A 57,671-nucleotide genomic window follows, 5' to 3' on the forward strand; every position below is an offset into this window, starting at 1 on the left:
TAAGGCATATTCCCAAGCATTACTCACCCGTCCGCCGCTCGTCAGCAGAGTAGCAAGCTACTCTCTGTTACCGCTCGACTTGCATGTGTTAGGCCTGCCGCCAGCGTTCAATCTGAGCCATGATCAAACTCTTCAATTAAAAGTTTTTTGAAACCGAAGTTTCGTGCTCAATGAATTCTGTATAAATTGACTATATAGTCACTCATAAGAAATTGAGACTCTAAATTTGTTTGCTCCACTTAGTAAACTAAGCTTCGCTGTTAGAACTCAACCTGTACGAGTGCCCACACAGATGATTGCTTTATATTGTTAAAGAACGTTGCGACGTTGTCGCTAGGGATGCGTATAATACATCCTTAATTTTTCGAGTCAATACTTAATTTCAAACTTTCTTTCGATTATTTGAAACCGAAGTTTCACTTAACTCTCTGCTACGTTGTTCAGCGTCTTTCGTTGCTGCCCGCCGTGTCAGTGGGGTCGCATTATAGGGAGATGGATTTTTTACGCAAGCACTTTTTTCAATAAAATTTAAAAAAACGTACTGTTCGCTCAGCTTTTGAACTAAACCCCCTAAAACTGGCTGTTTAGCAGTCAATTTAGCTCTGTTTTGGTGTATTTATTTGCTTCGCTGTTACACTAGACTGAGCGCATTTTAAAATTAAAAGGTGAATTTATGACTATCCGTTCTTATAAAGGGATCACTCCGACATACGATAATAGTGTTTATATTGATGAGTCATCGGTTTTAGTGGGTGATATTACGCTTGGTAAAGATTCAAGTGTATGGCCTCTTGTTGCTGCGCGAGGTGATGTTAACTATATACGTATTGGTGAACGTACGAATATTCAAGACGGCAGTGTTTTACATTTAACACGTGCCTCTCAGTCAAACCCCGATGGCTACCCTCTTATTATTGGTGATGATGTCACTGTTGGTCATAAAGTTATGCTACACGGCTGCCAACTTGGTAATCGTATACTTGTTGGGATGGGCGCAATTGTGATGGACAACGCAATTGTTGAAGATGATGTGATCATTGGTGGTGGTTCATTAGTACCACCTAACAAGCGTTTAGAGTCTGGTTACCTTTATGTCGGTAGCCCTGTTAAACAGGCTCGCCCTTTAACAGAGCAAGAGCGCGCCTTTTTAAATATCTCTGCTGATAATTATGTTCAGCTTAAAGATGAATACTTAGCTGAGGGCTAAAACACCTCGGTTAATTCGATTTGTCCTGCCGAGTTATACTGCTCATCTTCGATCAGCTGCTCGGCGAGCTCTTCGTAATCGAAACGATAAGATTCAAAGTAATTAACTGCACTGCTTTGATCTGCAAAATCATACTTGCTGGTATCAATAACACACTCCACCATAAAGCCACTAACTTGGGCAAAAAACACCAACTGCTTTTCTTCAGGCTTAAATTCGAGTCTGTCTATAAATTGGATAGCTTGATTCACGCAATTTCTCCTGCTTTAAGCGCGCTAACAACGGGGATGATTTCTGGCATTTTATTGCGCCATACAAAATAAGCCTGTGCCGCTTGACCAACAAGCATGCCACAACCATCGAGAGTTAAACATGTTGGGTTAATCGACTTAACCCAACATGTAAATGTCGTATCATCATTCGCGTAAAACATATCGTAAGCGCACTGACACTTAGCAACGCACTCTTTTGCTATACCTGGCAAGTCTCCCGTTACACTGCTTGAGGTTGAATTAATCACCACATCATAGTTGTTTGCTGGGATATCATTCAAAGCAAAGCCCTGCACATCAATTTCACCATTAAAATGACTCGCTAGCGCCTTTGCTTTTTCGGCGGTACGGTTGGCTATTGTTAAGCTTTCGATTTGCTCATTCAATAATGGCTGAATAACACCGCGCGCCGCACCACCAGCGCCAATAAGCAGTACTCGCTGCCTTTTTAAGGTGACTTTATTGGCTAAAAGATCTTTAACAAGCCCTACACCATCGGTGTTATCCCCCAGCAGGCTACCATCTTCGAGTTGTTTAATCGTGTTTACTGCTCCGGCTATTTTCGCTTGCTCTGTAAGTTCATCGACCATGGCAAACGCTTGCTCTTTAAATGGCAAGGTGACATTAGCCCCTTTACCACCCGCAGCGAAAAACTCAGCGACAGTTTTTTCAAATGCATCTGTTGGTGCTAAAATGGCGCTGTATTGTATTTGCTCGTTTAATGATGCAGCAAATTGTGCGTGTATTGCGGGTGATTTCGAATGTTTTATTGGATTTCCAAAAACCGCGTATTTGTCCATAGTGAAGCAACCTCTTCGCCCTGTAGAGCTTTATTAATATTATGATTAAACGACTTTTTTCTAAATCGAAACCAACGCCTGAAACACCTACCCCAGAAAAAACACCTTACGAAATTATTGGCGGTGAAGCAGGAGCTCGAGCAATTGCAAATCGATTTTACGACATAATGGCCACAGATGAATACGCCAAACCATTATATGATATGCATCCGCAGCCTTTAGATAGAATTCGCCAAGTCTTCTTTGAATTTTTATCGGGCTGGCTGGGCGGCCCTGACCTATTCGTTGAAAAATATGGTCACCCAATGCTAAGAAAGCGTCACATGCCTTTCCCTATTGATCAAGACCTACGTGACCAATGGATGCATTGTATGAATAAAACGCTTGATATCGAGATTGATAACCCACTCCTGCGCGAAGGGTTAAGACAATCGTTATCGCAACTCGCCAGCCATATGATCAATCAGAACTAATATTAGTAATCATATTAGACAAGCAATTCTTAACGGGTATAAGAATTACTTGTCCATAAACTTAATAACTCAAGTTTCGCTCAAAGTTTACTATGTCCACATTAGGCTTGACCTTATAGAGGTGAGCCAAGCGACCTCCGGATTTTATTTTTTCATCCACTTTTTCTAAAATATCTGCTGCATCAATACGTCTAATAATAGTCTTACGCTGAACAGGTTTTCCTAAAATTGCTTCAAGTACTGACTTAAATTGCCCAATGGTGAAAAGTTCCGGTAAACAAAAAATCGGAACCATAGAATATAGAGCTTTTTGTTTAAGCCTTTGCTGAGCGTGCTCAATTATGTGCTTATGATCAAAAGCAATTGGTAATATGTCTAGCTCCTCGATCGAAACCCATTTGGCATCATCAACTGTTTCGATATGTGTTGATGCTTCCACAGCTGATGTCAAAGCATAATATACCAAAGTAACACTATACCCACGGGGATCTCTGGCAAGGCCCGAGTATGTATGTAACTGTTCAAGATACTGAGGGGCAACATTAGTTTTTTCTTTTAATTTTCGCAATGCAGTCATATCAGCACTATGATCAATATCGATGTCTATAAACCCCCCTGGCAATGCCCAGCAACCTATATAAGGCTCACTGGCACGCTTAACCAATAGTACTTTCAGCTCTTTATCGATTACGGTAAATAACACACTATCAACTGTAAACAATGGATTTTTAAAATCAGAGTCTTTATTGCCGCTCATTCTTCACCTCTATTGATGTCGTAAGGACACATTAAATATAAACCCCCCCTATTTCAAGACTTACTAATTTTATAAATAGTTATTGATTATAGCTGAGCCATCTGATAAGTTAATTGTGTCACTGAGACACAAAGATAAAGGGACTTGAAATGAATATATATAGTTATAACTCAACCGGTACTAAAACACTTATTCCTTTTGAATATTTCACTTTTTCAGGTGGTGAAGAGCATATAAGGCTCTCTCACGAGCTATTATCAGACAGCGTGAAAGTCGAGATTTTTGACCGATTGACTGACTCATCAAAAATAATGCGATTGATGATAGCTGTTGATTCTTTAAAAAGAGTCATATCGGCTTACACTCCTATTGAATTAGTTATCCCATACTTTCCATATGCGCGACAGGACAGAGTATGTGTTACTGGAGAAGCCTTCGGAGCGAGAGTTATGGCTAATTTTATAAATAACTTAGGCTTTTCAAAAGTGACCATTTGGGATGCACATAGTGACGTATCCCCCGCTTTATTAGATAGAGTTGAAAATATAGAACAAGTCACAATACTTCAAAAGTGTGCGAAGTTATCAAACTTGCTTGCGAATGGAGATATCACTCTCATATCTCCTGATGCAGGTGCTAGTAAAAAAACTCTGAAAATTTCACAACAATTTAACGGCGTACCCGATATTATACAAGCTAATAAGGTAAGAAACTTAAAAACAGGCGAGATCACCAAAACTGAAATTCTTGGAAATGTAAAAGGGAAGCATGTTCTGATAGTAGATGACATTTGTGACGGCGGAAGAACCTTTGTTGAACTCGCAAAAGAGCTCAAAGCTGAAGGTTCACTAAGCATTACTTTATTTATTACGCACGGAATTTTTTCAAAAGGTCTTGAAGTTTTTAATGGACTAATTGAACACATCTATACAACTGACTCATTTAAACCTGCGCATGAGTTTATTGAGAACGAAAACATTAATTTACACATCATTGAGATGTAAGGAGTACATCATGGTTATATCAGCTGCAAGTATGCAAAAAGATGTTTATAAAGAGTTTCATAGTAGAGCTTACCACCCTGACGTTACAGAGGTTTATGCCAATTACACCTCCCGCAGCGGTAAGCTCAGTAATGTGATCGACAACGACAAAGTAGCTTTTGTTGGACTGCAATACTTTATCAAAAGTTACTTGCAAGCAGAGTGGAACGATTTCTTTAATCTTGATAAACAAACCGCAGTCTCTACCCATCAACGTATAATGACTTCAATGCTCGGGTATGAAGTAGATGTGAAGTATCTAGAGGACTTGCATGACCTTGGGTATTTACCACTAAAAATAAAAGCACTTCCAGAGGGCACATTGGTACCTTATTTAGTACCACCAATAACAATAGTAAATACAAAAGCAGGGTTTCAATGGCTAACAAATATGATTGAAACTGTTTTAAGTTGTGAGAACTGGCCTATTCAAACCAGTACAACTACTTCGGTAGCATATTTAAAAACATTTAAAGAGTTTGCCAATAAAACGGGGTTACCAAAAGAATTTGTCCCGTTTCAGGGCCACGACTTCAGCTTTAGAGGGATGTTTGGCAAACAAGCTGCAGCAATGAGTGGCTTCGGTCACTTAGCATCAGGCCTAGTGGGTACTGATACTATACCTGCGGTTCTTTTTGCTGAGAAGTATTATGGAGCAAACGTCGACAAAGAACTGGTTGGCTGTTCTGTTGATGCTACAGAACATTCAGTCACTTGCTCTTGGATCTTAGAAGGCGAAATCGAATTTTTTAAGTACCTTATGAAAGTGCAATCTCCCAAAGGTATTTTAAGTGTCGTATCTGATACATGGGACTTTTGGACTTTAGTGACTGATTATCTTCCACAATTAAAAGAAGAAATCATGGCACGTGAAGGGACACTCGTTATCCGCCCAGATTCAGGAGATCCAGTCAAAATTCTTACAGGATATAAAATATCACCTATCTCAGACTATAAAGAATTATTTCAATCACAAAATGATGCTGAACTTGCTGCTAAACAGCAAGGTTATGAAGCATATAGATATAATGGCGATTACTTTGGCATAGACAATAACTGCTCTTTTAAGTTGATGGAATGTGAAGTCAAAGGGCTCATTGAGTGTTTATGGGAAACCTTTGGCGGCACTTTAACTTCAAAAGGATATAAATTATTAGATGAACATATAGGTGCAATTTATGGCGACGCTATAACATTGACACGCCAACGAGATATTCTGCAAAGGCTAATGGATAAAGGTTTTGCATCTAAAGTTGTTTTAGGTATTGGCTCTTATAGCTACCAATACGTTACTCGGGACACACATGGGTCAGCTGTAAAAGCAACAAGTGTCGTTAAAAATGGACAAAGAATTGCTATTTTTAAGGATCCCAAAACAGACGCTAAGAAAAAGTCCTCAAAGGGGTTACTTAAAGTAGAGTTAGTTGATGGTGAGCTTACATTGTTCGATGATGTTTCAGAGCATGAAGAAAAGCAAGGTTTACTTCAGACCGTATACGAAGATGGCAAACTTTTAAAAGAGACAACCCTTAAAGAAATAAGAGCGTTAATTGCTGAGCAAATTTAGTCTAAAAACATTTTATACCCTATTCGATTTAGAGATTGGCAAACTAACGAAGCTTTGCGCTATATCAATGTACGCTTTTTCTAAATAAAGATAATAAATTTTCCTTAATTTAGAAAAAGCGTCGTCAAATGAAGTCTATCCAATTTAAAATTTATGCCTTGTTGGCACTGACAGGCGTATTGGTATTATTTGCCAGTATATTCAGCAGCGCTCAGCAACAGCATGAATTAGCGCAAGATACCGTTGAAAGTAACATAAAACTGCTTGCCGATAATTATTTTGACTCAATTAATACCATGATGCTAACTGGCACCATGGCTAATCGCGAAATTCTGAGTACTAAATTAAGAAGCCATCCTAATATTGCAGATGCTCATATCATTCGTAGTCCAATCGTTAATAAAATTTATGGGCCAGGAAATGCCAACCAAGTTGCGACTAACGATGCTGAGCGAAAAGCGCTAACAGGCACTGAAGCACTATTTATTGATAATCAAAATAGTACGATGACTTATCTAAAGCCTATGTTTGCTCGCAGTGATTATAAAGGAACAAACTGCTTAGGCTGCCATCAAGCACAAGAAGGCGATGTGTTAGGTGTAGTGAAAATTAGTTATTCGTTGGCTGATATTGAGCAAGAAGTATCGCAAAACACCTTAATGAACACGCTACTACTAGCGGCTATTTTCATTACTGCATTTTCACTACTAGCTGTGATGTTTAGAAAAATATTCATCAAACGCTTAAAAGTCATTAGCCACACCATGCACCTGGCAACCACCAATAAAGATTTAAGCCTCACGGTAAATGACAGTAATAATGACGAGCTTAGCTCTCTCGCCACCAGCTTTAATCACATGATAGGCGCGTTTAAAGATAATATTGCCCAAGTCTCCCATTCTTCTAAGGTATTGATCCACTCAGCCGAAAGCATTTATGCCTCAGCGGATACCACCGAGCAAGCGATCTTAAAGCAAAAGCAAGGGACAGATTCGGTCGCTGCCGCCATCAACGAATTAGAAAGCTCATCAAGCGAAGTAAAAAACACCACCCATTTTGCGTCTGAGAAGTCTGAGCACAGTAATCAACTTGCGCAGCAAAGCTTACATGTTGCTGAGCACACTGAGCAAAGTATTAATCAACTTGCGGCAGATGTTAGAGCGGCAGCTGAGCAAGTAAGTCAACTACAAACGCAAACGTTAGACGTTGGTAAAGTACTCGAGGTGATCAGTAGCATTGCCGAGCAAACTAACTTACTTGCACTTAATGCTGCCATTGAGGCAGCTCGTGCTGGTGAAGCTGGCCGAGGCTTTGCTGTGGTAGCCGATGAAGTACGTACTTTAGCAACCCGTACCCATGACTCAACCGACGAAATTCGCCGCACTATCGATAAACTACAAGCTGAAGCAGCACAAACCGTTAATACCATGAATAACTCTTGCGAAGAAGCAGACGAAAGAGCAGTTCAAGTTAAGCAAGTTGCAAAAGCTCTACGTGATATTTCTTCGCAGATGAGCGAAATAAATCAACTTAACGTGCAAATCGCTGATGCCACTGAACAGCAAAATCTAGCAGCTGAAGAAATTAACCAAAGCGTTATAGCAATTAGTGACAATGCCGAGCACTCATTGGTTGATGCCCATGAAAACCAAAAAGTCAGTGAAGAGCTGTTGTCGTTAGCACGGTCACTGGATGAACAAGTAAGACGCTTCAAATTAAGCTAAATTGCGCACTTTTCGTGCAACTGCTAGAGTTGTTATATACATTTCATAGTAAATAAGGATGTTTAAATGAAATTTATAACAACTCTTTTAGTCTGCATTGGGATTATTGCAGCGCTATTATTTACCTATCAGCACAGCGTGAATGATACTGCTGATCAACTAAGCACTATTGATCAATATATTTATCAGGATGATATTCAACAGATTGCTCAATCTCTTATCAGTCAAGATAAAACCTCACAGAGCGATAAACATGAACAAAGCATTGTTGATGGTTTTGATAAGCTTATTCAGCACCCTGAATATTTTGAGGTGAAACTTGATTTCTATGCCTGTGATATTAGTCAATGCTTAACACAGGTTAGTGCCCCCATTGATACACCATCTGATAAGTTAGAGATATTAAAAGCAGAAGTGCTATTTAGTGTCTTGGCAGAGCTGCCTAACAGTGACAGTGTCGCCACCCTCGTTGAGGGTGACAACACAATGTTGATTAGAGTGGTTTCAATACTTGATTAAAGCTGCCACTGACGTGCAACTAAATCTGATTCTTTGCTGTTTAACCAATCTTGCGGACGTAAATAGTACTGATACAGCTTAGCTTCTGGGCTATCTGCAGCAGGTACATAGTTATACTCCCAACGTGCTAATGGTGGCATCGACATCAAAATTGACTCAGTACGTCCGCCTGTTTGTAAGCCAAATAATGTACCGCGGTCCCAAACAAGATTAAATTCAACATAACGACCACGACGATACAGTTGGAAATCGCGTTGCTGTTCGGTTGTCGGCGTGTTTTTACGGCGCTCAATAATAGGAAGGTAAGCATCTAAATAGCCATTTCCTACCGCCTGCATAAACGCAAAGCTTTGTTCAAAGCCAAGCTCATTTAAATCATCAAAGAATAAGCCACCAACACCACGTGTTTCACTGCGGTGTTTTAGATAAAAGTAATCATCACACCAGTTTTTATATTTATCGTAAACTGTTGCACCGAATGGCTGACATAAATCGCTAGCCACCTGATGCCAATGTTGTACATCTTCAAAAACAGGGTAATAAGGGGTTAAATCAAAACCACCACCAAACCACCAAATTGGCTCTTCGCCTTCTTTTTCGGCAATAAAGAAACGGACATTGGCATGGCTAGTTGGAATATGTGGATTATTAGGGTGGATCACTAATGACACACCACATGCATGAAAACTACGACCTGCGAGCTCTGGACGATGCGCTGTTGCAGATGCTGGCATTGACGCGCCAAATACATGCGAGTAGTTAACCCCACCCTGTTCGATGACATTACCACCTTGGATAACACGAGTACGACCACCGCCGCCTTCTGCACGTTGCCAATTATCTTCAACAAATTTTGCTTTGCCATCGGCACTCTCAAGACCCTGACAAATTGTATCTTGTAAGGCCATTAAATAGGTTTTAACTTGTTCGAGTAGCTCGCTTTGCATGTTTATCCTCTAAATACTTTGCCGGTCGCAGCGTCTTTGATCACACTTGGTTGGCTGTTGCCACCTAACGGCTCATCAACATAAAAATCTACCATGTCAGCAAATTCGCTTTTCGCTTGTGCGATAGTCATTACCGTTTCTTGACCGGTTAAGTTTGCACTTGTTGAAACTAACGGCTTACCAAATTGCTGACACAGGGCTTTTACTGTTGGGTGATCAGTTACACGCACAGCAATAGTATCAAATTGACCCGTTAACCACTTTGGCGTTTCTTTTGCTGCCGGCATCACCCAAGTGATAGCACCTGGCCATTGTGAAAAGATATCAGCACGTTTATCCATGGGGATTTTGGCATCATCTACATACTTTAATAACTGGCCATAATTGTCAGCAATTAAAATTAAGCCTTTTTCTACAGGGCGTTGTTTGATGGCTAAAAGCTTTTCAACCGCAGATTGGTTATCAGGATCGCAACCAAGACCAAAAACAGCTTCGGTTGGGTAAACAATCACACCGCCTTGCTGCAAAGCGTCAATTGCATTGGCTGGTTGTGCAACAGGATCAGACAAAGAAACTCTCCTAAATAAACAAATTACAAGTGCATTAAGATTCGACTAACTTATGCATACACGACTTCTGCGGGCATTGTAACACAACACCTGAGGCAGTTTTCTTTTCGATCATAATTGGCCACTGACAGGCAGGACACTCGGTCGCCACAGGTTTATGATTAAGCGTATATTTACAGCGCGGATAGCCATCACAAGAATAAAAGGTTTTGCCAAACTTATTACTACGCGCAACCAGCTGGCCTTTTTTGCATTTCGGGCAAGCAGGTAATTGAGGGGCACCGTCAGGCTCTTCATCATGTGCAATATAGTGGCACTCGGGATAGCCCGTACACCCAATAAACATGCCGTAGCGGCCATTTTTAATTACCAATGGCTTGCCACATTCTGGGCAGGCACTGTCTTCGAGTACTTTTATTTGTTGGCTATCGTGATGAGCTAATGGGCGGATGTAGTCACATTTAGGGTAACTGGCACAGCCTAAAAATGGCCCTGACTTTGAGTTGCGCATAACCAATTCAGAACCGCATTTAGGGCAAACCTCATACTCTTTTTCGAGTGCATGTTTATCTGCAGAAAAAAGAGAATGGTCGATTTTACTCATAAGATTCCTGTGGGGTTGGCTAATTTTCGCCTAATATACCCAAACTCAACAAAGATACAAGCAAAGTCGAATTAATGTAATACATCGGTTGGTTCGTCAAATATTAAGTCTTCCATTTGTGCGTAAGCTTGCTCTGATCCAGGTACATTAAATAACACCATCAGCACTACCCACTTTAGATCTTCCAAAGAAATAAATGGTTTATCTAAAGCGCAAAGCCTATCTATCACCATTTCGCGGGTTACGGTGTTAATCACACCAATTTGCTCAATAAACATTAAAAAGCCGCGACACTCAACACTTAACATTTGGCATTCACTATCTGTGTAAATACGCATAGCATGTTGTGGTTGGGCATTAAGGTACGGGTAGATATCGCTTTGTTGTAAGTCTGCAAGTTGCTCTAGCCAATCAAGGGCTTTGTAGATTTCAGGTTTGTTGAAGCCAGCACGAACTAACTCATCGGTAAGTTCGTTCTCTTCAGTAAAGATTTCAGCTTCACTATGGATATAGTTTTCAAAAAGATACATGAGGATGTCAAACATGTTTATGTCCTCCCAGTCTTATATAACCATCTAGTACTCGTTCGATTTTATCTGCGAGCTCTAGGTCGAGTAACCGAGCTTGTACTTCGTCTACAGGTAATTGGCTGCGCTGTGTTATTTGGTCAACACTTGTTACCTCATACCCTATACTTTTGAACACTGGGCAGTCGGGTTCATCTGCTATGGGCTGTTCTATACTATATAGACTGTTTTCACAGAAAAAGCTCACTTCATCAAGAATATCACTAATATTTTCTGTCAATTTAGCGCCTTGCTTAATTAAAAAATGACTCGCCTCTGAAAGTGGGCTTTTTATAGAACCCGGCACTGCAAACACTTCTTTATTCTGCTCAAGTGCATAGCGTACAGTAACCAAAGAGCCACTTTTAATCTGCGCTTCTACAATCAACACACCTAATGATAATCCAGAGATAATACGGTTTCGGCGCGGAAAATTAGCGGCATTAGCAGCAGTGCCTGGTAAGAACTCAGAAACCAATAAGCCCCGCTCTGCAACTTGTTTAATGAGCAAACTATGGCGTTTGGGATAGGCAATATCGATACCCGTACCAAGTACAGCAATGGTGTTTCCTGTTCCTGCTAATGCACCTTTATGGGCTGCGCCATCAATGCCCAAAGCCATACCAGATGTCACCGTCATGCCAACAGAAGATAATTGATGAGCAAATTCAGCGGCTATTTCAAGCCCTGTTGGTGTGGCATTACGGCTACCGACAATTGCTATTTGTGGTGACCGTAATAGCTCAGTGTTACCTAAACAAAATAATAAGATAGGTGCACTGGCTATTTGTTTGAGTAAGGGCGGATAGTTGCTATCAAAATAACTGATCACTTTGATTTTAAGCGTTGATATCTGCTCTTGATAGTGGGCGACTAATTGCCAATCGGTATTAACTAAGTTATCGGCTTGGCTTTGTGATAAGCCCAGCTGCTGAAGCTCTAAACTAGATAACTTAAATAGCTCATCCAGTGGCTGCTTTTGACTTAATGCAATAAGGCTTTTTATCCCAAGCCCTTTACATAAATAAAAGGCAAGCCAATGGGATAGCTTGCCTGAAACCTGTGCCATGCTCCCTCCTTAGAGCGCCCAAATTGTGAGTTAGTTTATAACTGCATAATCTCCAACTCGGATCGGGTGCTGATTTTTCACAATCAATGCGTAGCTAACGTTGTCATATACCTTAAACACCATTAGTTCACCGACTTTTTCCTTTGGCATATGCCATACACTACTGTCTTCGTCACTTTCGATACCGAACAGCTCATTTGCGTCAGTCATGAATTTCTCAAGGCTGTTAGAGTCTTCGCGGTAGCGAGGACCATTGCGGCCGTCATACACTTCTGGTGATTGACGTTGAATATCGAGGACGAAACCCGGTTTCACTTGGTCCGAGCCTAAGTTTAGTACAACAATATCCATGGTACTAAATTCACGCATTTCATTAGCTGACGCGATTATCGTGCCATCTAAAGCCGTGTCTGGACGTTTCATTGTGAAATAGGCAGGCAACATCTGCCCTTCCATTGCTGGCATTAAAAAGTCATGCGGCTTAATTTCTTGTTTTACTAGCTCAACCTTAACTGAGGCAGGAACGCCATTTGCTACATCACCGCTTCTAAATGAGCGAACAATCGCCACAAGCTCAGCTTTATTCGCCAATACTTCATTGGTCTTTGGATCAACAAGGTCATTTCCTTTTCGATAAACCCCATACGCTTCATTTAAATGCAGGTCACCTTTAACATAGAGTGTATGCCCCAAGGTGTTCATTTTAGTATTAACACTAGCGCCTAAAATATAGGGTTTATCAGCAATAATTTCGGCACTAATCGCTTGCTCATAGCTTAAATATGGGCGTAATAATTCCAATGGTAAGGTAGGCACTGCATTTTTGCCTTTTGGAGTGATTCGCCCTTCTGGAGAGAGTTTTTTATAACGCGCATTTTTAACTAAACGAGGATTTCCGTCTTTATCGTAAATTAAAGTGAGCGCATCACCCGGGTATATTAAATGTGGATTCGCAATTTGTGGATTCATTTGCCATAAGTCAGGCCATTGCCAAGGCTCATCTAAATACACACCAGAAATATCCCAAAGTGTGTCGCCCTTTTTTACAACGTATTGTTTTGGCGCATCTTTTTTTATTGTTAACACATCAGCAATTGCAGGAAAAGCACTGCTAAAGGCTAGCAAAGCCGCAACTAGTGGGTATCTCATTTGGCTTCCTTGTGTTGTTTTTCGATTATTATCAACCAAAACCTGTTAAAGGTGAACACGAATGGCTAAAATAAGAGCATACAATACCCTAAATGAATCACAAGTGTAAAAGGTAACTATGGCTAGGTTAGAAGTTTTAAGATTTCCGGATGAGCGTTTACGTACAATCGCGAAAGAAGTGCCAGAAGTAAACGATGAAGTTCGTCAAATCGTCAAAGACATGCTTGAAACTATGTATGACGAAAACGGTATCGGCTTAGCAGCAACGCAAGTAGATATCCACCAGCGCATTGTGGTGATCGATGTATCTGAAGAGCGCGACCAACCGTTAGTGTTAATCAACCCAGAAATCACCAAAAAAGATGGTTCAACGGTGAGTGAAGAAGGCTGTTTATCAGTTCCTTATTCATATGCAAAAGTTGACCGCGCAGAAACAGTCACTGTTAAAGCGCTTAATGAAAATGGTGAAGAATTCAGCCTAGACGCTGACGAGCTATTAGCGATTTGTATTCAGCATGAGCTTGATCACCTTAAAGGCACTCTATTTATTGATTATCTATCACCTTTAAAGCGCCAACGAATCCGTAAAAAGCTTGAGAAAGAAGCTAAGCTGGCAGCTAAATCATAAGTTAATCAATAGGAATATCTGTGACACAACCATTACGCATTATTTTTGCTGGTACGCCGGATTTCGCTGCGCGCCATTTACAAGCACTGATTGACTCAGAGCACGACATTGTTGGTGTATATAGCCAACCAGATCGCCCAGCGGGCCGAGGTAAAAAGCTAAAAGCCAGTGAAGTTAAAGAGCTGGCGCTTGCTCATGATTTACCTGTATTTCAACCGCAATCACTCAAATCAGATGAAGCACTTGCAGAGCTTACCAGCCTGAACGCCGATATTATGATTGTAGTGGCGTACGGCTTACTGTTACCAAAAGCGATTTTAGATGCACCGCGCTTAGGCTGCTTAAACGTGCATGGCTCTATTTTACCGCGCTGGCGTGGTGCTGCACCGATCCAACGTGCTATTTGGGCTGGTGACAACGAAACCGGTGTAACAATAATGCAAATGGATGAAGGCTTAGATACAGGCGACATGCTGCATATCAGCCGTTGCCCAATTGATAGCACAGAAACCAGTAGCTCTTTATACGATAAATTAGCTGCATTGGGTCCTGATGCACTGATCAGTACAATCAACCGTCTTGCTGCAGGTGAAATCACTCCAGAAAAGCAAGATGACGCACAAGCTAATTACGCTAAAAAGTTATCAAAAGACGAAGCCAATATTGATTGGTCAATGGATGCTGCGCAAATTGAGCGTAATATCCGCGCCTTTAATCCATGGCCTGTTTGTTTTACCGAAATGGCAGGACAAACAGTAAAAATTTGGCAAGCCGAAGTTGTATCGCAAACTGCACAAGCCGGTAAAATCATTGCTGCTGATAAGCAAGGTATTACTGTTGGCTGTGGGCAAGATGCACTTAAAATCACCCTTCTTCAACCGCAAGGTAAAAAACCAATGGCTGTTACTGACTTTTTAAATGGTCGCAGTGATTGGGTCGAGCCTGGCTCAGTATTAGGTCAAAGCAATGAGTAATGTAAGAGCACTTGCTGCTGAAACCCTTTACAACGTAGTCGATAAAGGCGCGTCGCTTAATCAAGAGCTACCTTTTGCAAGCCAGGGTTTATCGCCGAAAGATAAAGCTTTACTACAACAAATTTGCTACGGTGTGCTGCGCTATTTACCTAGCCTAGAAAATTATTGCCAGCAACTTTTAGATCAACCACTAAAAGGTAAGCGCCGTATTTTCCAGTTCTTGTTGTATGTGGGTATTTACCAACTTCAACATATGCGTGTACCACCTCATGCAGCAATCAGCGAAACGGTTAATGCGCTTCAGCAAATGCGCGCACTGGGTTTAAAAGGTCTGATTAACGCGATTTTACGCAGTTTCCAACGTGAGCAAGCTGAGCTTGAAGAAAAAGCAAAGCAAATTCCTGTTTGCAAATTTAACCACCCAGGTTGGTTTATCAAACAAGTTACTGCAGCTTATCCTGATAACTGGCAAGAAATTCTTGAAGCGAATCAGTTGCAAGCACCTATGTGGTTACGTGTAAACCAAGCGCAGTACAGCACCCAAGAATACAGCGAGATGCTTAAAGCAAATGATATTGAGCATACCCTTAATGCTGATTTTCCTGATGGTATTAAACTAGCTAAACCGTGTGATGTATACGCATTACCAGAGTTTGATACCGGTGCCTGCTCAGTTCAAGATGCAGCGGCACAATTAGCAGCACGCTTTTTAGATCCACAAAATGATGATGTCATTTTAGATGCGTGTGCAGCGCCAGGTGGTAAAACGTGCCATATCCTAGAACTTGCCGACGCTGACGTATTAGCACTAGATAGCGACAGCGAGCGTCTAGAACGTGTTAAACAAAACTTAGTGCGTATTGGCTTGGCTGCCGATCTACAATGTGCCGATGCTTCACAACCCCATATCTGGTGGGATGAACAGCAATTCGACCGTATTTTGCTTGATGTGCCTTGTTCAGCAACTGGCGTGATCCGTCGTCACCCTGATATTAAGTGGTTACGTCGTGCATCTGATATTGAAGATCTAGCTAACTTACAAGGCGATATCCTAAATAGCATTTGGCCTCTACTTAAGCCTGGTGGTACGCTAGTGTATGCGACCTGCTCTGTATTACCGCAAGAGAACCAACAACAAGTTGCTAAGTTCCTTGCCAATAATCAAAGTGCTGAACACATACCTTTGCATGAAAACGACACCCCTACTTTACCTGGTCTGCAATTACTGCCTGGTGAAAGTGACGGTTTCTATTACGCAAAGCTAGTTAAAAAACACTAATAAGAACAAGCTATGAAAATAATCATACTCGGTGCCGGACAAGTTGGTGGCACATTGGCAGAAAACCTCGTAGGTGAGCAAAATGAGATCACCGTTGTCGATATCGACGGTAACCGTTTGCGAGAGCTACAAGATAAGTACGACTTACAAGGTGTTACCGGTCACAGTGCGCATCCCGATGTATTGCGTCGCGCAGGCGCAGAAGACGCCGATATGATTATTGCCGTAACCAGTTCAGATGAAGTGAACATGGTTGCTTGCCAAGTTGCTTATAGTATTTTTAACACACCAACCAAAATTGCCCGTATTCGCTCAGAGCAATACTTAAAGTACCGTGAAAAGCTATTTCATAATGACGACTTACCTGTTGATCACTACATTGCTCCTGAAGCGCTGGTAACTAAGTATATTCGTCGCTTAATCGACTATCCGGGTGCTTTACAGGTATTACAATTTGCCGATGGCATGTTATCGCTGGTTGCGGTGAAAGCCTATTACGGTGGTTTGCTGGTGGGTTATGCACTTTCAGCCTTGAAAGAGCACATCCCGAATGTCGAAACCCGGGTAGCGGCTATTTATCGTCAAGGTAAAGCGATTAAACCACTTGGCACAACCGTTATCGAAGCGGACGATGAAGTGTTCTTTATCGCTGCAACAAAGCATATTCGCGCAGTCATGAATGAACTTCAAAAGCTCGAACGTTCATACAAAAAGATCATGATCGCCGGTGGTGGTAATATCGGTGCGGGCCTTGCGCGTTCACTTGAGAAAAACCACAGCGTTAAGCTGCTTGAGCGCAATAAAGAGCGTGCAGCACAGCTTTCTGAAATGCTTGATAACACCGTCGTATTTTGTGGCGATGCCTCTGATCAAGAACTGTTATCTGAAGAACATATTGAACAAGTAGATGTTTTCATTGCTGTTACCAATGATGATGAAGCAAACATTATGTCTGCGATGCTGGCAAAGCGCATGGGCGCACAAAAAACCATGGTGCTTATTCAGCGTGGCGCTTATGTAGACTTAGTACAAGGTGGTGAGATTGATATTGCTATTTCGCCTCAGCAAGCCACTATTTCAGCACTACTAACACACGTTCGCCGTGGTGACATTGTTAATGTTTATTCGTTACGTAAAGGCGCAGCAGAAGCTATTGAAGCTGTCGCTCATGGTGATGAGCATACATCTAAAGTTGTTGGTCGAGCTATTGCTGAGATTAAGCTACCAGCTGGAACTACCATTGGTGCAATTGTACGTAACGATGATGTGCTGATTGCCCATGACGATACCGTTATACAGTCTGGCGACCACGTTATCATGTTCTTGATTGATAAAAAGCACATTACAGTTGTTGAAAAGCTATTCCAAGTAAGTGCTATCTTCTTGTAAACGAACGCTTATAAACGAAAAAAGCAGCCATGACAGCTGCTTTACGACTCTTGAAGTGAAAGTACCTAACTTTTCTAAAAGATTCTACTGAATTTGAGCAAACTCTTCTTTTGAAAGTTCGCCATTACCATCGCTATCTAGCTCTGGAAATAACTTTTCAAGCTGCATATTTGCAGATGCTTCTTCTTTGCTGATCACACCATCACCGTCGGTATCGAACGTTGCAAAGCTTACGCCTTGTGCAAAGGCTGCTGATGATGTTGCTAGTGCTAAAATTGCGATTGTTGTGCTTAACTGTTTCATAATAACTACCTTAAATTTTAAAAGAGTGAAATCCGTTTCTGAGATCCTTGCTTAGTGGAAACTGGTATAACTACGTACTAATTCAGTTATTCGGCTTCAGAGAACTCAGCTTCAGTAAGAACGCCGTCGCCATTCACATCTAGTGTTTTAAACTGCGACATAATTTTTGCGTCAACGGCTGCTTCACTTTTGCTAACCACGCCATTACCGTCAACGTCTAGAGTGTCAAAGTCAGATGCTGCAAAAGCTGCTGATGATGATGCAAGTGCGATTAAAGCTAATGTTTTGTTTACTGTTTTCATAATCATATTCCTTCAATATTAAGAGTGTTAGCTGATCACACTTCCAGTGTTGTCCTTTGTCATGGATTCCCTTATCCATTTAGGCTGTCTTTGGCAGCTCAGAACTAATCAGCTAAATAAACTGGTTTTGCTTAATCACATTAAGCTTTTGAAAATTCTTGTTTCGATAACTCACCGTTACCGTCAGTGTCTAGTTCACTGAATTTACTCATAAGCTCTGCATCTACCGATGCTTCGCTTTGGCTGATAACACCATTGCCATCAACATCTAAGGTATCGAAGTCACTCATCGCAAATGCTGCAGATGAAGATACAAGTGCCATAAGTGCTAGTGTTTTATTTACTGTGTTCATAATGTCATTCCTTCAAAATGTGTTGTCTTGAGTTAGAAATCCTTTTCAGTGCGTCCTTACAATGAAATTAAGCTTTTGAGTACTCTTGTTTTGACAGCTCACCGTTGCCGTCTGTATCAAGCTCTTTAAATTGGCTCATTAATGCTTCGCTTACAGATGCTTCGCTTTTGCTGATTGCGCCATCACCATTAACATCTAATGTGTCAAAGTCAGCGGCAAATGCTGCAGATGAAGTTGCAAGAGCTACAAGTGCTAAAGTTTTGTGTAACGTTTTCATAATCACTATTCCTTCAATGTTGTCTCAACTGTGATAAAGGATATGTTCCTGAATCAGTTTTTCTCTGTGTTCGCTAAGACTATTTCAACTTCGATGCCAAAGTTAAAAAGAACAATAAAATCAGTGTATTAAATTAAAATACCGAGAATTAGGGGGAAATAACGCGATTTATTTGTTGCTGTTTTGCAACAAGCTCGGTGGTTGGTTTTTTGTCACCTTTAAAATCAATAAGTTACAAAGATTAAAATGGAGACAATAGCGATTAATTCGGATTAGAAAACAGAAAAGTTAGGGATTGGAAAATAAATACTATCTGAACAACAAAACTTAAAGAAAAAAATCGAAATTAATTTAATTAGTAATGCATTGATTTAATTGGTTATTTAAATTTATTTATAAAATAATTTTAATATCTATAGGGTTAAATTGAGGAAAATAGCCATTTTGTTGCAAAATGGCGAATTGGCATTAACTATCCAACACTGAAAGGTCAATTAAGTGCTCTTCCATGAATTTTTTCATTTCATCTTCACTGGTATCAAGTTGCACACCAAACATAAAGCCACCCGCTCGCTTGCGTACGCTGCATACCTTGCCACTAAACTCACGTTTACTTAGGGTGATTTGGCAGCTTTGTCCTTTAAAAGCGCTTAAGTCCTCCTTGCTATTAATATCAAACTGCACACCTGTCACAGAAATATCTTTAATAAGCCCTGCCAATTTTTGCTCCGAAATCACTAAGTTTGCAGGGAATAAAGTAGGAATACGCGCTTCACTTCGTAAGCTAAACAGCTGCACTTGCTGAGGGAAGTCAAGAAAGATTAAGCGATAAGGGTGCGATGATAAGGCGCTTATTTGCTGGCGAAAAGCAATTACTTGACCACCGCCCGCTTCGAGCACAGCCCGTATAATCACCATCACACCGTCTTTGATGAAATCACTGCCGTTCGCCAATCGCTTTGAGGAAGGGTAATTTAAGATGATGTATTGCTCATTCATCAAGCCAATAAACTCTGTTTTCACACGCTTACTATTTGTTGGTGTGATAATTTCCACATCAACTAAGCTACCAGCAGGAATACAGGTTAACTTTTCTAAATTTAATTGCTTTTGGGTTTTTGGCACTTTTTTGATCTCCATTCCTAGAGAGTTATCCGCCGTTTACCCTCGCCAAAACGTTGGGGTAAATAACACTAATAAAGTAAATATTTCTAAACGACCAAATACCATCGCAATAGTAAGTAGCCATTTTGCCGTATCAGAAATCGCGCCGTAATGAGCAGCGACTTCACCTAAACCAGGGCCTAAGTTATTTAAGCAAGCAGCGGTTGCTGAGAATGCACTGATGTTATCCATACCGGTGCCCATCAGCGCCAACATAATAATGACGAACACTAACGCATAGGCTGAGAAAAAGCCCCAAACGGCTTCTACAACTTTATCTGGGAGTGCTTTTCGGCCTAATTTAATTGAATAAATAGCCCTCGGGTGCACTAGACGATTAAGTTCACGAATACCTTGTAGGTAAAGTAAGAACACCCGCACGACCTTCATACCACCACCGGTAGATCCGGCACAGCCGCCAATAAAACTTGAAAAGATAAGTAAAATAGGTAGGAACAGCGGCCATGCTGAGAAGTTATCAGTCGCAAAGCCCGCGGTTGTACTCATTGAAACTGCTTGGAACATGGCTTGGTCGAGAGTCTCATCACCATCGGCATAAATATTATTTGATGACAGCACAGTAAAGCAGACAATAACTAAGGCTAATTGAATCAATAAAAACACTTTGAATTCAGGGTCGCGTAAATAAACACGAATATTGCGTGACGATACAGCTGCATAGTGCAGCGAAAAGTTAATGGCTGCAATCAGCAAAAACACGACACAGATAAAGTTAATTAATGGGCTATCAAACTGCCCCATTGATGCGTCGTAGGTAGAGAAGCCACCAATCGCAATCGTAGAGAATGCATGACAGATTGCATCAAACCAATCCATCCCTGCAGCCCAGTATGCAAGCGTACAGGCAATCGTCAGCGATACATAGATATACCAAAGGTGCTTTGCAGTATCGGCAATACGCGGTGTCATTTTTGAGTCTTTAACCGGACCAGGTGTTTCTGCACGGTATAGCTGCATACCACCGACACCTAGCATAGGCAGTACCGCGACCGCGAGTACGATGATCCCCATACCACCTAGCCATTGCAGTTGCTGGCGATAAAAGAGCACTGATTTAGGTAGGTATTCTATGCCCGTAAGTACGGTAGCCCCTGTCGTTGTCAGCCCAGAAAAGGCCTCAAATACGGAGTCAGCTAAGGAAAGATTAGGTTCTTGTAAGAACACTAAAGGCACCGCAGCGAAGGTACCTAGTACTAACCAAAACAAGACCACAATCAAGAAGCCTTCACGGGCTTTAAGATCACCATGTTCATGACGGTTTGGATAATAAGCCGCTAAACCAATTACAACACTAAAGATAAAAGCGAGAACGAATGGCACACCACCACCGTCTTTGTAGATCAAAGACACCAGTGCCGGTGGCACCATAGTGATACTAAATAACGCCACCAGCTGGCCGAGAATTTTTATTATGGTACGAAATTGCATCTAGGCGTATCGCTTTCTTATTAAATGTTTAGCTAATACAGTTTATTGTCTTACAGGCTTAATTGTAAGTAAACGGAATGTATTATTTTTACATTTCAAACTTTTCTGACTTTTAGGCTAACTTCGCCATGAGTCAATTCATGGATATCATCAATCGCTTGCTCTGCCTGACGGCTATCGATTTCAATTTGCCAAGTGATGTTCTCTGCAAATTGTTTTTCGATATTAAGCACCTGATACTGATTTTTTAATAACTGCTCGATTGCACCTTGTACGCTGTAATCACTTTGACCTATCAGCTCAATACTCGGTACCTTGGTAATGGTTTTAAGCTCACGCATGGCATTATTTAAACTACCGCCGTAAGCACGAACTAGCCCACCTGTACCAAGCTTGATGCCCCCGAAATAACGGGTTACCACCGCTGTAATTTCACCAATACCAGAGCCAGTTAATACATTGAGCATTGGTTTACCTGCTGTGCCATTGGGTTCACCATCATCAGAAAAGCCATACACATGACTGCCACCAGGGTTACCCGCAACATGTGCCCAGCAATTATGACGAGCATCGCTGTATTTATCTTGAATTTCTTTAATAAAGGCTTTTGCTGACGCAAGATCAGGAGTGTGGGCAATATGCACAATAAAGGTGCTTTTTTTGATTTCTTCTTGGTAAAAAACCGGCTCAGCCGGATATTGGTATTCAGACATAATTGCTTATCTAAAAAAAATGGGGCCTACTGGCCCCGATATTCACGAACCTTTATCGTTAATCTAAGTGTAGATCACGCGTCATGTTTTCTAAGCTATCTTCATGAACGATAATATTATCTTCAATACGGATACCGCCAAATGGCTTAAGCGCTTCAACTTTTTCCCAGTTAATAAACTGTTTGTTGTCAGTTTGCGCAAGGTCACCTAATAACGAGTCGATAAAGTATAAACCAGGTTCAATAGTAAATACTTGGTTCTTTTCGATTAAGCGAGTGCAACGTAGGAAAGGATGACCTTCCGGTGGTGCTTGGTGCGCACCTGTATCATCAGCCATAAAGCCACCCATATCGTGAACTTGTAAACCAAGGTGGTGACCAAGACCATGCGGGAAGAACGTCGACGTAATACCACGTTCCACAATTTCAGCGGCTGGTAATTTCACAATATTAAAGTCGCTTAGTACTTGCGCTACACGCTGGTGACAATCTAAATGCAATTCACCGTATAACAGGCCTGGCTTTAATGCTTTACCTAAAGCGATTTGATGCTCAGTCATTACTTTAATTAAGTCGCTAAATTCACCTGACTTTTTAAAGTCATAAGTACGTGTGATATCAGCAGCATAACCATTAAAGTTTGCACCAGCGTCAATAAGGAAAGAATGATGCGTTTGCGGCGCTTTAGGTTCAAAATGCGTGTAATGTAAAATTGCACAGTTCTCATTTAGTGCAACGATATTACCGTAAGGCATTTCGTTTTCACTCTGGCGGGTAGCCATGAGGTAAGCTTGCTGAATATCAAACTCTGAACCACCAGCAAAAAACGTATCACGTGCTGCTTTATGGCCATCTACCGCGATACGGTTAGCTTGTCGTAAACACTCAAGCTCGTATTGTGTTTTATAAGCACGATGAAAATGCAAGTAGTTCATCACTGGCTCTGGATTCATAATGCTAAAGCCCAGTGCTTGCGCTACTTCTAAATATTCACCGATATAAGCATATTTAGCTTTATCATAAGGAAGCAGTTTTTCTACCTGATCTGGCTGTACTAATAATTCAATATCAAAATACTCAGCCCAAAAATCACGTGGTTCGTCAGGCACTTTATGCCAAAAGTCGACAGGACGATAAAAAATCAGTTTCGGCTTAGATGCACCATCAACCACAATCCAGCAATGTGGGTTGTCGATCACTGGTAACCAAGCTTTAAATTGCGGATTCACCTTAAACGGATAATACATGTCATCTAAAAACTGACGTTTAGCCTGACCTGAGTGAATTACTAACCCTTCTAAACCTTCACGCTCTGTAATTGTACGAGTGCGTTGTTGCAAGGTTGCAATATGTTCGGCGTATAGCACCGCTAATTTATCCATAGTAAACCCATCTTTAGTAAATTTAACTTGTTAGAAGTCTATCATAGCCAGCACTATCCCCCAACTGAGGGAGGATAGTGTGGCAAATCGAGTTTAACCACCCATCGACATATCAAGGATTGGCGCTAGAACATTGCCATCGCGTCCTAATCGAGTGTGATAAACCTGTCTGTAAGCAAACACGTTTTTAACGTAGTTTCGTGTTTCTGTGTAAGGAATTAACTCAATCCACAGCTCTGCTGGCATAGCTTGCTCTGGGATCCAACGTTTAATACGATGGTAGCCCGCATTATAAGAAGCCGTTGCTAGGATTTCGTTGCCATGATTTTTCTTTTTCAAATACTGCAAATACTCACTACCAAGACGAATATTAGTACGAGGCTGATATAACTGTTTTCGTGATACCGAGCTCTTATTCATGTATTTAGCAGTGCTTGGCAACAACTGCATTAAACCATGGGCATTGGCATGAGAACGCGCATCCGGTGCAAAAGAGCTTTCACGGCGTGAAATTGCAATGCTCCAAGCGACATCAATATGGCTACGACTACTATAAGTGGCAAACACATTCTTAAATGCAAATGGGAAACGTAAGTCGACATAGTCCCACTCTTTTATTTGCGCTAAGGTGTAGATGGTACTGTCATACCAATCAAGTTCAGCAGCAAGCAAAGACGCAGCGAGCTTTTCTTCTTTGGTTGATGTATCCGTTAAATAATTCCATTCACGACGCGCAGAAGTAAAACGCTCAAGCTCATACAAAGCGCGAGCGCGCTTAAAGCCAGGGGCATTGGCCACCTCAAGCTTTAACTTGTTACTTATATTAATTTCTTTATTATTTAAGCTAACCGGAACACCTAAGCGTGCAGACGCTAAAAAGCCGTAATAGTCACGCTCTTTAGCCACTGTTTGCCAAATCTCACGAGCACGTTCGACTTCACCACGTTGATTTAAGCTATACGCCAGCCAATATTGCTGACCAAGGCTCAAGTTTTCTTTACCTGTGAAAAACGCCACTATGCCAGACCAATCTTGCCTCTCTAGCATATTACCAAGTTGCCATTGCATTAACTTTTGAGTTTGGCGTTCTTTAGGCACCTTATTTAACCAAAAGCGTGCTTGTTGATGACCGCTTGAGGCAAGCGATAACGCAAAGCTGTAGTAAACGTCTGCTTTTTGCTCGTCAGTGTAATTAAACATGGTTTCGAGTTTTTCCCATGCACGTAATGCAAGGTCTTTATCTCGCCATACTAAGCGCTTCACACCATAAATCGCGATTTGCCCTTCTTTAGCAGACTTTTTCTTATAACGATAAAGACCCGCCGAAGCACTTGGGTCTTTGCGTACCTTTAAATATAAATCAGCTAAATATTGATCAGCACGAGGCAATAATGTTTTTAAATATGGAATTAAACTCGATGAGCCTCCTTCGGCAGCTAAGCTAATACGCTGCCAAACTCGCTCTTCGGTCTGGTAGCCTTTTTTCTTCCAAAGTGAGAACAACTCATCACATTCTTTTGGCTGAGATTTTCCTACCACCCATAAATCTGTTACTTGGTTCATGATGGCTTTTTCAGGGGCACCTAAGTCCAATTGAAAACTTAAATAAGGACAAGTTAATTCGTTATTGCTTGTTTCGCGGTAGTTACGAATATAAGCCGCTTTTTTATTATACTTTTTTAAATAATTAAGCCATGCCTTACGCACAGGCCACTCTAATGGCGTGTTTTGGTAAACATTGAGGTAGTCCTCGATTTCGGTCTGGTGTTTAAGGCTTGGGTTTCGTTGCCAATAAGCCTTTTCGACATAAGGTTTCAATGGGTGATCAAGCCCATTTGCCGCCTCTTTCATGTCTTGATAATCACCGTAACGCGCCTTTTTTTCTGCTTTTAAAAAAGCGTCATGTTTATCGTTGGCTTCAGCTGCAAAAAAAGGAAAAAGTAATGCGGCAGCTGTCCAACCAAGGAGTTGTTTTTTCATGATGACCTTTAACAAAAATTAAAGAATTAATAACAAAAAACTTCTGCTACACCTTAGCACCAAACCAGCTATATTTTAACCAATCGCGATAAAGCGTAGTAAATTTTTCGTTGCATTTTCATTTTAAAGCAAGCACACTGATTGAAATGCAAACTCATCGTACCAGTCTTAGTTAATAAACTAGGGAGAATAATAATGTTATATAAAAGCGATTCATTTGAAGTTGCTTTCATCAAGGACAACATCGCCGAGTTTAAGTTCTGTGCAGACGGCTCAGTAAATAAACTTTCGCAGCAAACCTTGCAAGATTGCGCTTTAGCATTAAAAGAATTGGCAACAAACTCAGATATCAAAGGCATGGTGTTCACCAGCGATAAAGATCATTTCATTATCGGTGCCGACATTTTCGAATTTTTACCTACCTTCACTAAGCCTCAAGAAGAACTTGTTGCATGGATCAAAAATGCAACTGACGTTTTTGATGCAATTGAAGATTTACCTTTCCCAACGCTAAGTGCTGTAAACGGCATGGCGCTTGGTGGTGGATGTGAGTGGGCACTTGCTACCGATTACCGCGTTGCTAGCTCTAACGCTAAAATTGGCCTACCTGAAGTTAAACTAGGTATTATGCCTGGTTTTGGTGGTACAGTTCGCCTTCCACGCCTTATTGGCGCTGATAATGCGATGACATGGATCACTACAGGTAAAGAAAACCGCGCCGCTGATGCCCTAAAGGTAGGTGCATTTGACGCAGTAGTTAGTGCTGACAAACTTTTAGAGTCAAGTATTGCAACACTTGAGCAAGCAATTGCTGGCAAGCTAGATTGGCAAGCAAAACGACAAGTAAAATTACAGCCACTGAAAATGAACCGTGTTGAGCAAGGTATGAGCTTTGCGATGGCGGAAGGCATGGTAATGGGTCAGACAAAAGGTCACTACCCAGCACCTGTTATGGCTGTAAAAACAATCAAAGCTGCGGCAAACTGTGAACGCGCTGAAGCAATGGCGATTGAAAACGCTAACTTTGCTAAATTAGCAGCAACAAGCGAAGCTGCTGCGCAAACAGGTATTTTCTTAGCTGACCAATACATTAAAGGTAAAGCGAAGAAGCAAGCTAAACACAGTGAGCTTGAGATCAAACAAGCTGCTGTATTAGGTGCTGGTATTATGGGCGGTGGTATTGCATACCAGTCTGCTTATAAAGGCACACCTATTATCATGAAAGACATCAACCAAGATGCACTTGATTTAGGTATGGGTGAAGCATCTAAGCTACTTGGCAAAAAAGTACAACGTGGCCATATGGCGATGGATAAGATGGTTGCTACCTTAGGCAAGATCAAGCCAACGCTAAACGATGCAGACTTACAAAGCGCAGACATCGTTGTTGAAGCTGTGGTTGAAAACCCTAAAGTGAAGCAAGCTGTTCTTGCGGGCCTTGAAAAAGACTTACCAGCGGGCACTATCCTAACTTCAAATACCTCAACAATTCGTATTGACGAGTTAGCATCGGCACTTGAAAAACCAGAAAACTTCTGTGGTATGCACTTCTTTAACCCAGTGCCAAAAATGCCTTTAGTAGAAATCATTCGTGGTGAAAAAACATCAGAAGCAACAATTAATGCCGTTGTTGATTACGCATTAAAACTTGGTAAATCACCAATCGTTGTAAACGACTGCCCTGGTTTCTTTGTAAACCGCGTACTATTCCCTTACTTTGCAGGTTTCAGCAAACTTGTTGTTGAAGGTGCTGACTTCACTAAAGTTGATAAAGTGATGGAAAATGTATTTGGTTGGCCAATGGGTCCTGCCTATCTTCTTGATGTTGTAGGTATCGATACAGCTTACCACTGTACTGGTGTAATGGCTGACGGTTTCCCTGAGCGTATGGCTCGCCAAGATAAAGACCCTGTTACTGTATTCGCAAACGAAAAACGCTTTGGTCAGAAAAATGGTGCTGGTTTCTACCAATACGCGCCAGACCGTCGTGGTCGCCTGAAAAAAGCAAAAGATGCTACAGCAACAGAGTTACTCAGTGCTATTACTGATGCACCTAAAGACTTCGATAAACAAGAAATCATTGACCGTTGTATGATCCCGATGATCAACGAAGTACTACTTTGTTTACAAGAAGGTATCGTAGCGTCACCACAAGAAGCTGACATGGCGCTAATTTACGGCATTGGTTTCCCTCCATTTAGAGGCGGTGCATTCCGTTACTTAGATCAAACTGGTTTAGCGAACTTTGTTGCAACAGCAGACAAATACGCTCACTTAGGTGCGATTTACCAAGTATCAGATGAAACTCGCAAGTGGGCCGAAGAAGGCCGTGTATTCTATAAGGTGGAAGGATAAGAAACATGAATAATCCAGTAATCGTAGATTGTATCCGCACACCAATGGGTCGTTCAAAGAACGGCGTATTCAAAAACAAGCGTGCGGAAGATTTAAGTGCTCACTTAATGAAAGGTTTGTTAGACCGTAACCCAGCCGTTGATCCAGCATCAATTGATGATATTTACTGGGGCTGTGTACAACAAACTTTAGAGCAAGGTTTTAACATTGCTCGTAACGCAGCATTACTAGCCGGTATCCCTCATTCAGTACCAGCTGTTACAGTTAACCGTTTATGTGGTTCATCAATGCAAGCATTACACGATGCAGCACGCGCTATAATGACTGGCGCTGGTGATACCTACATCATTGGTGGTGTTGAGCACATGGGTCACGTACCTATGACTCACGGTAATGATTTTCACCCAGGTTTATCAACGTCTGTAGCACAAGCTGCTGGCGTAATGGGTTTAACTGCAGAATACCTTGCTACGCTACACGGCATTAGCCGCGAGCAACAAGACGAATTTGCTTACCGTTCACACCAACGTGCACACGCGGCAACTGTTGAAGGTCGTTTCCGTCGTGAAATCCTGCCAATGGAAGGTCACGATGCAGATGGTTCTTTAATCTTAGTTGAAGACGATGAAGTAATCCGACCTGAGACAACTGTTGAAGGCTTATCGCAACTTCGCCCTGTATTCAATCCAGCATCAGGTAGCGTAACCGCAGGTACTTCTTCTGCACTTTCTGACGGCGCATCAGCAATGCTTGTAATGAGCGAAGAGAAAGCAAAAGAACTTGGTTTACCAATTCGTGCACGTATTAAATCAATGGCTGTTGCAGGTTGCGATCCATCAATCATGGGTTACGGCCCTGTTCCTGCATCGCAAAAAGCACTTCAACAAGCAGGTATCACTATTGACGATATCGATGTTGCAGAGCTTAACGAAGCCTTCGCAGCACAATCTCTACCAGTATTAAAAGACCTAGGTCTGATGGATGTGGTAGATGAAAAAGTTAACCTAAATGGTGGTGCAATTGCACTTGGTCACCCACTTGGTTGTTCTGGTTCACGTATTAGCACAACGCTTGTTCACCTAATGGAAGACAAGAACGCTAAATACGGCCTAGCAACTATGTGTATTGGTTTAGGCCAAGGTATTGCAACTGTATTTGAGCGCGTAGAATAACGAGCTCACACCAAACATCTTGGTGATAAAAAGGCGCACTGACTTGCTCAGTGCGCCTTTTTTATTTGCTTTGCTTTCACTTATTGAAACTGGCGGCAATAGAAAGTTAAAATAGCCGCTTATTAATCGTCTCTTTCACCTAAAAGGTCAGCCATGAGTTTTGATAATCCCGATCACCAATTAGATGCACTTGGCCTACGTTGTCCAGAACCTGTCATGATGGTGCGTGGTGCAGTGCGTAAAATGAAAGATGGCGAAACTTTACTTATCATCGCCGATGACCCATCAACCACCCGCGATATCCCCAGCTTTTGTACATTTATGGATCACACACTTGTGGCTAAAGATGTAGAACAAGCACCGTATCGATACTTGGTGAAGAAAGGGTTATAACGAGCTCGTAGGTTGGTTAGAGCGAAGCGAAACCCAACGTTATCGCAAGATGATGGCAACAAATTAAAGTTCGTGAAATTCAACTTTTAATCGAAATTAAGCTACTCTTATCATTTAACATTCAAGGATGAATGTATGCGATACAGAAGAGTATTAATCCCCGGTGGCACCTATTTCTTTACTCTAGCGATTGCGCAAAGAAACTCAGCACTTTTAACTTCAAACATCACTTTGCTACGTTCAGCTTATAAAAGTGTGGCTAAGTCACATCCTTTTAAAACGCTTGCCATTGTCATTCTTCCAGATCACTTACACGCTATTTGGCAATTACCTGTTGGAGATTGTGATTATGCAAAACGGTGGCGATTAATTAAGTCTAATTTTTCTAGACAACTAAATAATTGCGAGCATAAATCGCCTAGTCGCATTCAGAAATGTGAACGAGGTATTTGGCAGAGACGGTATTGGGAGCATTATATAAAGGACGAGCAAGACCTAGTGAACCATATTAATTATATTTACTTCAACCCTGTGAAACATAAATACGTGAATCAAGTTGAAGACTGGCCATTTTCGTCTTATAGGAAATTGAGTAAGTCATCTGCTTTTAATTTGTCAGATGATGAGTTAGATATCGCACTTAATCTATATGAAGATTGATGAGAGGTTGGGTTGAGAGCAACGAAACCCAACTTGATTGCTGGCAAATCCAACACTCCCGATAGCTAATCCGTTGAAGGATTGGGTATAGTAGCTACTCTTCAAGGTTGGTGTATGCGTTGGGTTTCGCTCCGCTCTACCCAACCTACCAGCTTTTACTTTCGAGTTACTGTCACTTTGGGTTGGTTACTATTACGGCAATCAAAGCTCACTACATACACGCCTTTTGCAGCGGGTTTGAGTACGTAGGTTGGGTTGAGAGCAACGAAACCCAACGTGATTGCTGGCAAATCCAACACACCCGATAGCTAATCAGTTGCAGAGCTAGATACCCTAGCTAACCTTCAAGGTGAGTGTATGCGTTGGGTTTCGCTTCGCTCTACCCAACCTACCCAGCACAGAGCTTTACTTTCGAGTTACTGTCACTTTTGGTTGATTACTATTGCGGTAATCAAAGCTCACTACATACACGCCTTTTGCAGCGGGTTTAAAGCTGAAATAATTGTAGATGGTATTACAATCTGCATTGGCGGCTTGGCCTAGAACCAATGATTGCCCTGCTGGGTCCATATCACTGTAACCACAATTATAGCCTTCGCTAAAATCAGCATCCGCCACTTTGAATTCATAAACCTTACCTGGTGTTGAAAACTTAACGTCGGTTTGGAATATGCCCGGTGCAACTTGCTCTAATTGATACTGCGGCTCCGCATCCCACAAAGTAAAATCACCACGTAAATACATAGTACGGTCAAGCTCTTTACTTGGCAGAATATCGTCAATGCTTGGCATTTGCATTTGGCTAGAACAGGCTGTTAATAAGCCTGCTAATGCTAAAGTAATTACACGTTTCATTACTGTTCCTTATGCTACAAAAAAGCCAGCACTGAGCTGGCTTTTATTAATTGGCTACTGCTTACTTCTGAAGTACAGAAATATCAGCAATATCTAAAAACAGACGGCTTAGTTGGCTTAACAATGCTAAACGGTTTTGTTTAACCGCTTCGTCATCAGCCATTACCATGACGTTATCGAAGAAGTTATCAACACTCTCACGGATACCCGCAAGTTGTGATAATGCTTCTTGGTAATCGCCATTTGCATATAAAGGTGCAAGCTCAGTTGCAAACTTAGCAACGTGTGACGCTAATACTTTTTCTGCGTCATCGCTTAATAGGCTCTCATTCACATCACCTTGTGTTGTGATGTCATTTTTAGCCAAGATATTACTTACACGTTTATTTGCTGCTGCAAGCGCTTCTGCTGCGTCTAATGTACGGAAGTGACTTACTGCTTTAACACGGCGGTCGAAATCAACTGGTTTAGTTGGACGACGAGCTAGCACAGCTTGAATGACATCAACTTCGATACCTTCATCTTGATACCATGCGCGGAAACGACCTAACATAAACTCAAACACATCTGTTGATACATTTAGGTTTGTTAGCTTTTCACCGAATAACGTTTGTGACTTAGCAACAAGGTCTAAGATATCTAGCGGTAATGATTTTTCAACCATGATGCGTAATGCACCAATTGCTGCACGGCGAAGTGCAAATGGGTCTTTGTCGCCTTTTGGCGCTTGACCAATACCAAAAATACCCACCAGCGTATCAAACTTATCAGCAATTGCGACCGCACAGCTGATCACATTTGTTGGTAAGTTATCGCCCGCGAAGCGAGGCATATATTGTTCATTTTGCGCTAGTGCAACTTCTTCAGCTTCACCGTCGTGACGAGCGTAATGCATACCCATTACACCTTGTACGTCGGTAAACTCCATAACCATTTCGGTCATTAAGTCTGTTTTACTTAATAAACCTGCTCGCTTAGCCAGCTCGGCATCGGCACCTAATTGCTCAGCAATGTAACCGGCAAGTTCACTAATACGCTCAGATTTATCTTTCAGCGTACCAAGTTGCTTTTGGAATAAAACGGTATCTAGCGATTCTAAACGGCTCTCTAGCGTTTTCTTCTTATCGGTTTCGTAGAAGAACTGTGCATCAGCTAAACGAGGACGAACAACTTTTTCGTTACCGGCAATTACCACGCTTGGATCTTTACTTTCAATATTAGAAACAAATAGGAACTTGTTAAGTAAGTTGCCATCTTGGTCTAATAACGGGAAGTACTTTTGGTCGTCCTTCATGGTATAGATAAGCGCTTCTGAAGGAACATCTAAGAATGCTTCTTCGAATGTTGCTGTCAACGTTACTGGCCATTCAACCAAGGATGTTACTTCTTCAAGTAAGTCTTCATCCATCGCTACTTTTGCATTTACCGCGCTAGCTGCTGCTTCAATTTGTTCGCGAATTTGTGCTTTACGCGCTTCGAAGTCAGCGACAACGTAAGCAGATTTCAGCACATCAAACACATCATCAGCGTGGTTGATTGTTACTTTTTCTGGATGATGGAAACGGTGGCCTTGTAATTGGTTGCCAACTTGCTTACCAAGTATTTCGCCTTCGATCAGCGTGCTACCAAATAAAATAGTCGCTGTGTGCACTGGGCGAATAAATTGTGTTTTATTTGCCCCCCAACGCATTGGTTTAAGGATAGGTAATTTAGCAAGTGCTTTGTTTACTACACCACTCATAAGCGATGTAGTTGCTTGACCTTCAACCTGTGCTTTATGTAATAACCAAGCGCCTTTATCTGTTTCTAGTGTTTGTGCATCGCTTACATCGATACCACAACCACGCGCCCAACCCATTGCTGCTTTAGTTGGATTACCATCGGCATCAAAAGCGGCTGCAACTGCAGGACCACGCTTTTCTACAACCTTGTCACTTTGTTTTGCTTCAAGTGCAGTAACACGTAAGCCTAAACGACGTGGTGATGCGTACCAGTTAACGCCTTGATGATTTAATTCTAAGCTTGCAAGCTCAGCTGCTAAGTTCTCAGCAAACGACTCAGCAAGTTTACGAAGTGCTTTCGGTGGCAACTCTTCAGTGCCAATTTCTACTAATAAATTTTCTGCTGACATGCTAATTCTTAATCCTTACAAAGCGGGAAACCAAGAGCTTCACGGGCATCATAGTAACTTTGCGCACATGCTTTAGATAAAGCACGAACACGTAAGATATAACGTTGACGTTCTGTTACAGAGATAGCGTGACGAGCGTCTAATAAGTTAAACGCATGTGATGCTTTCATTACTTGCTCATAAGCTGGTAATGGTAAGCCTGCTTCAATTAGCTTTTCGCTTTCTTTTTCACAGTGATCGAACTGTGCAAATAAGAACTCAACATCCGCTTGTTCGAAGTTATAAGCTGACTGCTCTACTTCGTTTTGATGGAATACATCACCATATGTCACACGACCCATAGGACCGTCTGCCCATACTAGGTCATAGATACTATCTACGCCCTGAATATACATTGCTAAACGCTCAAGACCATAAGTGATCTCACCGGTTACTGGTGAGCACTCTAAGCCACCTACTTGCTGGAAGTAGGTAAATTGAGTTACTTCCATGCCGTTTAACCAGATTTCCCAACCTAGACCCCATGCACCTAATGTAGGCGACTCCCAGTTGTCTTCTACGAAGCGAACTTCATCAGTTAGTGTATCAATACCAACAGCTGCTAAAGAGCCTAAATAAAGTTCCTGGATGTTTTCTGGTGATGGCTTTAATACTACTTGGAATTGGTAGTAATGCTGTAAACGGTTCGGGTTTTCACCATAACGACCATCAGTTGGACGGCGGCATGGTTGAACATACGCGCTCGACATTGGCTCTGGGCCAATTGACTTTAAGAAAGTTAACGGATGAAATGTCCCTGCTCCCACTTCCATATCGAGTGGTTGAGCAATCACACAGCCTTGCTGTGCCCAATAGTCCTGTAAAGCCAGGATCAAACCTTGAAAGGTTTTAACGTCATATTTTTGCATATTTGGCTTATAGTATCTGGTGCGTTTAGTCTGAAAATTGCTCTCAGTATACCTTGTGTGCAGTAAGGTTTTAAGCAGTTTGTGCTTTTTCAGCAATAAAAAAAGGAGCCTGTAGGCTCCTTTTTAATTCTTAATTTAGCGTTATACGTCTAGGTTAACTACACGTAGCGCATTCGTTTCGATGAAGTCACGACGCGGCTCAACTTGGTCACCCATTAGAGTCGCGAACAATTGGTCTGCAGCTACGGCATCTTCAATTGTTACTTTCAACATACGACGAGCATCTGGGTCCATAGTGGTTTCCCAAAGCTGATCAGGGTTCATCTCACCGAGTCCTTTATAGCGTTGGATATAAAGGCCGCGTTTCGATTCATTGATTAACCACTCTAATGCATCCACAAAGTTATCAACAGCAAGAGTTTTCTCACCGCGTTGAACATATGCCCCTTCTTCAAGTAAGTTAGCAATGTTTACGCCTGTCGCTGCAATGCGTTTATAGTCACGCGATGTGATGAAGTCATGGTTTAGTACATGAGCTTTATCCACACCATGTTGACGAATATTCACAACAGGATAATACATGTTGCGCTCAGTATCGTGCTCAGTGCCCGCATGGAAGATAGTTGCATCTTCATCACGTGCAATTAAGTCGTCAACTAGCGTGTTAGTCCACTCTTTAACTTTTGCTTCATCTGCTAAATCAGCTTCGGTAATTTCGCTTTGATAGATTAAACGTTCCATAACCGAGTTTGGATATTTACGTTTTAAGCGTTCAATCACTTTAACTGTATTTTGATAGTCGTGAACGATTCTTTCTAGTTCTTCACCTTCAAGTGCAGATGCACCTTCGCTTGTATAAAGTGCAGCATTGTTTAATGCTAATGATGTTAAATAATCAACAAGCGCTGGGTCATCTTTAATGTAGCGTTCTTGCTTACCTTTTTTCACTTTATAAAGTGGTGGTTGCGCAATATAGATAAAGCCTTTTTCTACAATCTCTGGCATTTGACGGTAGAAGAAAGTCAGTAGTAAGGTACGAATGTGAGAACCATCCACGTCCGCATCGGTCATGATAATGATACGATGATAACGTAGCTTTTCTGGGTCATATTCATCACGACCAATACCACAGCCTAATGCAGTGATTAGAGTTGCGACTTCTTGAGAAGAAAGCATCTTATCAAAGCGCGCTTTTTCAACGTTAAGAATCTTACCTTTAAGTGGCAAGATAGCTTGGTTTTTACGGTTACGACCCTGCTTAGCTGAACCACCTGCAGAGTCACCCTCCACTATGTATAGTTCAGAAAGTGCTGGATCTTTTTCTTGGCAGTCTGCCAATTTACCTGGTAAACCAGCTAAATCCATTGCACCTTTACGGCGTGTCATTTCACGTGCTTTACGTGCTGCTTCACGAGCTCGAGCTGCATCAATAATTTTGCCAACAACTGTTTTAGCATCAACAGGGTTTTCTAATAAGAACTCTGTTAGTTTTTCTGCCATTGCTTGTTCTACAGCAGACTTAACTTCACTTGATACTAGTTTGTCTTTCGTTTGTGATGAGAACTTAGGATCAGGTACTTTAACACTTACAACCGCAGTTAAGCCTTCACGAGCATCATCACCCGTCGCATTGCTTGTTGTTTTCGCTTTTTTATTAAAGCCTTCTTTTTCCATGTAGTTATTTAGCGTACGCGTTAATGCCGCTCTAAAGCCAGCTAAGTGCGTACCACCATCACGTTGTGGAATGTTGTTTGTGAAGCAGTAAATGCTTTCTTGGAAACCATCGTTCCACTGCATTGAAACTTCTACACTAATACCGTCTTCTTCACGCTCATGGGTAAAGTGGAAAACACTTTTATGTACAGGTGTTTTGTTACGGTTTAGATATTCTACGAATGCTTGGATACCACCGTCATATTTGAAGTGGTCATTCTTAGATTCTTCACGCTCATCAGTAAGAATGATACTTACACCAGAGTTTAAGAACGAAAGCTCACGTAAACGTTTTGCTAAGATATCGTAGTGGAAGTTAAGGTCACTGAATGTTTCACCACTTGGCCAGAAACGTAATTCAGTACCTGTGTCTGTTGCGTCACCAATTATAGCTAATGGCGCATCTGGTACACCCATAGTATATGTTTGTTGGTGAATTTTGCCTTCACGACGAATGGTCAGTTGCAGCTTTTCAGATAGTGCATTTACTACCGAAACACCTACACCGTGTAAGCCACCAGATACTTTATATGAGTTATCATCGAACTTACCACCAGCATGAAGTACCGTCATGATAACTTCAGCCGCAGAAACACCTTCTTCTTCGTGAATAGATGTAGGAATACCACGACCGTTATCTCTTACAGAGACTGAACCGTCTAAGTGAATCGTTACAAAAATATCATCACAATGACCAGCTAAGGCTTCATCGATAGAGTTATCAACAACCTCAAACACCATATGGTGAAGGCCTGTACCGTCATCGGTGTCCCCTATATACATTCCTGGACGCTTTCTTACTGCGTCTAATCCTTTAAGTACTTTAATACTCGACGAATCGTAATTCTCAGACATGGTTAATCCCACTTATCTTGTTATTAGGTTGCCATGTTTCACGTGGAACATTTTTAGTTCTCGTTGCATGGGTTCCACCACAGCAGAAATACTTTCAGATAAAATTGATGAGATAAAAATTTGCGAATCGCAATGAGTCAAAAGCTGACCCACTTTTTCTTTTGTATCTTCACCCAGTTCTGAAGGTAAGTCATCTATTAGCAATATAGATTGCTTATCTGTTTCTGACTCAATTAAGCTATTTTGCGTTACTTTTAACGCATAAAGCAAGAGCTTCAATTGACCGCGAGAAAAGGTATTTTCTACGCTGTTACCAGAAACGCTAAAACTAAAATCAGCTTTATGCGGACCTTTACTTGTGAAACCTTGTTTTGCATCACGTTCAAAGCTTTGCTCAAGCGCCTCTGAGAGCGTTTCACTCTCTTTCCAGCCCGCATGAAAGTTAATTTCTAAATCGCTTACAAGCGTTAATTCTGCACACATTTTATCAAAAAACTGCTGCTTAAACCTACTTATATACGCGATTCTTAGATTATTTATTTGTTCAGCTAGTCTAACAAATTCTTTATCCCAAAACTTGATCTGTTCGAAATAATCTCGAGGTTTAGTTTTTAATAAAGCATTACGTTGTTTCAGTACTTTATTAAAAGACTGCCACAAGTAAAAAAAGTCATGTTCCACGTGGAACAATCCTAAATCGAGAAATTTTCTACGCTCTTTTGGGCCACCAAAAAACAACGAATAGCTTTCTGGAGTAATAACTTGCACCGGCACTAGCTGAGCTAATTCAGAGATTTTACGGCTCGTTTTTCCCTGAATCTTTAAAGACGTTTCACCCGCTTGGTTTTTGCTTATACCAATCGGAATAGACAAATCATGCAGCGCTTTGCGACCATGAATTACAAACTTGTCTTGTTGATGCTGAATGATATTTTTATGTTTGGCGGTACGAAATGATTTACCGTGAGAAAGGAAATATATCGCCTCAAGGAGACTGGTTTTTCCGCTGCCATTTTCGCCATAGATAATGTTTATGCCATTAACCGGCTCAAGTGTCAGCGCCTCAATATTTCGAAAATTATTGAGGCTTAAATGACTTAAACTCATATAAGCTTATAGGCGCATCGGCATAACAACGTACATAGCTTCTTCGTCACCTGCACCTTCAATTAGCGCACTGCTATTAGAGTCTGCAAGTGTAAAGGTTACATCTTCTGTTTTTAATGTATTAAGTACATCAAGTACATAAGAAACGTTAAAGCCAATTTCAAGCTCGCCGCCTTGGTACATTACTTCAACCACCTCTTCAGCTTGCTCTTGCTCAGGGTTGTTAGCAGTAATTTTTAATAAACCTTCAGATAGGTTTAATCGTACACCACGGAATTTTTCATTCGATAAAATAGACACACGTTGGAAAGCACTGCGCAACCATTCACGGTTAGCAGTAATCACTTTATCACCACCACGTGGCAATACACGACGATAGTCTGGGAAACGACCATCCACCAGCTTACTGGTAAACGTAAACTCAGTATCAATAATACGAATATGGTTAGCACCAAATTGAATGGTTACTAGCTCATCATCAGCCACCATTAGGCGCATAATTTCTTGTACACCTTTACGTGGAATAATTAACTGACGTTGTGTATTTAAAGACTGTGGTAATTGCTTTTGTGCAATCGCCAAACGGTGACCATCTGTAGCCACTGTTTTTATATCTGCGTTATCAACTTCAAATGACATACCGTTTAAGTAATAACGTACGTCTTGATTCGCCATAGAAAAGTGCGTGCTTTCTAAAAGTTTACGCAATTCTAAACGCGTTAGTTGAAATTCAACTTCACCATCCCACTGCTCAAGATTCGGAAAGTCTTCAGCGGCCAGCGTAGTTAAAGAAAAACGGCTTTTACCACTTGTTAGTAGTAACTGATGATCTTGGCTACATAACGTAAGGTCTGAGCCATCAGGTAAACTTTTACAAATATCGAGTAACTTTTTAGCTGGTAAAGTGAGTTGCGTATCTGTGGTATCTTCACCGACAAACACACTCGCCACTAACTCAATTTCAAGATCAGTACCCGTCATAGAAAGTTGTCCGTTTTCAACAACTAACAGTACGTTCGATAAAATCGGTAAGGTGTGCTTACGCTCAATCGCACCAGACACTTGAACTAAAGGTTTTAAAAATTGCTCTCTTGATATTGTTATTTGCATAATAAAGTCGGCCTTAAGATGACAAGGTTCTTATTAAGTTTTGATAATCTTCTTTCACTTCATGGCTTTCGTCACGGAGTGATTTAACTTTACGACAAGCGTGTAATACAGTTGTGTGATCACGGCCGCCAAAGGCGTCACCAATCTCAGGTAAACTGTGATTTGTAAGTTCTTTTGATAATGCCATGGCCACTTGACGTGGTCTTGCTACTGAACGGCTACGGCGTTTAGATAGTAAATCTGATACACGAATACGGTAATACTCAGCAACAGTGCGTTGAATATTATCTATCGTTACCAGTTTATCTTGCAGCGCAAGTAAGTCACGTAGCGCTTCTTTTACAAAGTCGATTGAAATCGGACGACCAGTAAAGTTTGCATTAGCAATAACGCGGTTTAACGCCCCTTCTAATTCACGCACATTTGAGCGTAATTTTTTCGCGATAAAAAAGGCAACTTCGTGAGGTAAATTGATTTTACTTTGCTGCGCTTTTTTCATCAAAATAGCAACGCGCGTTTCAAGTTCTGGTGGCTCAATAGCAATTGTTAAGCCCCAACCAAAACGTGATTTAAGGCGATCTTCAACCCCTTCTATCTCTTTAGGATAGCGGTCTGAAGTTAAGATAATTTGTTGATTTCCTTCAAGTAAAGCATTGAAGGTATGAAAGAACTCTTCTTGTGAGCGTTCTTTATTAGCGAAAAATTGAATGTCATCGATCATCAATGCATCAACACTTCGGTAATAACGTTTAAATTCTTCTATGGCATTATTTTGTAACGCTTTAACCATGTCTTGCACAAATCGCTCAGAGTGCATATAAACAATTTTCGCGTCTGGCTTATTAGCCATAATACCGTTACCAACAGCGTGTAATAAGTGAGTTTTACCTAAGCCCGTACCACCGTATATAAATACAGGGTTAAATGCTGAACCTGGGTTATCTGCAACTTGAGTCGCTGCAGCTTTTGCTAATTGGTTTGATTTACCTTCAACAAAGCTATCAAAGGTGTAATTTTCTTTAATGTTTGATTTATAGCCTGATTTTGGTGCAGGTTCGACCGCTGCTTTTTCAGGTTTTGGCTGTTGTTTTTCGGCAGTCTGTTGGGTAACAGGCGCGCTTGCTTCTGTTGCAGCCGGTGCAGATGCCACTTGGGCATTTAAAATAGGTTTACTACCAACATCAAAACGTAATTCAGGTGCTTCATCACCACAAATTTCAACGAGTAGTTCATTAATACGGTTTAAATACTTTTCTCTCACCCAATCCAAAACAAAACGGTTAGGTGCATATATAGTCAACGTATCTTCGGTACTTTCTGCTTGAAGTGGTCTTACCCACATACTGAATTGCTGTGAAGGCAATTCATCTTGCAATACATATAAACAACTTTGCCAAACCGACAGATACACAGTTAAACTCCCAGAGATTTAATTTTTATTCCCGTTCATCTTTAATGATGGAAAATCAAACATTTATTGCTAATCTTTGACCAACTTTCTTGGCCCAGACCGACTATTATGAAGGTACTTTATCCACAAGTACAAGATTGATTTTTATGAAAAATATGATCTCAGCAACATAAAAGAATAAAACACTGATTTTTAAGAAAATTATTTTTTAAGCTCGAACAGTGATCATAACAAATTTGCAGCCAGATCGCGATCAAATTCTACGATCGAATTGGCTTTTCCCAAGCTTTTATTCACTTTTTATACAGAGGCTGTGGAAAACTTCTTATTTATGATGATCCTATATGATCAGGTAAAAGGATCCTTTATAATTACGGCCTCTGCAGCGTTTTAATGATTGACTTTTGTTGTCTTCATCTATAATATCTCGCGCTCGCAATGGCACCTGTGCCAGGATCGCGACCTGCATAGGATGTTTTAACCTTAACCGATCGGATGGAATTGTTATGAAAAGAACTTTTCAACCTAGCGTTTTAAAACGCAAACGTACACACGGTTTCCGTGCTCGTATGGCAACAGCAAATGGCCGTAAAGTATTAGCTCGTCGTCGTGCTAAAGGCCGTAAAGTTCTTTCTGCTTAATATATAAGTGGAAGACTTTAGCTTCAGCAGGGAGTTACGTCTGTTAACTCCCTCGCATTACTCTCGAATCTTTAATGAACCAGCACGCGCTGCGACTCCTTTCTTTACCCTATTAGCTAAACGCAATGACCAAACTAATCCTCGATTAGGTCTTACGGTCGCAAAAAAACGCGTTAAAAAAGCCTGTCAACGTAATCGAATTAAACGACTTGCTCGCGAAAGTTTCCGTTTAAATCAACATAAACTCGATAACATTGATATTGTGCTTATGGTTAAAAGTGGTATTGATGAACAGTCAAACGAAGAGCTGACAAAGCAACTAAATAAATTGTGGCGAAAAATTAACGAACGCTGCAAGCCTGGTGCACCTAAACCACCACCATTTAAAAAACGCCCGAATAAATCAGCTAAATCTAATAAACAAGCCTGATAGCAATAGAATTACAGGCTTAATTAAGGTATCTTTAGCTCACCTTTTAATCATGCATTTAAAATTCTACGATGGGAATTTAAATTCATGGTATCCATTGACTAAATTAACGCAGGGGCAGACACATCATGAGGTTACTTAAACCACTTGTTGCTATTCCAAAGCGCTGTTTAGTCATGCTAATACGAGGCTATCAAAAATGGGTAAGCCCACTATTAGGCCCGCATTGTCGTTTTAATCCAACCTGCTCTAGTTACGCTATTCAAGCAATTAATTTGCATGGAAGTGTAAAAGGCAGTTGGTTAGCTGTTAAACGCATATTAAAATGCCACCCTTTACATGCTGGTGGGGATGATCCCGTACCGGCAAAAAATCATATTAACCACCAACACGAGAAATAAGAGCTGTTATGGAATCGCAACGCACGTTTTTATTAATCGGCTTGATGCTTGTGTCGTTTTTATTATTTCAAGAATGGAATAACGACTACAACGCACCAAAGGCTGATCCAAGTGCCACAACACAAACACTAGGCGCAACAACACCAGAATCTGATGACTTTATTCCTGCATCATCTGACGGTGAAGTTCCAGCTGTAACGACAGCAAAGCGCTCAGTTATCGATGTAACAACTGACGTATTCACTGTTAAAATTGACACCCAAGGTGGTGACATTATTGAAGCAGACCTACTTCAGTACGAAGAGGTAAAAGGCGGTGAAACACCTTTCATGCTACTTGGTGAGTTTGACGGTAAGCAATACTTCTCGCAAAGTGGCTTAATTGGTTTAAATGGCCCAGAGACAACCCTGAAAGGCCGTCCTGTTTATAAAACCACACAAAAAGCATTCACTTTAACGGGTGATGAGCTACGTGTACCACTTGAGTTTACTGACAGTAAAGGTGTGACCTTTACTAAAACTTATATCTTCAAAAAAGGCGACTACGCTGTAGATTTAGAGTACACAGTAAACAACGTAACAGCTGATCCAATTCAAGTTCAGTTATACACGCAAGTAAAACGCACAGTACAAGAAAAAGGTAGCTTAGTAGATCAAAACTACTTAGGTGCAGCATTTGGTACTGAAGAAGAGCCATACGAAAAGTACAGCTTCTCAGACATGGCTGATAAAAACCTTAACATCACTACAGCTGGCGGCTACATTGCATTTATTCAACACTACTTTGTAAGTGCGTGGGTACCAAAGCAAGACCAACAAAATACCCTTTACAGCAAATTAGTTGCTGGTAATGCGGCAATTATTGGTACTAAAGGTGAAGCAGTTAACGTACAAGCTGGTACGCAAGCAACACTTAGCTCAACTTATTACATGGGCCCGAAAGAGTCTGACGTACTAGAAGCAATTCACCCAGACTTAGACCTAACTGTAGACTACGGTTGGTTATGGTTTATTTCACAACCATTATTCGTACTACTTAAGTGGTTACACAGCATCCTAGGTAACTGGGGTCTAGCTATCATTGCAATCACGGTTATCGTTAAAACGGCAATGTACCCACTTACTAAAGCACAATACACGTCAATGGCGAAGATGCGTGCACTTCAGCCTAAAATGGCTGCCCTAAAAGAGAAGTATGGTGATGACCGTCAAAAATTCGGTCAAGCTATGATGGAAATGTACCGCAAAGAAAAAGTGAACCCTATGGGTGGCTGTTTCCCGCTGTTACTACAGATGCCAATCTTCTTAGCGTTATTCTACGTATTCTTAGAATCAACTGAGCTACGTCATGCTGAATTCGTTTTATGGTTAAATGATTTATCAGCAATGGACCCATACTACGTATTACCGGTTTTATTTGGTTTAAGTATGTTCATCACTCAAAAGCTGCAACCTATGACGGTTACTGACCCTATGCAGCAAAAAATGATGACCTTTATGCCAGTAGTATTCTCTATTTTCTTCTTATGGTTCCCATCTGGCCTAGTACTTTACTGGTTAGTATCGAACCTTATCTCAATCGCTCAGATGCTAATCATCTACCGCGGTATGGAGAAAAAAGGTATTAAGGTAAGAGGCTAAACTCTTAACCCAATAAAAAAGGCGCTAACTGCGCCTTTTTTAATGCCTGAAAAAAGCTAACCGAGAATAGGAGAATAAACTTGATTAGGCACACTGCGTTCAGTAAAGCTCAAACTCGTTGTTAGTAACGAAGCAACCACCAAGCCGATTGCAACCACCCCAGATAAACCAAGCCACTTTACAGCCGTTGATTTACGCTTAACCCTAAGCCAACTCATATAGATGCCAGCAGCGCTTACAAAGCTCATCAATGCACCAAATAGCCCCCAAATAAGCTTAGTACCAATGCCTGAAAAGTTACCAAAGTGCAGCGGATCAGCGGTGTCTTTAATGCGTGGAAGCAGGTTTAGTTCTTCCCCTTTTTGTATGCCAAGAACTTCACCGGAGCTTGGTTTTAAATAAACCCGGTTAGCACGCAGGCGCAATAAAATATCATCGTTATAACCACGAACTTCAATAGGCTGATACGCTTTATTAGGATAACGAATATAGCGAATATCAAGACTAGGGAATGCCTGTTGAGCGGCTTCATAAGCAGCAGCTAAACTAATTGGCGATAGACCTTTGCGAGGGCTTTGTTCCTTAAACTCACTCACAGCTGGTGGACTAGAGACATAGTGAGGTACCTTCGCGGTTTGCAGCCCATGTTCTACCAGATACCAAACTCCTGTGATGGCCATCACAGCAATAAACCATAAACTCCAAAGCCCAAACAGCTTATGCCAATCAGACCAACTACTACGTTTATAAAGGCTTAGCGCAGCAGGCTTTTTCATAAAGCCTTGCCACCAGCGCCGATACACATAAAAACTCGAAACCAATAAAATAACGAGTAAAATACTCAAACTGGTGACGATTAATTTACCCGTCCAGCCCATCGATAAGTTCATATGCCAGTTACGTAAAAACCGCGATATCCGCGCCCACTCTCCTTCACCGAGTAAGCGACCCGTTGCAGCATCTAAATAAACAAAGCGAAATGAATCATCGACTTTAAGAGCCGCTTCAATGGCAAGGTAATCTTGCTTATGACGTTGGATATAAAGTAATTGAGCTTGCGGATAATGCTGATTAAGGGTGTTTTCGATAGCTAGGTAGTTAGTAGAGGCAGAAGAAGTTAATGCACGGTACTTAGCGTCTGTTAAGTACTCGAGTTCATGACTTAACGTAGCGAGTGTTCCCGATACGCAGGTAACAAAAAGCAGGACTCCAACAAAGAGTCCTGCCCAAGAATGTAAGTTAAACCAACTTTTAGCGTTCACACGCCACCATTAAAAGCTGTATTTAGCACTTAAATAAACACGACGTGGTTCACCAGGAAAGTGCCCTGTTCGTTCGATAAAGCCACTGCTTGCGTATTCTTTATCAAATAGGTTCTTAACTGATAGCTGCCATTGCCAGTTATCAACGGTTGTTTGCCACGCCATGTTGTAAACAGTGTAAGGTTTAACACGTTGACCGCCTAAACTAAGCTGTTCATCAACATAATCTAAGCCTGCAGAAATAGATGACGATAAGCTAGGTAGCTCATAGCGTGTCCATATACCTAGAGTATTTTGCGGCGCGTTAGCAAATTTATCGCTATCAGGAATTTGATTGGTAATACTGTCGTTGGCTTTAGTAATACGGGTATCATTATAAGCGTAGCTTGCAGTCACTACCCAGCTATCAGTGATGTCACCAACCACTTCAAGTTCAAAGCCCTTACTTTGTACTTCACCAACAGCAACTAAGTCATCAACGCCGTCACCTGCAACATCACCTAATAAGCTAGGCTGCAGGATATTTTCGCGGACAATATCGTACACAGCCATATTAACAGCAAGCGTGTCTGCTAATAGTTTGGTTCTTAAGCCTAACTCGTTAATACGGCTAGTCTCTGGCGAGAACGGACCGCCCTTTGCTGTTTCTTGATTACTCGCACTTTGCGGCACAAAGCCAGTGCCATGTAGCGCATAAGGGAAGAACATATTGTTAATATTATAGCTGGTACCAATACGGTAGGTTAAGTCGCTATCAGAAAACTCGGTTTGATTTAACAGATCTTTATCTTCAAAGCGGTCATACCTTAAACCAGCTGTCACACTCCAATTAGCGGTGATATCTAGTTGATCTTGCAAGTAGGCACCAAAGCGGGTGCTATTCGTTTTGCCAAGCCGTGGGGTAATACTATCAAGATCATAATCATCAGCAGAGGTTAAACCATACTCAGGGTTGTTAAGATCAAGTCCTGGTACTGGGCCACCTTTACTTTGTTGCGTAGCTGTACGGTAAACGCTTTCAAAATCATGTTTATACCAGTCACTACCAAACAGCACTTGATGCTGCATATTAGCAAATGCAAACTCCGCAATCGCATTAGCTGTTAAGCTAAAGCCTTCGTTCTCACGTACTTGATCACGAAACTCACGATGACTCCAATCAACAATACCGTCGTCATCTGTATCAACGAGGCCTCTTGGTTCATGGTAGTTTTGCACTTCTTTGTTATCAAAATAACGTGCTGTGACATCTGTGCGCCAAACATCATTAAACTCATGTTTTAAAGTTGCCTGATAGACATGGGCTTCAACATTTTGAAAGTCTGTCGCCTCGTTATGATTCCAGCTAATATCAGTTAGAAAATTGCCATTATCATCAGCAGGTACACCACGTAAACGTGCCCCACCCAACTCTTGCTCTATATAAGTATACTGAGTGGTCAATTCGGTTGCACTGTTTATAAGCCACGTATAACCAAGATCAACAATGGTATTATCGCTGCTAGTATTAGCACGGAATGGCTTTTCAGTATCACGGTAAAGACCAACACGGTAAGCATGATTATCAAGTGATTCACTCAAGGTTCCTGTGCTTTCTAATGCACCACTGAAGAAGTCATCATTACCTACTTCAACTTCAATACTGTGTTCACTGGTGAATTTAGGCTTCTTAGTTACATAGTTAATAATACCACCCGGATTACCGCTACCGTATATAGCGCCAGCAGGTCCTTTTAAAACCGCAACTTGTTCAATATTAAATAATTGCGGCACAGCAAAGCCATTGAAAGGATCGCCCTTTACGCCATCATATAAAATCTCATCTTGGCGGAAACCACGGAATGTAACGCCCGAGTAACTAAAGGCATTAACACCAGCAATATTGCTATAAAGATCGGTAATTTGGCGAGCAGCCTGATCGCTAATCAGCTCCTGCGGCAAAATTTGAATTGACTGAGGAATTTTCTCTAACGGTGTATTAGTACGAGTAGCAAAGCTAGACTCGGTTGGGCGATATAAAGAGAACGCACGGCCAACAACTTCTATTTTTTCGAGTTCTTTTGAATCACTTTGATCCGAAGTAGTCACTTCAGTTTGAGCATGGGCAACGCCCGAAAAACCAGCAGCAAGTGCAATAAAAACAGCAGAAAGACGCATAATAAAAAACGATAAGATTTAGAATGCGCAACATGTTAATGAATATAGTTATCATTTTCAATGAGTGTTTATTATTAATTAAAGCTAAATAAAGTATTACTTACATCAGACTTTTGCTACCTCATTACTCAAACAGCTATTCGCATGAAATTAAGCCATAGGTTACAATAGAGCCAGCATTCATTCTTTTATTGGCATTATTTCATCGCATGATTAATCAAGACACAATTGCAGCACAAGCGACCGCACCAGGACGTGGTGGGGTTGGTATTATTCGCGTCTCTGGTAGCTTAGCTAAAACAGTGGCAGAACAGATTATTGGCCGTTGTCCTAAAACGCGTTACGCAGACTATGTACCATTTAAAAGCTTGAGCGGTGAACAGCTTGACCAAGGTATTGCTATTTACTTCCAAGGGCCAAATTCATTTACCGGCGAAGACGTACTAGAACTACAAGGTCACGGCGGCCCTGTTGTATTAGATATGCTATTAAAAGAAATTAGCCAAATTGAAGGTGTACGTTTAGCAAAACCAGGTGAGTTCTCTGAGCGCGCATTTATGAATGATAAGCTTGATTTAACTCAAGCAGAGGCAATTGCCGATTTAATTAATGCAACCAGTGAACAGGCAGCAAAAAGCGCCCTCCAATCACTGCAAGGTGAATTCTCTAAACATATTGAAACGCTGGTGGAGAAAGTCATTCACCTACGTATGTATGTTGAAGCTGCGATTGATTTTCCTGATGAAGAAATCGACTTTTTATCAGACGGTAAAGTATCCGCAGATCTCAATGCCATTATTGATCACTTAGAGAATGTAACTCAGCAAGCTAAACAAGGTAGCATCATGCGTGAAGGTATGCGTGTTGTTATTGCGGGTCGCCCTAACGCTGGTAAATCAAGCCTACTCAATGCGTTAGCTGGCCGTGATGCAGCCATCGTTACCGAAATAGCGGGTACAACACGTGACGTATTACGCGAACATATTCACATTGATGGTATGCCACTACATATTATTGATACCGCTGGCCTGCGTGAAAGCCCAGATAAAGTAGAGCAAATTGGTATTGAACGCGCATGGGATGAAATTAACCAAGCCGATCGCGTACTATTTATGTTAGACGGCACAGACACATCAGCCACTGATCCTCATGATATTTGGCCAGAGTTCATGGCCAAGTTACCAGAGGGGATGGGTGTTACTGTGATCCGAAATAAAGCCGATATTTCCGGTGAAAATGTCGGTATGGATGAACATGATCAATATCCGGTGATCCGTTTAAGCGCTAAAAATGCAGAGGGTATAGAGTTAGTTCGTACTCACTTAAAGGCATGTATAGGTTTCCAAGGTGCCACAGAAGGTGGATTTATGGCACGCCGTCGTCACTTAGATGCACTTGATCATGCTGCCTATCATTTAAACACAGGCAAAGAGCAATTAGAGATGCATATTGCTGGTGAGATCTTGGCTGAAGAGTTACGCCTAACTCAACAGTTCTTAAATGAGATAACGGGTGAATTTACCTCTGATGACTTGCTAGGGAAAATCTTTAGTTCGTTCTGTATCGGTAAATAAATTCCGGTCATCAATATTATAAAAAAGAGTCGCAAGACTCTTTTTTTGTTTTTAGTCCAGTAATCAATTATCGGTTCAGGCCCTAAACCAGCCAGTAATAAACCTCATATCAATTAGTCTAGCGATGTCATTAAACGGAGGACATCATGGACAAATATCAACTCTTTCACCAATTACACCACCAGCATGGGGGCTTTGTACTCGCTAATGCATGGGATCTTAGTTCAGCACAATTCATCCAAGCTGCGGGAGCTAAAGCCGTAGCAACAACCAGCTGGGGAATTGCGGCAAGTTTAGGGTTAGCTGATGGTGAAAACATCTCTTTTCAAACTCAGTTAGCGCTGGTTAAAAGCTTAACCGAACACCTTCATATTCCACTCTCTGTGGATATAGAGTCAGGCTACAGTAACGATCCGCTGCAAATTAGCGAAAACATTTTAGCGTTAGCAAGGTTAGGAGTTGTAGGCATCAACATAGAGGACTCAGATAAAGACACTAACGCACTGAGATCTACCGAACAGCAATGCACTATTATTCGTGAGATAAAAAAAGCACTTAACGAAAATGGCTTCGGTGGTTTATTTATAAACGCCAGAACCGATACCTACTTTGTTAGTGACTCCCCTTTTCAAGCAACATTAAAGCGAGCGAAAGCGTATCAAGATACAGGTGCAGACGGTCTGTTTGTGCCCGGCTTAACTAACATAGAGCACATAACCAGCTTAGCTAACACAATAGATATGCCATTAAATGTGATGGCAATGAGCAATTTTAACTCAGCAAAAGCCGCTTTCGCTGGTGGTGCAAAACGGTTTTCATTGGGTAATTCGCTCTATGATCTAGTCGGTAATACGATAAAAACCAGTTTAACTCAGATCGAAAACTAACTTAGCGAGCTAAAAAATCAGATCAAAACAGCTTTTAAGATCGAATTTAGCTAAAAATGTTATCCACATTTGGGGCTTTTTTAGATCTAAAGGCTGATTTGATCATAAAAAAACGCGAAAATTTGAATTTATTTTCATACAACAGCCCTTTTTGATAACTAATTTTCTTAAAAACAGCCTTTATTAGCGCTTATTTAAGTTTTTTTCGATCTATTTTATTGATCGCAAATTGCAAACCGATCGTTATCAACAAGCGATCTATCCACAAAACGATCATACTCACTATTTTTATCAGATCTGAAAATTTAAGCGCTTACACACAATTAAAGATCAACAACTTAGCAAAGTTATACAGTTTCCAATATTTAGCTTGATCAGAACTTTCCCCAAATTTATTAACAGCTTGATCAAAGGGTTTGATTTATGAATAAAAATAAAAAACCATTAAAAACAGTAGATTATAAAAAGCATTGAATTAAAGCTGTCATTTTAAGCAGAAAAACTTATTCAGATCGTAATTCAAAGCTTTACTCACACCCTAACTTAGTTATCATGTGGCCACTTATTTCTATACATGATCAATCACATGCAATCAGTAAATATCATCGTTGGCAGCCAAATGGGATCTGCAGAATACGTGGCAGAGCAACTAGCAGAAGCCCTTGAACAACAAGGGATCCAAGTGCAGCTTCATGAACAGCCTGTATTTGATGATATTGATCAGCAAGATACTATTTGGTTGTTATGTACTTCTACATACGGCGCGGGAGACTACCCAGAGAACCTACTGCCATTTGTTGAGTCTATTAACCAACAGGCTGATCTTAAAGGATTAAACTACAGTGTGATCGGATTAGGTGACACTAGTTACGACACCTATAACTATGCAGGCCGTAATCTAGATGAGTTATTAGCTAATAAAGGCGCAAACCGCGTGGCAGAACGCTTAGAGCTAAATATTCTTGATGAAGCATTGCCAGAAGACACGGCATTAGCCTGGTTACCAAGCTGGATCGAATCAGCAGGGCTCAATTAAGCCGATCGGTATTGATCGTTGTTATAAAAGTTACCCACAATTTACTGATAATTTAGATCAGATTGTGGATAAACACTGATCTAACTGCGATTTTAACCTAGTTTATCCCTTGGATAAGATCCAATCGATATTGCCCTGTGTATAAATAGCCCTTTTGATCAAAGCTTTTACGCGGGAAGATCCGATCATATTAACACCTTTAGATCTGCGTTAAGATCATGTTTTAAATAGTAAAGCGAGCATTATCAACAGATCTAGCCGTTACTAGTAGTAAGAGTAATAAAAGATCTCTTTAAAAGATCCTTTATATTATTAGAGATCACCCACTTAGATCTTGAGCACTGTTTAATCATTTATCTTCTCTAAATTTCTAGGTAGAATACGCTCCCTTTACAAAGTTTTGCTGGTCGATTAAGTAGGATCCCATAAATGATTTTTCACGAACGTTTTGATGTTATTGTTGTAGGTGGTGGACATGCAGGTACTGAAGCTGCATTAGCATCTGCTCGCATGGGCATGAATACCCTATTGCTAACTCATAATATGGATACCCTTGGTCAAATGTCTTGTAATCCGGCAATTGGCGGTATTGGTAAAGGCCATTTAGTTAAAGAGATCGATGCTCTTGGTGGTGCAATGGCTCAGGCTATTGATAAAGGCGGTATTCAATTTCGTACTTTAAACTCATCTAAAGGTCCTGCAGTACGTGCTACACGTGCACAAGCTGACCGTGCTTTGTATAAAGCAGCTATTCAACATACTTTACAACATCAAGAAAACTTAAAGATCTTCCAACAATCATGTGACGATCTAATCGTTGAAGGTGATCGAGTAATCGGTGTTGTAACGCAAATGGGTCTTCGTTTTAGCGCGCCTTCTGTGGTTCTTACCGTAGGTACTTTCTTAGGTGGTCAGATCCATATTGGTTTAGAGAACTTCAAAGGCGGTCGTGCCGGTGATCCACCTTCTATTGCACTTGCTGAGCGTTTACGTGAATTACCTTTCCGTGTTGATCGCTTAAAAACAGGGACGCCTCCTCGTATTGATGCGCGTACTGTTGATTTTAGCAAGATGCAAGAACAGCCTGGTGATACCCCAACGCCTGTATTCTCATTTATGGGTAAACAATCGGATCACCCACAGCAGATCCCGTGTTACATCACTTATACAAATGAAAAAACACATGATGTGATCCGCAATAACTTACATCGCTCACCTATGTATTCAGGTGTAATTGAAGGTATTGGTCCACGTTACTGCCCTTCAATCGAAGATAAGATCGTACGTTTTGCTGATAAAGACAAACATCAAATCTTTGTTGAGCCAGAAGGTTTAACATCATACGAATTATATCCAAATGGTATTTCAACGAGCTTACCGTTTGATGTACAGCTTGAAATTGTGCAATCAATCACTGGTTTTGAAAATGCACACATTTGTCGTCCTGGTTATGCGATTGAGTATGACTTCTTTGATCCGCGCGACTTAAAGCAATCATTAGAAACTAAGTTTATTAATGGTTTATTCTTCGCAGGCCAAATCAATGGTACAACCGGTTACGAAGAAGCAGGCGCACAAGGTTTAATTGCGGGTATGAACGCCGCATTACAAGTACAAGGCAAAGAGTCTTGGACACCACGCCGTGATGAAGCATACACAGGTGTACTCATTGACGACCTAGCAACATTAGGTACTAAAGAACCGTACCGTATGTTTACTAGCCGTGCTGAATACCGTTTATTACTTCGTGAAGATAATGCCGACATTCGTTTAACTGAAAAAGGCCGTGAACTTGGCTTAGTTGACGATGCTCGTTGGGCTGCATTTAACGAAAAAATGGAAATCATCGAAAAAGAAACGCAACGTTTAAAAGAAACATGGATCCACAAAGATCACGTTGCTGTTGATCAAGTAAATGCATTATTAAAAACACCACTGACTCGTGAAGCGAGCCTTGAAGATCTGATCCGCCGTCCTGAAATTCGTTATAACGACTTAATGGCAATCGATGGTTTAGGTTCTGAGTTTGATAACCAAGCTGCACTTGAGCAAGTTGAGATCCATACTAAGTACGCAGGCTATATTGCTCGTCAGCAAGATGAGATCAATAAGCAGCTACGTCATGAACAAACTGTATTACCAAAAGACTTTGATTATTCAACTGTTTCTGGTTTATCAAATGAGGTTATCGCAAAGCTTACTGATAGTCGTCCAGATACAATTGGCCAAGCGTCACGTATTTCAGGTATCACCCCTGCTGCTATTTCGCTATTATTAGTCTATCTGAAAAAGCAAGGCTTACTGCGCAAGACTGCGTAGTTGGTGAGGAATACAGTGTTACAACAACAATTAACTTCGCTGTTAGCGCAAACTGATATTGCGCTAACAGAAAAACAGCAACAACAACTTGTGCAATATGTTGAATTATTAGACAAGTGGAACAAAGCGTATAACTTAACCTCTGTTCGTTTACCTGAAGAAATGATGGTTAAACATATTATGGATAGCTTAGTTGTTGCACCACACCTTAAAGGCAAACATTACATTGATGTAGGTACGGGTCCTGGTTTACCGGGTATCGTATTAGCCATCGCTTTACCTGATACACAATTTGTATTGTTAGATAGTTTAGGTAAACGCGTGCGCTTTTTGATGCAGGTAAAACATGCACTTGGCCTTGAAAATGTAACCCCAGTGCAGTCTAGAGTTGAAGAATATCAACCAAGTGTTAAATTAGATGGTGTATTAAGTCGTGCATTCGCCTCTTTACAAGATATGGTTGACTGGTGTGCGCACTTGATTGATCATTCAGGTAAATTTATCGCCTTAAAAGGCGTATTTCCGAGCGAAGAACTAGACTCATTACCTAAAGGTATTAAGTTTGATGAAAAAATCAGCTTGGAAGTACCTGAGTTAGATGCGCAAAGACATCTAATCATTCTATCTAAAGACTAGGGATCAGAGCACTGTGGCAAAAGTCATCGCATTAGCAAACCAAAAAGGTGGTGTTGGTAAAACAACCACCGCTGTGAATCTCGCGGCATCGATGGCCGCGACGAAGCGTAAAGTGTTATTAATCGATCTTGATCCGCAAGGAAACGCTACCATGGGTAGTGGTGTCGATAAATACGGTGATGTTGCGACTATTTACGATTTATTGATTGAAGAAACACCAATCGATGAAGTGATCAATAAAGAAACCTCAGGTGAGTATCACTTAATTGCTGCTAATGGCGATGTGACTGCCGCTGAAGTTAAACTAATGGAATTGTTTGCTCGTGAAGTGCGTTTACGTAATGCGCTTGAACAAATTCAAGACCAATACGATTTCATTTTTATCGACTGCCCGCCTTCACTTAACATGCTTACTGTTAATGCCATGGCTGCCGCAGATTCGATTTTAGTTCCGATGCAATGTGAGTATTATGCCCTTGAAGGTTTAACGGCATTAATGGATACCATTACGCAGCTATCTAAGCTAGTAAATCCAGCGTTAACAATTGAAGGGATTTTGCGCACCATGTATGATCCGCGCAATCGCCTTGCAAATGATGTATCAGAACAACTCAAACAACATTTTGGCGATAAAGTATATCGTACCGTTATCCCACGTAATGTCCGTTTAGCAGAAGCGCCGAGTTTTGGTGCCCCTGCCATGTATTATGACCGTGCATCAAGTGGTGCTAAAGCTTACTTAGCCCTAGCCGGCGAAATGTTACGTAGAAAAGAGAAAACATCTTCAGCAGTAGCCTAACTTCGAGGTAAAAAAATAACATGTCTGCTAAAAAACGCGGTTTAGGCCGAGGACTCGACGCTTTATTAAGTTCATCAAAACCTGCCCCAAGTGCAAATAATCAGCAACAAGCGACAGCAACACCAGAGCAAGTCTCTGAGGTCGTTGCCGAGCAAAGCAAAGGTGAGCTGCAAAAATTAGCGATTGAGTTTTTACAATCGGGTAAATATCAACCGCGTAAAGACATGTCTGAAGAAGCGCTAGAAGAGTTAGCCAGCTCAATTCGTGCTCAAGGCATCATTCAGCCAATTGTTGTGCGCCAAATTGGTGCAGACAAATATGAAATTATTGCTGGTGAGCGTCGTTGGCGTGCTGCTCAACTTGCAAAATTAGATGCTGTTCCATGTATCATCAAAGATGTGCCAGATGAAGCAGCCGTTGCAATCGCATTGATTGAAAATATCCAACGTGAAGACCTAAACGCGATGGAAGAAGCGATTGCATTGAATCGTTTACTTAACGAATTTGAACTCACTCATCAACAAGTCGCCGAAGCTGTAGGTAAATCGCGTACGACTGTGACTAATTTACTACGTCTAAATAACCTTAATGAAGATGTTAAAATCTTGTTAGAACATGGCGACATCGAAATGGGCCATGCACGCTGTTTATTGGCACTTGAAGGCGAAGCGCAGTCAGATGCTGCTAGATTAGCGGTTGCTAAAGCGTTGACTGTTCGTGAAACTGAGAAATTAGTTCGGTCTATCTTAGAACCTGCTCCGAAAAAAGAAGTGCAAGAAAAAGATCCGGATGTCAAACAGTTAGAACAAAAACTTGCTGAAAATTTAGGCGCTAAAGTAGAAATAAACTACAATAAAAAAGGCAAAGGCAAACTGGTTATCTCTTATACAACTCTTGATGAGTTGGATGGCATTTTAAGCCGTATAAATTAAGACTATTCCCGTCATTAATTAATAACATGTCCAAAAAGAGACATTTGTGGTGTTTTTGCACTACAAAGGGTCGACTCAAGTTGCAAAACTGGTAGGAATCAGTATAATTTCGCCAGTTTTCATACCCTGACAATTTAACGTTCTAAAGGTTAACAAAACGTGACTAATAGGTTAGCAAGGCCGTATAGGCTTGCCGCATTTAAATTAATTTGTCTTCAGGGTATCGTAGCATTAATCGCTGCAGTAATTGTTTTTATAGGTTGGGGAGTCAATGCCGGCCAGTCAGCGCTTGCTGGCGGAGCTGTTGCACTACTCCCTAATTTTGTATTTGCTGTCTATGCATTCCGTTATATGGGTGCAAGTCGAGTAAATCAAGTGTATGCCTCGCTAAAGCGCGGCAACGGATTAAAATTTATGCTAACAATCGTTTTGTTTGCACTGATACTGAAGTCTTATACGGTCGTTTTATTACCGTTTTTCTGTGTTTATGTATTGGTGTTATTTAGCGGATTGTTTGCGCCCGTTTTTTTTAATCATTAACTTTTGGGATATAACATGGCTGCAGAAGAAGTAACTCTATCAAGCCATATTCAGCACCACTTAACTAACGCTAAGATGTGCTCGACCGACGCTGGTCTTGCCTTCAACAAAGCGTGTGCAGACAGTGGTTTCTGGACATGGAATATAGATACCCTCGCATGGTCAATCGGTCTAGGTCTTGTATTTTTATGGATCTTCCGTAGTGCCGCTAAGAAAGCAAATACCGGTGTACCTGGTAAATTTCAGTGTTTCATTGAAATGATCGTTGAGTTCGTTGGCGACAACGTACGTGACACATACCACGGTAAAAGCGCATTAATCGCTCCATTAGCTCTAACGATTTTCGTTTGGGTGTTCTTAATGAACTTAATGGACTTGATTCCGGTTGATTTCCTACCTGCATTCGCTGGCTTCGTTGGCGAGCAAGCATTTGGTATGGATTCTCACGATGTTTACATGAAGATTGTACCTACAACAGACATCAACATGACTGCTGCACTTGCTATTGGTGTATTCATTCTGATGATCGGTTACGCAATCAAAATCAAAGGGATTGGCGGATTCTTAGCTGAATTAACCCTTCACCCGTTTAGCTCTAATAACAAGCTAGCGATGGTGTTCTTAATCCCATGTAACTTATTACTAGAAACAATCGCTTTAGTTGCTAAGCCGTTCTCGTTAGCACTGCGTTTATTCGGTAACTTATATGCTGGTGAGTTGATTTTCATCTTGATCGGCGCAGTTGGTTTAATGCAACTACCGTTGCACTTTATTTGGGCTGTATTCCACATCTTAGTAATCGTACTGCAAGCATTCGTATTCATGATGCTTACAATCGTATACCTAAGCATGGCAAGCTCAGATAATCACTAATTTTTTACACTTTTAAATTTTAACTTTAATTTACAATTGAAACTTTGGAGAAAAAAATGGAACTAATGATTGGTCTTAAGTACATCGCTGTTGCTCTACTTATCGGCTTCGGTGCAATCGGTACTGCTATCGGCTTCGGTAACATGGGTGGTAAATTCCTAGAAGCTTGTGCTCGTCAACCTGAGCTTGCACCTTCATTACAAGTTAAGATGTTCATCCTTGCTGGTCTAATCGATGCCGTAGCTATGATCGGTGTTGGTATCGCAATGGTATTGTTGTTCGTACTTTAATATTATTTTTTGAACAGCTTACTATTTTAAGGAGGAGCGGTCGTGAACTTAACAGCCACTCTTATCGGTGAATTAATTGCATTTACGGTTTTCGTACTTTTCTGTATGAAATACGTATGGCCACCACTAAATGGTGCAATTGAAGCTCGCCAGAAGAAAATCGAAGATGGTTTAGCTGCCTCTGATAGAGCCGAAAAAGACTTAGAACTTGCGCAAAAGAAAGCTGCTGAGCAGCTTAAAGAGGCAAAAGCTCAAGCGGCTGATATCATTGAACAAGCTAAAAAGCGTGCCACGCTAATCGTTGACGAAGAAACTGTTCGTGGTCAACAAGAGCGTGAAAAAATTATTGCTCAAGGGCACTCTGAAATCGAAGCAGAGCGTAACCGTGTAACAGAAGAACTACGTAAACAAGTAGCGACGCTGGCAGTGGTTGGTGCTGAGAAAATTTTAGAGCGCGAAATCAATCAAGCCGCACACAGTGACATCGTTGAAAAACTTGTCGCTGAGCTGTAATTAGGAGGGTATGAGCATGTCTGAATTGGCTACTATCGCTCGCCCATACGCTAAAGCGGCTTTTGAACTTGCCGTTGAAAAAGGCACTGTTGAAAGTTGGAACGACATGCTGTTCTTTGCTGGCCATGTTGCCAGCAACGAGCAAGCCGCTGCCGCGCTAGCTGGATTGCCTACTGCTACTGAACAAGCAGATCTGTTTATCAAGATCTGTGCAGAGCAGCTCAACGAACAAGGTCAGAACCTAATCAAGGTGATGGCTGAAAATGGACGTTTAGTTGCACTGCCTGCTGTTGCTGAGTTATTCGCTGAATTTAAAGCGGACTACGACAAAGAAATCGACGTTGACGTGATTTCTGCAACACCGCTTGCTGCTGAGCAGCAAGCAACATTGGTAGCGGCACTTGAAAAACGTTTCGCACGCAAAGTTAAGCTGAATTGTAGTGAAGATACTACAGTTGTTGGCGGTCTTATCATTAAGGCGGGTGACACTGTAATCGACGGCTCAGTACGTGGCAAATTAGCCCGCTTAGCTACATCACTACAATCGTAATTGGGAAAAAGAGCATGCAACTTAATTCCACTGAAATTTCAGATCTGATCAAACAACGTATTG

At 41.2% G+C, this 57,671-nt stretch carries 58 protein-coding genes and 1 rRNA gene (1 of these 59 running past the window's edge); 31 read left to right on the plus strand and 28 right to left on the minus strand.

Translation table 11 applies throughout. The features are described 5' to 3' along the window. A 16S ribosomal RNA gene (locus AOG27_RS19950) occupies positions 1-139 on the minus strand; the annotation flags it as partial. Between the two features lie 534 nt (positions 140-673). Here AOG27_RS19950 and AOG27_RS19960 point away from each other — a divergent pair. Continuing rightward, positions 674-1,207: a gamma carbonic anhydrase family protein gene (locus AOG27_RS19960; RefSeq protein ID WP_054554755.1), complete on the plus strand. Its 534-nt coding sequence runs from the start codon at positions 674-676 to the stop codon at positions 1,205-1,207. Here the strand turns inward: AOG27_RS19960 and AOG27_RS19965 are convergent. Beyond that, on the minus strand, positions 1,204-1,458 hold the full coding sequence (locus tag AOG27_RS19965) for a DUF1488 domain-containing protein (protein ID WP_054554756.1): 255 nt from the start codon (positions 1,456-1,458) through the stop codon (positions 1,204-1,206). The genes AOG27_RS19960 and AOG27_RS19965 overlap by 4 nt on opposite strands. Beyond that, the gene (gene aroE, locus AOG27_RS19970) at positions 1,455-2,279 is read right to left on the minus strand and encodes a shikimate dehydrogenase (RefSeq protein ID WP_054554757.1); all 825 of its coding nucleotides are present in this window, start codon (positions 2,277-2,279) and stop codon (positions 1,455-1,457) included. Before aroE ends, AOG27_RS19965 begins: the two co-directional genes overlap by 4 nt. Positions 2,280-2,320: 41 nt before the next feature. On the opposite strand from aroE, the gene AOG27_RS19975 reads away from it, so the two are divergent. Next, entirely contained in the window at positions 2,321-2,752 is a 432-nt protein-coding gene (locus tag AOG27_RS19975; RefSeq protein ID WP_054554758.1) for a group II truncated hemoglobin, read from the plus strand. Positions 2,753-2,813: 61 nt separating this feature from the next. Here the strand turns inward: AOG27_RS19975 and AOG27_RS19980 are convergent, their stop codons facing one another. Further along, the gene (locus AOG27_RS19980) at positions 2,814-3,509 is read right to left on the minus strand and encodes an NUDIX hydrolase (RefSeq protein ID WP_054554759.1); all 696 of its coding nucleotides are present in this window, start codon (positions 3,507-3,509) and stop codon (positions 2,814-2,816) included. Between the two features lie 149 nt (positions 3,510-3,658). Between AOG27_RS19980 and prs the strand changes: the two genes are divergently transcribed. From prs to AOG27_RS20000, 4 genes are all read left to right on the plus strand, one after another. After that, positions 3,659-4,513, plus strand: coding sequence for a ribose-phosphate diphosphokinase (gene prs / locus AOG27_RS19985; protein WP_054554760.1), 855 nt, complete (start codon positions 3,659-3,661; stop codon positions 4,511-4,513). Positions 4,514-4,523: 10 nt separating this feature from the next. After that, positions 4,524-6,119 (plus strand): nicotinate phosphoribosyltransferase, encoded by a 1,596-nt coding sequence (locus AOG27_RS19990; RefSeq protein ID WP_054554761.1) that lies wholly within the window; start codon positions 4,524-4,526, stop codon positions 6,117-6,119. Between the two features lie 128 nt (positions 6,120-6,247). Next, complete coding sequence (locus tag AOG27_RS19995; protein ID WP_054554762.1) at positions 6,248-7,843, plus strand: methyl-accepting chemotaxis protein; 1,596 nt, start codon at positions 6,248-6,250, stop codon at positions 7,841-7,843. 66 nt (positions 7,844-7,909) lie between these two features. Beyond that, positions 7,910-8,362 carry a hypothetical protein gene (locus tag AOG27_RS20000; RefSeq protein ID WP_054554763.1) on the plus strand — a complete coding sequence of 151 codons (453 nt, stop codon included), beginning with the start codon at positions 7,910-7,912 and terminating at the stop codon, positions 8,360-8,362. Here AOG27_RS20000 and hemF read toward each other — a convergent pair. The 6 genes from hemF to AOG27_RS20030 all read right to left on the minus strand — a co-directional run bounded on the left by hemF (position 8,359) and on the right by AOG27_RS20030 (position 13,266). Further along, entirely contained in the window at positions 8,359-9,309 is a 951-nt protein-coding gene (hemF, locus tag AOG27_RS20005) for an oxygen-dependent coproporphyrinogen oxidase (RefSeq protein WP_054554764.1), read from the minus strand. The genes AOG27_RS20000 and hemF overlap by 4 nt on opposite strands. A 2-nt stretch (positions 9,310-9,311) precedes the next feature. Continuing rightward, positions 9,312-9,878: an L-threonylcarbamoyladenylate synthase gene (locus AOG27_RS20010; protein WP_054554765.1), complete on the minus strand. Its 567-nt coding sequence runs from the start codon at positions 9,876-9,878 to the stop codon at positions 9,312-9,314. A 34-nt stretch (positions 9,879-9,912) separates the two neighbouring features. Continuing rightward, positions 9,913-10,482, minus strand: a complete 570-nt coding sequence (locus AOG27_RS20015; protein ID WP_054554766.1) for a type I DNA topoisomerase — start codon at positions 10,480-10,482, stop codon at positions 9,913-9,915. A 71-nt stretch (positions 10,483-10,553) separates the two neighbouring features. Continuing rightward, positions 10,554-11,027 (minus strand): DUF494 family protein, encoded by a 474-nt coding sequence (locus tag AOG27_RS20020; RefSeq protein WP_054554767.1) that lies wholly within the window; start codon positions 11,025-11,027, stop codon positions 10,554-10,556. Then, positions 11,020-12,117, minus strand: coding sequence for a DNA-processing protein DprA (gene dprA, locus AOG27_RS20025; protein ID WP_054554768.1), 1,098 nt, complete (start codon positions 12,115-12,117; stop codon positions 11,020-11,022). The genes AOG27_RS20020 and dprA overlap by 8 nt, the downstream gene beginning before the upstream one ends. A gap of 30 nt (positions 12,118-12,147) precedes the next feature. Continuing rightward, entirely contained in the window at positions 12,148-13,266 is a 1,119-nt protein-coding gene (locus AOG27_RS20030) for a LysM peptidoglycan-binding domain-containing protein (protein ID WP_054554769.1), read from the minus strand. 118 nt (positions 13,267-13,384) lie between these two features. Here AOG27_RS20030 and def point away from each other — a divergent pair, with 118 nt between their 5' ends. From def to trkA, 4 genes are read left to right on the plus strand one after another with little or no spacing between them, the layout of a single operon-like run. After that, the gene (gene def / locus AOG27_RS20035; RefSeq protein WP_054554770.1) at positions 13,385-13,894 is read left to right on the plus strand and encodes a peptide deformylase; all 510 of its coding nucleotides are present in this window, start codon (positions 13,385-13,387) and stop codon (positions 13,892-13,894) included. A gap of 20 nt (positions 13,895-13,914) precedes the next feature. Continuing rightward, positions 13,915-14,868, plus strand: coding sequence for a methionyl-tRNA formyltransferase (gene fmt / locus AOG27_RS20040; protein ID WP_054554771.1), 954 nt, complete (start codon positions 13,915-13,917; stop codon positions 14,866-14,868). Further along, complete coding sequence (gene rsmB, locus AOG27_RS20045; protein ID WP_054554772.1) at positions 14,861-16,147, plus strand: 16S rRNA (cytosine(967)-C(5))-methyltransferase RsmB; 1,287 nt, start codon at positions 14,861-14,863, stop codon at positions 16,145-16,147. Before fmt ends, rsmB begins: the two co-directional genes overlap by 8 nt. 12 nt (positions 16,148-16,159) lie before the next feature. After that, a complete protein-coding gene (gene trkA / locus AOG27_RS20050) occupies positions 16,160-17,536 on the plus strand; it encodes a Trk system potassium transporter TrkA (protein WP_054554773.1) in 1,377 nt (458 codons plus the stop codon). Positions 17,537-17,620: 84 nt separating this feature from the next. Here the strand turns inward: trkA and AOG27_RS20055 are convergent, their stop codons facing one another. The 9 genes from AOG27_RS20055 to AOG27_RS20095 all read right to left on the minus strand — a co-directional run bounded on the left by AOG27_RS20055 (position 17,621) and on the right by AOG27_RS20095 (position 25,458). After that, complete coding sequence (locus tag AOG27_RS20055; RefSeq protein ID WP_054554774.1) at positions 17,621-17,839, minus strand: EF-hand domain-containing protein; 219 nt, start codon at positions 17,837-17,839, stop codon at positions 17,621-17,623. A gap of 86 nt (positions 17,840-17,925) precedes the next feature. Then, positions 17,926-18,141, minus strand: coding sequence for a calmodulin (locus tag AOG27_RS20060; protein WP_054554775.1), 216 nt, complete (start codon positions 18,139-18,141; stop codon positions 17,926-17,928). A gap of 140 nt (positions 18,142-18,281) precedes the next feature. Next, on the minus strand, positions 18,282-18,494 hold the full coding sequence (locus AOG27_RS20065) for a calmodulin (protein WP_054554776.1): 213 nt from the start codon (positions 18,492-18,494) through the stop codon (positions 18,282-18,284). Positions 18,495-18,561: 67 nt separating this feature from the next. Then, entirely contained in the window at positions 18,562-18,771 is a 210-nt protein-coding gene (locus AOG27_RS20070) for a calmodulin (protein ID WP_054554777.1), read from the minus strand. A 468-nt stretch (positions 18,772-19,239) separates the two neighbouring features. Beyond that, complete coding sequence (locus AOG27_RS20075; protein ID WP_235523724.1) at positions 19,240-19,896, minus strand: flagellar brake domain-containing protein; 657 nt, start codon at positions 19,894-19,896, stop codon at positions 19,240-19,242. Between the two features lie 36 nt (positions 19,897-19,932). Then, positions 19,933-21,384 carry a TrkH family potassium uptake protein gene (locus AOG27_RS20080; RefSeq protein ID WP_054554779.1) on the minus strand — a complete coding sequence of 484 codons (1,452 nt, stop codon included), beginning with the start codon at positions 21,382-21,384 and terminating at the stop codon, positions 19,933-19,935. Between the two features lie 95 nt (positions 21,385-21,479). Continuing rightward, on the minus strand, positions 21,480-22,097 hold the full coding sequence (locus tag AOG27_RS20085) for a YigZ family protein (RefSeq protein ID WP_054554780.1): 618 nt from the start codon (positions 22,095-22,097) through the stop codon (positions 21,480-21,482). Positions 22,098-22,155: 58 nt separating this feature from the next. Further along, complete coding sequence (pepQ, locus tag AOG27_RS20090; RefSeq protein WP_054554781.1) at positions 22,156-23,478, minus strand: Xaa-Pro dipeptidase; 1,323 nt, start codon at positions 23,476-23,478, stop codon at positions 22,156-22,158. Positions 23,479-23,571: 93 nt separating this feature from the next. Beyond that, positions 23,572-25,458, minus strand: coding sequence for a transglycosylase SLT domain-containing protein (locus AOG27_RS20095; protein WP_054554782.1), 1,887 nt, complete (start codon positions 25,456-25,458; stop codon positions 23,572-23,574). A 195-nt stretch (positions 25,459-25,653) separates the two neighbouring features. Here AOG27_RS20095 and fadB point away from each other — a divergent pair, with 195 nt between their 5' ends. The 4 genes from fadB to AOG27_RS20115 all read left to right on the plus strand — a co-directional run bounded on the left by fadB (position 25,654) and on the right by AOG27_RS20115 (position 30,038). After that, a complete protein-coding gene (fadB, locus tag AOG27_RS20100; protein ID WP_054554783.1) occupies positions 25,654-27,813 on the plus strand; it encodes a fatty acid oxidation complex subunit alpha FadB in 2,160 nt (719 codons plus the stop codon). 5 nt (positions 27,814-27,818) lie between these two features. Next, complete coding sequence (gene fadA, locus AOG27_RS20105) at positions 27,819-28,985, plus strand: acetyl-CoA C-acyltransferase FadA (protein WP_054554784.1); 1,167 nt, start codon at positions 27,819-27,821, stop codon at positions 28,983-28,985. Positions 28,986-29,138: 153 nt separating this feature from the next. Further along, complete coding sequence (tusA, locus tag AOG27_RS20110) at positions 29,139-29,378, plus strand: sulfurtransferase TusA (protein ID WP_054554785.1); 240 nt, start codon at positions 29,139-29,141, stop codon at positions 29,376-29,378. A 135-nt stretch (positions 29,379-29,513) separates the two neighbouring features. Next, positions 29,514-30,038 carry an REP-associated tyrosine transposase gene (locus tag AOG27_RS20115; protein ID WP_054554786.1) on the plus strand — a complete coding sequence of 175 codons (525 nt, stop codon included), beginning with the start codon at positions 29,514-29,516 and terminating at the stop codon, positions 30,036-30,038. 405 nt (positions 30,039-30,443) lie between these two features. Here AOG27_RS20115 and AOG27_RS20120 read toward each other — a convergent pair whose 3' ends face one another. The 7 genes from AOG27_RS20120 to dnaA form a co-directional block, all read right to left on the minus strand. After that, the gene (locus AOG27_RS20120) at positions 30,444-30,893 is read right to left on the minus strand and encodes a hypothetical protein (protein ID WP_054554787.1); all 450 of its coding nucleotides are present in this window, start codon (positions 30,891-30,893) and stop codon (positions 30,444-30,446) included. Between the two features lie 61 nt (positions 30,894-30,954). Continuing rightward, entirely contained in the window at positions 30,955-33,024 is a 2,070-nt protein-coding gene (glyS, locus tag AOG27_RS20125; protein WP_054554788.1) for a glycine--tRNA ligase subunit beta, read from the minus strand. A gap of 8 nt (positions 33,025-33,032) precedes the next feature. Then, complete coding sequence (gene glyQ / locus AOG27_RS20130; protein ID WP_054554789.1) at positions 33,033-33,932, minus strand: glycine--tRNA ligase subunit alpha; 900 nt, start codon at positions 33,930-33,932, stop codon at positions 33,033-33,035. A 141-nt stretch (positions 33,933-34,073) separates the two neighbouring features. Then, positions 34,074-36,500: a DNA topoisomerase (ATP-hydrolyzing) subunit B gene (gyrB, locus tag AOG27_RS20135; RefSeq protein WP_054554790.1), complete on the minus strand. Its 2,427-nt coding sequence runs from the start codon at positions 36,498-36,500 to the stop codon at positions 34,074-34,076. Positions 36,501-36,512: 12 nt separating this feature from the next. Then, a complete protein-coding gene (recF, locus tag AOG27_RS20140) occupies positions 36,513-37,607 on the minus strand; it encodes a DNA replication/repair protein RecF (protein WP_054554791.1) in 1,095 nt (364 codons plus the stop codon). A gap of 6 nt (positions 37,608-37,613) precedes the next feature. Next, entirely contained in the window at positions 37,614-38,717 is a 1,104-nt protein-coding gene (gene dnaN, locus AOG27_RS20145) for a DNA polymerase III subunit beta (protein ID WP_054554792.1), read from the minus strand. 13 nt (positions 38,718-38,730) lie between these two features. Further along, positions 38,731-40,128, minus strand: coding sequence for a chromosomal replication initiator protein DnaA (gene dnaA, locus AOG27_RS20150; RefSeq protein WP_054554793.1), 1,398 nt, complete (start codon positions 40,126-40,128; stop codon positions 38,731-38,733). Between the two features lie 506 nt (positions 40,129-40,634). Here dnaA and rpmH point away from each other — a divergent pair. The 4 genes from rpmH (at position 40,635) to yidC (ending at position 43,240) form a co-directional block, all read left to right on the plus strand. Beyond that, positions 40,635-40,769 (plus strand): 50S ribosomal protein L34, encoded by a 135-nt coding sequence (gene rpmH, locus AOG27_RS20155; protein ID WP_008488847.1) that lies wholly within the window; start codon positions 40,635-40,637, stop codon positions 40,767-40,769. Between the two features lie 7 nt (positions 40,770-40,776). Beyond that, positions 40,777-41,199: a ribonuclease P protein component gene (gene rnpA / locus AOG27_RS20160; RefSeq protein WP_058583673.1), complete on the plus strand. Its 423-nt coding sequence runs from the start codon at positions 40,777-40,779 to the stop codon at positions 41,197-41,199. Positions 41,200-41,327: 128 nt separating this feature from the next. Then, positions 41,328-41,600, plus strand: a complete 273-nt coding sequence (gene yidD / locus AOG27_RS20165; protein ID WP_054554794.1) for a membrane protein insertion efficiency factor YidD — start codon at positions 41,328-41,330, stop codon at positions 41,598-41,600. Between the two features lie 8 nt (positions 41,601-41,608). Then, positions 41,609-43,240: a membrane protein insertase YidC gene (gene yidC / locus AOG27_RS20170; protein ID WP_054554795.1), complete on the plus strand. Its 1,632-nt coding sequence runs from the start codon at positions 41,609-41,611 to the stop codon at positions 43,238-43,240. A 56-nt stretch (positions 43,241-43,296) separates the two neighbouring features. On the opposite strand, the gene AOG27_RS20175 is transcribed toward yidC, so the two are convergent. Both AOG27_RS20175 and AOG27_RS20180 read right to left on the minus strand, forming a co-directional pair. Next, on the minus strand, positions 43,297-44,502 hold the full coding sequence (locus AOG27_RS20175) for a PepSY-associated TM helix domain-containing protein (RefSeq protein ID WP_054554796.1): 1,206 nt from the start codon (positions 44,500-44,502) through the stop codon (positions 43,297-43,299). 9 nt (positions 44,503-44,511) lie between these two features. Continuing rightward, on the minus strand, positions 44,512-46,659 hold the full coding sequence (locus tag AOG27_RS20180) for a TonB-dependent siderophore receptor (RefSeq protein WP_054554797.1): 2,148 nt from the start codon (positions 46,657-46,659) through the stop codon (positions 44,512-44,514). A 209-nt stretch (positions 46,660-46,868) separates the two neighbouring features. Here AOG27_RS20180 and mnmE point away from each other — a divergent pair, with 209 nt between their 5' ends. The 13 genes from mnmE to atpA all read left to right on the plus strand — a co-directional run. Further along, entirely contained in the window at positions 46,869-48,233 is a 1,365-nt protein-coding gene (gene mnmE, locus AOG27_RS20185; RefSeq protein ID WP_054554798.1) for a tRNA uridine-5-carboxymethylaminomethyl(34) synthesis GTPase MnmE, read from the plus strand. Positions 48,234-48,379: 146 nt separating this feature from the next. Next, positions 48,380-49,120: an isocitrate lyase/PEP mutase family protein gene (locus tag AOG27_RS20190; protein ID WP_054554799.1), complete on the plus strand. Its 741-nt coding sequence runs from the start codon at positions 48,380-48,382 to the stop codon at positions 49,118-49,120. A gap of 586 nt (positions 49,121-49,706) precedes the next feature. After that, positions 49,707-50,156 (plus strand): FMN-binding protein MioC, encoded by a 450-nt coding sequence (gene mioC, locus AOG27_RS20195; RefSeq protein WP_054554800.1) that lies wholly within the window; start codon positions 49,707-49,709, stop codon positions 50,154-50,156. Positions 50,157-50,585: 429 nt separating this feature from the next. After that, positions 50,586-52,475 (plus strand): tRNA uridine-5-carboxymethylaminomethyl(34) synthesis enzyme MnmG, encoded by a 1,890-nt coding sequence (gene mnmG, locus AOG27_RS20200; protein WP_054554801.1) that lies wholly within the window; start codon positions 50,586-50,588, stop codon positions 52,473-52,475. 15 nt (positions 52,476-52,490) lie between these two features. Continuing rightward, entirely contained in the window at positions 52,491-53,111 is a 621-nt protein-coding gene (rsmG, locus tag AOG27_RS20205) for a 16S rRNA (guanine(527)-N(7))-methyltransferase RsmG (RefSeq protein ID WP_054554802.1), read from the plus strand. A 13-nt stretch (positions 53,112-53,124) separates the two neighbouring features. Then, positions 53,125-53,910 carry a ParA family protein gene (locus tag AOG27_RS20210; RefSeq protein ID WP_054554803.1) on the plus strand — a complete coding sequence of 262 codons (786 nt, stop codon included), beginning with the start codon at positions 53,125-53,127 and terminating at the stop codon, positions 53,908-53,910. Positions 53,911-53,930: 20 nt separating this feature from the next. Continuing rightward, positions 53,931-54,842, plus strand: coding sequence for a ParB/RepB/Spo0J family partition protein (locus AOG27_RS20215; RefSeq protein WP_054554804.1), 912 nt, complete (start codon positions 53,931-53,933; stop codon positions 54,840-54,842). A 159-nt stretch (positions 54,843-55,001) separates the two neighbouring features. Then, on the plus strand, positions 55,002-55,382 hold the full coding sequence (locus tag AOG27_RS20220; RefSeq protein WP_054554805.1) for an ATP synthase subunit I: 381 nt from the start codon (positions 55,002-55,004) through the stop codon (positions 55,380-55,382). A 15-nt stretch (positions 55,383-55,397) separates the two neighbouring features. Further along, entirely contained in the window at positions 55,398-56,255 is an 858-nt protein-coding gene (atpB, locus tag AOG27_RS20225) for a F0F1 ATP synthase subunit A (RefSeq protein ID WP_054554806.1), read from the plus strand. Between the two features lie 56 nt (positions 56,256-56,311). Next, complete coding sequence (gene atpE, locus AOG27_RS20230) at positions 56,312-56,545, plus strand: F0F1 ATP synthase subunit C (protein ID WP_010561330.1); 234 nt, start codon at positions 56,312-56,314, stop codon at positions 56,543-56,545. Between the two features lie 42 nt (positions 56,546-56,587). Beyond that, positions 56,588-57,058, plus strand: a complete 471-nt coding sequence (gene atpF / locus AOG27_RS20235; RefSeq protein WP_054554807.1) for a F0F1 ATP synthase subunit B — start codon at positions 56,588-56,590, stop codon at positions 57,056-57,058. A gap of 16 nt (positions 57,059-57,074) precedes the next feature. Further along, the gene (gene atpH / locus AOG27_RS20240) at positions 57,075-57,608 is read left to right on the plus strand and encodes a F0F1 ATP synthase subunit delta (RefSeq protein WP_054554808.1); all 534 of its coding nucleotides are present in this window, start codon (positions 57,075-57,077) and stop codon (positions 57,606-57,608) included. Positions 57,609-57,622: 14 nt separating this feature from the next. Beyond that, on the plus strand, positions 57,623-57,671 hold the beginning of the coding sequence (gene atpA / locus AOG27_RS20245; protein WP_054554809.1) for a F0F1 ATP synthase subunit alpha. 1,493 nt of this gene lie beyond the right edge of the window; only the first 49 of its 1,542 coding nucleotides appear in the window; the start codon lies at positions 57,623-57,625; its stop codon lies beyond the right edge, outside the window.

The sequence above is a fragment of the Pseudoalteromonas lipolytica genome (assembly GCF_001306915.1).
Lineage (GTDB): Bacteria > Pseudomonadota > Gammaproteobacteria > Enterobacterales > Alteromonadaceae > Pseudoalteromonas > Pseudoalteromonas simplex.

Excerpts from the sequence above, each read along its gene's own strand:
- AOG27_RS20070 (WP_054554777.1), bottom strand. The coding sequence starts at position 18,771 with ATGAAAACGTTACACAAAACTTTAGCACTTGTAGCTCTTGCAACTTCA.
- aroE (WP_054554757.1), bottom strand. The coding sequence starts at position 2,279 with ATGGACAAATACGCGGTTTTTGGAAATCCAATAAAACATTCGAAATCA.
- AOG27_RS20115 (WP_054554786.1), top strand. The coding sequence starts at position 29,514 with ATGCGATACAGAAGAGTATTAATCCCCGGTGGCACCTATTTCTTTACT.
- atpB (WP_054554806.1), top strand. The coding sequence starts at position 55,398 with ATGGCTGCAGAAGAAGTAACTCTATCAAGCCATATTCAGCACCACTTA.
- pepQ (WP_054554781.1), bottom strand. The coding sequence starts at position 23,478 with ATGGATAAATTAGCGGTGCTATACGCCGAACATATTGCAACCTTGCAA.
- trkA (WP_054554773.1), top strand. The coding sequence starts at position 16,160 with ATGAAAATAATCATACTCGGTGCCGGACAAGTTGGTGGCACATTGGCA.
- AOG27_RS20095 (WP_054554782.1), bottom strand. The coding sequence starts at position 25,458 with ATGAAAAAACAACTCCTTGGTTGGACAGCTGCCGCATTACTTTTTCCT.
- gyrB (WP_054554790.1), bottom strand. The coding sequence starts at position 36,500 with ATGTCTGAGAATTACGATTCGTCGAGTATTAAAGTACTTAAAGGATTA.
- AOG27_RS20120 (WP_054554787.1), bottom strand. The coding sequence starts at position 30,893 with ATGAAACGTGTAATTACTTTAGCATTAGCAGGCTTATTAACAGCCTGT.
- AOG27_RS20215 (WP_054554804.1), top strand. The coding sequence starts at position 53,931 with ATGTCTGCTAAAAAACGCGGTTTAGGCCGAGGACTCGACGCTTTATTA.
- mnmE (WP_054554798.1), top strand. The coding sequence starts at position 46,869 with ATGATTAATCAAGACACAATTGCAGCACAAGCGACCGCACCAGGACGT.
- AOG27_RS20020 (WP_054554767.1), bottom strand. The coding sequence starts at position 11,027 with ATGTTTGACATCCTCATGTATCTTTTTGAAAACTATATCCATAGTGAA.
- AOG27_RS20180 (WP_054554797.1), bottom strand. The coding sequence starts at position 46,659 with ATGCGTCTTTCTGCTGTTTTTATTGCACTTGCTGCTGGTTTTTCGGGC.
- AOG27_RS19995 (WP_054554762.1), top strand. The coding sequence starts at position 6,248 with ATGAAGTCTATCCAATTTAAAATTTATGCCTTGTTGGCACTGACAGGC.
- recF (WP_054554791.1), bottom strand. The coding sequence starts at position 37,607 with ATGAGTTTAAGTCATTTAAGCCTCAATAATTTTCGAAATATTGAGGCG.
- atpH (WP_054554808.1), top strand. The coding sequence starts at position 57,075 with ATGTCTGAATTGGCTACTATCGCTCGCCCATACGCTAAAGCGGCTTTT.
- dprA (WP_054554768.1), bottom strand. The coding sequence starts at position 12,117 with ATGGCACAGGTTTCAGGCAAGCTATCCCATTGGCTTGCCTTTTATTTA.
- AOG27_RS20065 (WP_054554776.1), bottom strand. The coding sequence starts at position 18,494 with ATGAACACAGTAAATAAAACACTAGCACTTATGGCACTTGTATCTTCA.
- yidC (WP_054554795.1), top strand. The coding sequence starts at position 41,609 with ATGGAATCGCAACGCACGTTTTTATTAATCGGCTTGATGCTTGTGTCG.
- AOG27_RS20190 (WP_054554799.1), top strand. The coding sequence starts at position 48,380 with ATGGACAAATATCAACTCTTTCACCAATTACACCACCAGCATGGGGGC.
- def (WP_054554770.1), top strand. The coding sequence starts at position 13,385 with ATGGCTAGGTTAGAAGTTTTAAGATTTCCGGATGAGCGTTTACGTACA.
- AOG27_RS19975 (WP_054554758.1), top strand. The coding sequence starts at position 2,321 with ATGATTAAACGACTTTTTTCTAAATCGAAACCAACGCCTGAAACACCT.
- mioC (WP_054554800.1), top strand. The coding sequence starts at position 49,707 with ATGCAATCAGTAAATATCATCGTTGGCAGCCAAATGGGATCTGCAGAA.
- mnmG (WP_054554801.1), top strand. The coding sequence starts at position 50,586 with ATGATTTTTCACGAACGTTTTGATGTTATTGTTGTAGGTGGTGGACAT.
- prs (WP_054554760.1), top strand. The coding sequence starts at position 3,659 with ATGAATATATATAGTTATAACTCAACCGGTACTAAAACACTTATTCCT.
- tusA (WP_054554785.1), top strand. The coding sequence starts at position 29,139 with ATGAGTTTTGATAATCCCGATCACCAATTAGATGCACTTGGCCTACGT.
- AOG27_RS20080 (WP_054554779.1), bottom strand. The coding sequence starts at position 21,384 with ATGCAATTTCGTACCATAATAAAAATTCTCGGCCAGCTGGTGGCGTTA.
- AOG27_RS20060 (WP_054554775.1), bottom strand. The coding sequence starts at position 18,141 with ATGAAAACAGTAAACAAAACATTAGCTTTAATCGCACTTGCATCATCA.
- AOG27_RS20000 (WP_054554763.1), top strand. The coding sequence starts at position 7,910 with ATGAAATTTATAACAACTCTTTTAGTCTGCATTGGGATTATTGCAGCG.
- AOG27_RS20055 (WP_054554774.1), bottom strand. The coding sequence starts at position 17,839 with ATGAAACAGTTAAGCACAACAATCGCAATTTTAGCACTAGCAACATCA.
- rsmB (WP_054554772.1), top strand. The coding sequence starts at position 14,861 with ATGAGTAATGTAAGAGCACTTGCTGCTGAAACCCTTTACAACGTAGTC.
- AOG27_RS19980 (WP_054554759.1), bottom strand. The coding sequence starts at position 3,509 with ATGAGCGGCAATAAAGACTCTGATTTTAAAAATCCATTGTTTACAGTT.
- fadB (WP_054554783.1), top strand. The coding sequence starts at position 25,654 with ATGTTATATAAAAGCGATTCATTTGAAGTTGCTTTCATCAAGGACAAC.
- glyQ (WP_054554789.1), bottom strand. The coding sequence starts at position 33,932 with ATGCAAAAATATGACGTTAAAACCTTTCAAGGTTTGATCCTGGCTTTA.
- AOG27_RS19990 (WP_054554761.1), top strand. The coding sequence starts at position 4,524 with ATGGTTATATCAGCTGCAAGTATGCAAAAAGATGTTTATAAAGAGTTT.
- hemF (WP_054554764.1), bottom strand. The coding sequence starts at position 9,309 with ATGCAAAGCGAGCTACTCGAACAAGTTAAAACCTATTTAATGGCCTTA.
- AOG27_RS19960 (WP_054554755.1), top strand. The coding sequence starts at position 674 with ATGACTATCCGTTCTTATAAAGGGATCACTCCGACATACGATAATAGT.
- yidD (WP_054554794.1), top strand. The coding sequence starts at position 41,328 with ATGAGGTTACTTAAACCACTTGTTGCTATTCCAAAGCGCTGTTTAGTC.
- atpE (WP_010561330.1), top strand. The coding sequence starts at position 56,312 with ATGGAACTAATGATTGGTCTTAAGTACATCGCTGTTGCTCTACTTATC.
- glyS (WP_054554788.1), bottom strand. The coding sequence starts at position 33,024 with ATGTCAGCAGAAAATTTATTAGTAGAAATTGGCACTGAAGAGTTGCCA.
- AOG27_RS20015 (WP_054554766.1), bottom strand. The coding sequence starts at position 10,482 with ATGAGTAAAATCGACCATTCTCTTTTTTCTGCAGATAAACATGCACTC.
- rpmH (WP_008488847.1), top strand. The coding sequence starts at position 40,635 with ATGAAAAGAACTTTTCAACCTAGCGTTTTAAAACGCAAACGTACACAC.
- fadA (WP_054554784.1), top strand. The coding sequence starts at position 27,819 with ATGAATAATCCAGTAATCGTAGATTGTATCCGCACACCAATGGGTCGT.
- AOG27_RS20030 (WP_054554769.1), bottom strand. The coding sequence starts at position 13,266 with ATGAGATACCCACTAGTTGCGGCTTTGCTAGCCTTTAGCAGTGCTTTT.
- AOG27_RS20085 (WP_054554780.1), bottom strand. The coding sequence starts at position 22,097 with ATGTCTGAATACCAATATCCGGCTGAGCCGGTTTTTTACCAAGAAGAA.
- dnaN (WP_054554792.1), bottom strand. The coding sequence starts at position 38,717 with ATGCAAATAACAATATCAAGAGAGCAATTTTTAAAACCTTTAGTTCAA.